48 protein-coding genes (2 of these 48 cut by a window edge) are annotated in these 57,671 nt (G+C 42.2%); 29 read left to right on the top strand and 19 right to left on the bottom strand.

The window, feature by feature from the left end; translation table 11 throughout:
* On the top strand, window positions 1–2,210 hold the 3' portion of the coding sequence (gene mfd / locus J0656_RS16065) for a transcription-repair coupling factor (RefSeq protein WP_207035722.1). The gene continues 1,225 nt to the left of window position 1, outside the view; 2,210 of the gene's 3,435 nt are visible here — the last part of the coding sequence; its start codon lies beyond the left edge, outside the window; its stop codon occupies window positions 2,208–2,210.
* 168 nt (window positions 2,211–2,378) lie between these two features.
* Here mfd and J0656_RS16060 read toward each other — a convergent pair whose 3' ends face one another.
* The 4 genes from J0656_RS16060 to J0656_RS16045 all read right to left on the bottom strand — a co-directional run bounded on the left by J0656_RS16060 (window position 2,379) and on the right by J0656_RS16045 (window position 7,143).
* Entirely contained in the window at window positions 2,379–3,536 is a 1,158-nt protein-coding gene (locus J0656_RS16060; protein WP_207035719.1) for a serine hydrolase domain-containing protein, read from the bottom strand.
* A gap of 477 nt (window positions 3,537–4,013) precedes the next feature.
* Window positions 4,014–5,996 (bottom strand): DUF3352 domain-containing protein, encoded by a 1,983-nt coding sequence (locus J0656_RS16055; RefSeq protein ID WP_207035718.1) that lies wholly within the window; start codon window positions 5,994–5,996, stop codon window positions 4,014–4,016.
* Window positions 5,997–6,071: 75 nt separating this feature from the next.
* A complete protein-coding gene (locus J0656_RS16050; RefSeq protein ID WP_207035716.1) occupies window positions 6,072–6,731 on the bottom strand; it encodes an aspartate kinase in 660 nt (219 codons plus the stop codon).
* A 52-nt stretch (window positions 6,732–6,783) separates the two neighbouring features.
* Window positions 6,784–7,143 (bottom strand): YraN family protein, encoded by a 360-nt coding sequence (locus J0656_RS16045; RefSeq protein ID WP_207035713.1) that lies wholly within the window; start codon window positions 7,141–7,143, stop codon window positions 6,784–6,786.
* Window positions 7,144–7,311: 168 nt separating this feature from the next.
* Here J0656_RS16045 and J0656_RS16040 point away from each other — a divergent pair, with 168 nt between their 5' ends.
* The 7 genes from J0656_RS16040 to J0656_RS16010 all read left to right on the top strand — a co-directional run bounded on the left by J0656_RS16040 (window position 7,312) and on the right by J0656_RS16010 (window position 18,659).
* Window positions 7,312–8,808: a DUF1800 domain-containing protein gene (locus J0656_RS16040; RefSeq protein ID WP_207035711.1), complete on the top strand. Its 1,497-nt coding sequence runs from the start codon at window positions 7,312–7,314 to the stop codon at window positions 8,806–8,808.
* A gap of 10 nt (window positions 8,809–8,818) precedes the next feature.
* Window positions 8,819–10,537, top strand: a complete 1,719-nt coding sequence (locus J0656_RS16035; protein ID WP_207035870.1) for a DUF1501 domain-containing protein — start codon at window positions 8,819–8,821, stop codon at window positions 10,535–10,537.
* 142 nt (window positions 10,538–10,679) lie between these two features.
* Window positions 10,680–12,776, top strand: coding sequence for a methionine--tRNA ligase (gene metG / locus J0656_RS16030; RefSeq protein WP_207035709.1), 2,097 nt, complete (start codon window positions 10,680–10,682; stop codon window positions 12,774–12,776).
* A 104-nt stretch (window positions 12,777–12,880) separates the two neighbouring features.
* Window positions 12,881–15,013, top strand: coding sequence for a Tex family protein (locus J0656_RS16025; protein WP_207035707.1), 2,133 nt, complete (start codon window positions 12,881–12,883; stop codon window positions 15,011–15,013).
* Complete coding sequence (locus J0656_RS16020; RefSeq protein WP_207035705.1) at window positions 15,014–15,916, top strand: histone deacetylase family protein; 903 nt, start codon at window positions 15,014–15,016, stop codon at window positions 15,914–15,916.
* A gap of 30 nt (window positions 15,917–15,946) precedes the next feature.
* Window positions 15,947–16,789: a phosphatase PAP2 family protein gene (locus tag J0656_RS16015; RefSeq protein ID WP_207035703.1), complete on the top strand. Its 843-nt coding sequence runs from the start codon at window positions 15,947–15,949 to the stop codon at window positions 16,787–16,789.
* Between the two features lie 316 nt (window positions 16,790–17,105).
* Entirely contained in the window at window positions 17,106–18,659 is a 1,554-nt protein-coding gene (locus J0656_RS16010) for a M20/M25/M40 family metallo-hydrolase (protein ID WP_207035701.1), read from the top strand.
* Between the two features lie 64 nt (window positions 18,660–18,723).
* On the opposite strand, the gene J0656_RS16005 is transcribed toward J0656_RS16010, so the two are convergent.
* Together J0656_RS16005 and J0656_RS16000 are read right to left on the bottom strand one after the other, a co-directional pair.
* A complete protein-coding gene (locus J0656_RS16005) occupies window positions 18,724–19,128 on the bottom strand; it encodes a hypothetical protein (protein WP_207035699.1) in 405 nt (134 codons plus the stop codon).
* A 138-nt stretch (window positions 19,129–19,266) separates the two neighbouring features.
* Entirely contained in the window at window positions 19,267–19,599 is a 333-nt protein-coding gene (locus tag J0656_RS16000) for a single-stranded DNA-binding protein (RefSeq protein ID WP_207035697.1), read from the bottom strand.
* A gap of 199 nt (window positions 19,600–19,798) precedes the next feature.
* Between J0656_RS16000 and J0656_RS15995 the strand changes: the two genes are divergently transcribed.
* The 4 genes from J0656_RS15995 to J0656_RS15980 all read left to right on the top strand — a co-directional run bounded on the left by J0656_RS15995 (window position 19,799) and on the right by J0656_RS15980 (window position 21,961).
* Window positions 19,799–20,023: a hypothetical protein gene (locus tag J0656_RS15995; protein ID WP_207035695.1), complete on the top strand. Its 225-nt coding sequence runs from the start codon at window positions 19,799–19,801 to the stop codon at window positions 20,021–20,023.
* 211 nt (window positions 20,024–20,234) lie between these two features.
* Complete coding sequence (locus J0656_RS15990) at window positions 20,235–20,729, top strand: Dps family protein (RefSeq protein ID WP_108245345.1); 495 nt, start codon at window positions 20,235–20,237, stop codon at window positions 20,727–20,729.
* Window positions 20,730–20,778: 49 nt separating this feature from the next.
* Window positions 20,779–21,249 (top strand): hypothetical protein, encoded by a 471-nt coding sequence (locus J0656_RS15985; protein WP_207035693.1) that lies wholly within the window; start codon window positions 20,779–20,781, stop codon window positions 21,247–21,249.
* 109 nt (window positions 21,250–21,358) lie between these two features.
* Entirely contained in the window at window positions 21,359–21,961 is a 603-nt protein-coding gene (locus tag J0656_RS15980) for a GNAT family N-acetyltransferase (protein WP_207035691.1), read from the top strand.
* Here the strand turns inward: J0656_RS15980 and J0656_RS15975 are convergent.
* Window positions 21,958–23,094 (bottom strand): glycerate kinase, encoded by a 1,137-nt coding sequence (locus J0656_RS15975; RefSeq protein ID WP_207035690.1) that lies wholly within the window; start codon window positions 23,092–23,094, stop codon window positions 21,958–21,960. The genes J0656_RS15980 and J0656_RS15975 overlap by 4 nt on opposite strands.
* Before the next feature lie 125 nt (window positions 23,095–23,219).
* Here J0656_RS15975 and J0656_RS15970 point away from each other — a divergent pair, with 125 nt between their 5' ends.
* Genes J0656_RS15970 through J0656_RS15955 form a run of 4 tightly spaced genes read left to right on the top strand, consistent with a single transcriptional unit; the run spans window position 23,220 to window position 25,399 of the window.
* Entirely contained in the window at window positions 23,220–23,918 is a 699-nt protein-coding gene (locus J0656_RS15970) for an SIMPL domain-containing protein (RefSeq protein ID WP_207035688.1), read from the top strand.
* Between the two features lie 36 nt (window positions 23,919–23,954).
* The gene (locus J0656_RS15965; protein ID WP_207035686.1) at window positions 23,955–24,446 is read left to right on the top strand and encodes a DUF6265 family protein; all 492 of its coding nucleotides are present in this window, start codon (window positions 23,955–23,957) and stop codon (window positions 24,444–24,446) included.
* A gap of 17 nt (window positions 24,447–24,463) precedes the next feature.
* Complete coding sequence (locus J0656_RS15960) at window positions 24,464–25,036, top strand: pentapeptide repeat-containing protein (RefSeq protein ID WP_207035683.1); 573 nt, start codon at window positions 24,464–24,466, stop codon at window positions 25,034–25,036.
* A gap of 9 nt (window positions 25,037–25,045) precedes the next feature.
* Window positions 25,046–25,399: a hypothetical protein gene (locus tag J0656_RS15955; protein WP_207035681.1), complete on the top strand. Its 354-nt coding sequence runs from the start codon at window positions 25,046–25,048 to the stop codon at window positions 25,397–25,399.
* Here the strand turns inward: J0656_RS15955 and J0656_RS15950 are convergent, their stop codons facing one another.
* Window positions 25,400–25,870, bottom strand: coding sequence for a CBS domain-containing protein (locus tag J0656_RS15950; protein ID WP_108245353.1), 471 nt, complete (start codon window positions 25,868–25,870; stop codon window positions 25,400–25,402).
* Between the two features lie 122 nt (window positions 25,871–25,992).
* On the opposite strand from J0656_RS15950, the gene J0656_RS15945 reads away from it, so the two are divergent.
* From J0656_RS15945 to J0656_RS15935, 3 genes are all read left to right on the top strand, one after another.
* Window positions 25,993–28,263, top strand: a complete 2,271-nt coding sequence (locus tag J0656_RS15945; protein WP_207035679.1) for a M28 family peptidase — start codon at window positions 25,993–25,995, stop codon at window positions 28,261–28,263.
* The gene (locus tag J0656_RS15940) at window positions 28,256–29,062 is read left to right on the top strand and encodes an SDR family oxidoreductase (RefSeq protein WP_207035677.1); all 807 of its coding nucleotides are present in this window, start codon (window positions 28,256–28,258) and stop codon (window positions 29,060–29,062) included. The genes J0656_RS15945 and J0656_RS15940 overlap by 8 nt, the downstream gene beginning before the upstream one ends.
* Before the next feature lie 82 nt (window positions 29,063–29,144).
* A complete protein-coding gene (locus J0656_RS15935; RefSeq protein WP_207035675.1) occupies window positions 29,145–29,855 on the top strand; it encodes a hypothetical protein in 711 nt (236 codons plus the stop codon).
* A gap of 1 nt (window position 29,856) precedes the next feature.
* Here J0656_RS15935 and J0656_RS15930 read toward each other — a convergent pair whose 3' ends face one another.
* Both J0656_RS15930 and J0656_RS15925 read right to left on the bottom strand, forming a co-directional pair.
* On the bottom strand, window positions 29,857–30,357 hold the full coding sequence (locus J0656_RS15930) for a nuclear transport factor 2 family protein (protein ID WP_207035672.1): 501 nt from the start codon (window positions 30,355–30,357) through the stop codon (window positions 29,857–29,859).
* A complete protein-coding gene (locus J0656_RS15925) occupies window positions 30,347–30,844 on the bottom strand; it encodes a hypothetical protein (protein ID WP_207035670.1) in 498 nt (165 codons plus the stop codon). The genes J0656_RS15930 and J0656_RS15925 overlap by 11 nt, the downstream gene beginning before the upstream one ends.
* A 64-nt stretch (window positions 30,845–30,908) precedes the next feature.
* On the opposite strand from J0656_RS15925, the gene J0656_RS15920 reads away from it, so the two are divergent.
* Window positions 30,909–31,850, top strand: coding sequence for an NAD-dependent epimerase/dehydratase family protein (locus tag J0656_RS15920; RefSeq protein WP_207035668.1), 942 nt, complete (start codon window positions 30,909–30,911; stop codon window positions 31,848–31,850).
* Between the two features lie 4 nt (window positions 31,851–31,854).
* On the opposite strand, the gene J0656_RS15915 is transcribed toward J0656_RS15920, so the two are convergent.
* A complete protein-coding gene (locus J0656_RS15915) occupies window positions 31,855–32,178 on the bottom strand; it encodes a hypothetical protein (RefSeq protein ID WP_207035667.1) in 324 nt (107 codons plus the stop codon).
* Window positions 32,179–32,432: 254 nt separating this feature from the next.
* On the opposite strand from J0656_RS15915, the gene J0656_RS15910 reads away from it, so the two are divergent.
* The 6 genes from J0656_RS15910 to J0656_RS15885 all read left to right on the top strand — a co-directional run bounded on the left by J0656_RS15910 (window position 32,433) and on the right by J0656_RS15885 (window position 39,623).
* Window positions 32,433–33,713, top strand: coding sequence for a DUF2157 domain-containing protein (locus tag J0656_RS15910; RefSeq protein ID WP_207035665.1), 1,281 nt, complete (start codon window positions 32,433–32,435; stop codon window positions 33,711–33,713).
* Entirely contained in the window at window positions 33,706–34,290 is a 585-nt protein-coding gene (locus tag J0656_RS15905; protein WP_207035663.1) for a GDYXXLXY domain-containing protein, read from the top strand. Before J0656_RS15910 ends, J0656_RS15905 begins: the two co-directional genes overlap by 8 nt.
* A gap of 153 nt (window positions 34,291–34,443) precedes the next feature.
* Complete coding sequence (locus J0656_RS15900) at window positions 34,444–37,269, top strand: tetratricopeptide repeat protein (RefSeq protein WP_207035660.1); 2,826 nt, start codon at window positions 34,444–34,446, stop codon at window positions 37,267–37,269.
* 168 nt (window positions 37,270–37,437) lie between these two features.
* Entirely contained in the window at window positions 37,438–37,587 is a 150-nt protein-coding gene (locus J0656_RS15895) for a hypothetical protein (protein WP_207035658.1), read from the top strand.
* 52 nt (window positions 37,588–37,639) lie between these two features.
* The gene (locus tag J0656_RS20320) at window positions 37,640–38,221 is read left to right on the top strand and encodes a collagen-like protein (protein ID WP_207035656.1); all 582 of its coding nucleotides are present in this window, start codon (window positions 37,640–37,642) and stop codon (window positions 38,219–38,221) included.
* Between the two features lie 49 nt (window positions 38,222–38,270).
* A complete protein-coding gene (locus tag J0656_RS15885; RefSeq protein ID WP_207035654.1) occupies window positions 38,271–39,623 on the top strand; it encodes a DUF6242 domain-containing protein in 1,353 nt (450 codons plus the stop codon).
* A 101-nt stretch (window positions 39,624–39,724) separates the two neighbouring features.
* On the opposite strand, the gene J0656_RS15880 is transcribed toward J0656_RS15885, so the two are convergent.
* The 6 genes from J0656_RS15880 to J0656_RS15855 all read right to left on the bottom strand — a co-directional run bounded on the left by J0656_RS15880 (window position 39,725) and on the right by J0656_RS15855 (window position 48,592).
* The gene (locus tag J0656_RS15880) at window positions 39,725–40,957 is read right to left on the bottom strand and encodes a YaiO family outer membrane beta-barrel protein (protein WP_207035652.1); all 1,233 of its coding nucleotides are present in this window, start codon (window positions 40,955–40,957) and stop codon (window positions 39,725–39,727) included.
* 53 nt (window positions 40,958–41,010) lie between these two features.
* Complete coding sequence (locus J0656_RS15875) at window positions 41,011–42,453, bottom strand: glycosyltransferase family 2 protein (RefSeq protein ID WP_207035650.1); 1,443 nt, start codon at window positions 42,451–42,453, stop codon at window positions 41,011–41,013.
* A 14-nt stretch (window positions 42,454–42,467) separates the two neighbouring features.
* Window positions 42,468–43,469 carry a HEAT repeat domain-containing protein gene (locus tag J0656_RS15870; protein WP_207035648.1) on the bottom strand — a complete coding sequence of 334 codons (1,002 nt, stop codon included), beginning with the start codon at window positions 43,467–43,469 and terminating at the stop codon, window positions 42,468–42,470.
* A gap of 9 nt (window positions 43,470–43,478) precedes the next feature.
* Window positions 43,479–43,847, bottom strand: a complete 369-nt coding sequence (locus J0656_RS15865; protein ID WP_108245368.1) for a response regulator transcription factor — start codon at window positions 43,845–43,847, stop codon at window positions 43,479–43,481.
* Complete coding sequence (locus J0656_RS15860; protein WP_207035646.1) at window positions 43,844–44,551, bottom strand: Hpt domain-containing protein; 708 nt, start codon at window positions 44,549–44,551, stop codon at window positions 43,844–43,846. Before J0656_RS15860 ends, J0656_RS15865 begins: the two co-directional genes overlap by 4 nt.
* A 78-nt stretch (window positions 44,552–44,629) precedes the next feature.
* The gene (locus J0656_RS15855) at window positions 44,630–48,592 is read right to left on the bottom strand and encodes a response regulator (protein WP_207035645.1); all 3,963 of its coding nucleotides are present in this window, start codon (window positions 48,590–48,592) and stop codon (window positions 44,630–44,632) included.
* A 264-nt stretch (window positions 48,593–48,856) separates the two neighbouring features.
* Between J0656_RS15855 and J0656_RS15850 the strand changes: the two genes are divergently transcribed.
* Both J0656_RS15850 and J0656_RS15845 read left to right on the top strand, forming a co-directional pair.
* On the top strand, window positions 48,857–49,759 hold the full coding sequence (locus J0656_RS15850) for a serine hydrolase (protein ID WP_207035643.1): 903 nt from the start codon (window positions 48,857–48,859) through the stop codon (window positions 49,757–49,759).
* A gap of 88 nt (window positions 49,760–49,847) precedes the next feature.
* The gene (locus J0656_RS15845) at window positions 49,848–52,583 is read left to right on the top strand and encodes an Npt1/Npt2 family nucleotide transporter (protein WP_207035641.1); all 2,736 of its coding nucleotides are present in this window, start codon (window positions 49,848–49,850) and stop codon (window positions 52,581–52,583) included.
* Here the strand turns inward: J0656_RS15845 and J0656_RS15840 are convergent.
* Both J0656_RS15840 and J0656_RS15835 read right to left on the bottom strand, forming a co-directional pair.
* Window positions 52,570–53,832, bottom strand: a complete 1,263-nt coding sequence (locus tag J0656_RS15840; RefSeq protein WP_207035640.1) for a serine hydrolase — start codon at window positions 53,830–53,832, stop codon at window positions 52,570–52,572. The two genes, J0656_RS15845 and J0656_RS15840, sit on opposite strands and share 14 nt — an antisense overlap.
* On the bottom strand, window positions 53,833–56,742 hold the full coding sequence (locus J0656_RS15835; RefSeq protein ID WP_207035638.1) for a PEP/pyruvate-binding domain-containing protein: 2,910 nt from the start codon (window positions 56,740–56,742) through the stop codon (window positions 53,833–53,835).
* Window positions 56,743–57,115: 373 nt separating this feature from the next.
* On the opposite strand from J0656_RS15835, the gene J0656_RS15830 reads away from it, so the two are divergent.
* On the top strand, window positions 57,116–57,671 hold the 5' portion of the coding sequence (locus J0656_RS15830) for an RluA family pseudouridine synthase (protein ID WP_207035635.1). The gene runs 1,067 nt beyond the window's last position; only the first 556 of its 1,623 coding nucleotides appear in the window; its start codon is at window positions 57,116–57,118; the stop codon falls past the right edge of the window.

Genomic DNA, 57,671 nt, shown 5'->3' with positions numbered 1-57,671 from the left:
TCGACCAGGATTTAAAGATTGCCTGCTACACCGACCATCAAATTTTTGAACGCTACCATAAGTTCCACCTCAAAAATGGCTATGCCAAAAAGCAGGCCATCACGTTGAAGGAACTCAACAAACTGGAAATTGGCGATTATGTGACCCACATTGATCACGGTATCGGCAAGTTCGGCGGATTGCAAAAAATTGATGTGGAGGGCAAAAAACAGGAAGCCATCAAACTAATTTATGGTGACCGAGATATCCTCTATGTCAGCATCCACTCCCTGCACAAAATATCCAAATACAACGGTAAGGACGGTGCACCTCCCAAAATATTCAAACTGGGTTCCGCAGCCTGGAAAAAACTGAAGCAAAAGACCAAGGCAAGGGTAAAAAAGATTGCTTTCGACCTTATAAAGGTCTACGCGAAACGAAGATTGGAAAAAGGTTTTCAATATGCGCCAGACAGTTATTTGCAACACGAACTGGAGGCATCTTTCCTTTACGAGGACACTCCAGACCAGGAAAAAAGCACCCAAGATGTAAAAAAGGATATGGAGAGCGAACGCCCAATGGATCGCTTGATCTGTGGTGACGTTGGTTTTGGGAAAACGGAAGTGGCCATTCGTGCCGCATTCAAGGCCGTGGACAATGGCAAACAAGTCGCTGTTTTGGTGCCGACCACCATTTTGGCCTTTCAGCATGACAGAACATTTAGGGAAAGATTGAAGGAGATGCCCGTTACGGTGGATTACCTCAACCGCTTCCGTACCGCCAAGGAGAAACGCGAGACCTTGGAGAATTTGGAGAATGGAAAAGTGGACATCATTATTGGAACGCACCAGTTGGTGAACAAAAATGTGAAGTTCAAGGATTTGGGCTTGCTCATTGTGGACGAGGAACAAAAATTCGGGGTTTCGGTCAAGGAGAAGCTGCGTTCCATCAAAGAAAATGTGGATGTGCTTACCTTAACGGCCACTCCTATTCCGCGAACGCTTCAATTTAGTTTGATGGCGGCGCGTGACCTTTCCGTGATCAACACTCCGCCACCCAACCGCTACCCCATCGAGAGCCAGGTAATTCGATTGAACGAAGAAATTATCCGAGATGCCATTTCATACGAAATACAACGGGGCGGTCAGGTATTTTTCATCCATAATCGCATTGAGAACATCAAGGAAGTGGCAGGAATGCTACAACGTTTGGTGCCCGATGCCAAAATTGGAATCGGACACGGACAAATGGAGGGCAAGAAACTGGAAAACCTTATGCTTGCCTTTATGAACGGGGAGTTCGATGTTTTGGTCTCAACCACCATCATAGAAAGTGGACTGGATGTAACCAATGCCAATACCATTTTTATCCACAATGCCAATAATTTTGGGTTGAGCGACCTCCACCAGATGCGAGGGCGTGTGGGCCGAAGCAATAAAAAAGCCTTCTGTTACTTTATCACGCCACCCTATGAGGTAATGACCACCGAAGCCCGAAAACGTATCGAGGCCTTGGAACAGTTTACCGATTTGGGCAGTGGTTTCAATATTGCGATGAAAGATTTGGAAATTCGGGGTGCTGGTGACCTTTTGGGGGGTGAACAGAGTGGATTCATCAACGAAATCGGATTCGAGACCTATCAAAAAATACTGTCCGAAGCCATTGAGGAACTCAAGGAAAATGAGTTCAAGGATCTGTATGATGAAGTTGAGGGCGACAAGGAAAAGGTATATGTGAAGGAGATGCAGCTCGACACGGATTTTGAACTGCTCTTCCCTGATGATTACATCAACAACATCACCGAACGCCTTAACCTCTACACCCAATTGAACGACGTGGAGGACGAGGAAGGCCTACAAAAATTTGAAGCGCAATTGGTAGACCGTTTTGGCGAACTGCCCGAGCCCGCCGTGGATTTGATGAACTCCGTTCGTATAAAATGGATCGCCACGCATATTGGTCTGGAAAAGGTGATCATGAAAAAAGGAAAGTTCATTGGCTATTTTATTGCCGACCAGCAATCCAGTTTTTACCAAAGTGCAGTGTTCACCCAAGTATTGCAATACGCACAAACACATCCGCAATTGGTAAAGCTCAAAGAAAAACAGACCCGAAATGGCCTGCGCTTGTTATTGGTATTTGAAAGAATCACCAGCGTAGATAAGGCGTTGAAGGTGTTGGAGCCTTTTACACCCCTTAAGTCCCCTCAAGGGGACAATGTTTCTGCATAAGATACCGTCTAAAAATAGATTTCTCACGTTTGTTCGAAATGACGATTAAGCACTCGTGGTCATTTCGACAGAGCGTAGCGACGAGAAATCCCAAGTAGCCAAAGATCAGTGCATACTTCGACTTCCTTCCTGCTGCAGGCGAGCGCTCAGCATCCGCACAGAATGAATTTAAAAAGCCTTGTACACCTGCTTTACAAACTCTCCTATTTTTGAAGGTTCCAACCAACGGGTCACGATGACCAAACCACTTTTTTGATTCACCACAATAAAGTTGCCCCCAAAACCAGCAGCATAGAACACATGCTCGGGAACGCCGTCCCAATGCCGGTCACCTTGTTGGTTGAGCCACCACATATAGCCATAGTTTACATTGGGCACAGATGGTGTTGTTGCTTTCTTGATCCAACCTTCACTAATGATCTGCTCATCTTCCCATTTGCCGTTTTTCAGGAACAAGGTTCCAAAACGGGCCATATCCTCGGTGGAAATAAAAAGTCCAGCTCCCGAATGTCCGCCACCCGTCACGGATTTCATTTTGATTCCATCCACAACCGTCCAAGCATTATCGTATCCGAACCACCTCCACGATGTGGTCGCCCCAATTTTGTCCATCACCTCTTCTTTGAGCACCATGGGCACAGGTTTTCTCCATACATGGGTGAGTGAGTAAGCGAGTACGTTTACACGGACATCGTTGTATTCCATTACGGTTCCAGGTTCGTTGAGTTCGCGAAATTTCCAATCGTCCAGACCACCTTCACTCGGTGGACGGTCCGCCCAATCTTTACCGCCCCAAAGTTCGCCCGACCAATCGGAATTTTGCTGCAACAGGTGCTCCCAAGTGATTTTGGAGTTGTGTTCACCATCAAAAGTACCGTCCCAAATATAGTCGACCACTTTGTCCTTGGTGCTCTTGATCAATCCTTGGTCCTCGGCCAATCCAGCGACCGTGGACAAGAAGCTTTTGGTTACGCTAAAGGTCATGTCCACCCGCTTGGTATCGCCCCAAGAAGCTAGCACATAGCCATTCTTTAGAATCATACCTGCTGGGCCACCTCTTTTTTTGGTAGGACCCAAAATATCATGAAAAGGTTCCCGTTTGAAGCCTTCCAATATGGCAATCCGTAAATCTCTGGAACCTGAATACTCGTTGGCATTGGCATAATCAACCGCTTTGTCCAACGCTGATTGATCATATTTGAATTGATTCTTTTCCGCCGTTTTCCATGTTGCGTGGCGCTCTGGAAAATTGATTTGTTGTGCGTTGACAGTAATAGTTGTGGAGAATACAGCGAGAAGTGTAGCTGCAACCAAGATATTTTTCATTTTTTGGAGGTTTGGTTTGGACAAGCAAGGTAATGATTGTTGGAGAACTGCTCCAATCACCGATTAGGATATTTTAAAAAGGATTCTTCGCTACGCTCAGAAAGGGAAACGAGATTTCTCACTGCGTTCGAAATGACGATTACACATCATCAGTCATTTCGACAGAGCGTAGCGAGGAGAAATCCCAAGTAGCCAAAGATCAGTGCATACTTCGACTTCGCTCAGCATCCCCACAGAATGAATTTAAAAAGCCTCATTCACCTGCTTTATTATGAAGGTTTTGTATTCCATAGAAAATGCTATACGCAGGGAAAAAGAATTAAAAAAATGGCGGAGGCAAAAGAAAGAAAATCTTATTTCAAGCTTCAATCCAAGTTGGGAATTTTTGAACGATCAAATTATTTAGATTTCTCACTGCGTTCGAAATGACAAACGCCACTTAAAAGGTCATTTCGACAGAGCGTAGTGACGAGAAATCTAAAACCGCTTTTTATGAACTTGATTGCCTTCTGTGTCATAGTAGCGCCAAGTGCCCACTTGCTCATCATCCCGAAAGCGGCCGCGGATTTTTCGGGTGCCGTCCGAATAGAATTCTTCATAACGACCATGTTTAAGACCGTCTTTCAAATCCACTTTAAAACGGATGTTCCCATTGGCATAGGTCTTACTGAAGGAACTCGCATTCAAATCATTGGGATAAATGGGCCTTAAATCAAAAACCGCATCAGTGATTTCTGTGGATGCCGTACTTTGATCAGTTTTCACAACTTCAGTGTCTGGTTGGGTCATATCCAATGCCCTTTTCACCTCCTGCACATCTTGATAGTTGAGCACCAATCTACTTTCGAACAAATCCTCTTCAGGGGTCAGTTGCAATCCCACCTGAGGAAAACAGATGATGAAATCCTTGTTCTTACGCATTTTTTGCTTGGTGGCAGCATCGGCCAGGGCATACATATTATCAAACAGCAAAGGCACATTGCTGTACACGAACACAGTGGATTCTGAATCGAACTTTTTGTCAAAATTTTTGAATTCTTCCGAGCTTGTCAAAATATCCCCCTCCGATACTTTATCAATAATACCCTTTAGGGTATTGGGACTGTCACTAAAGATCACAAAGTCATCAATTTGGGTAAAGTAGGGTTTATCAAACTCATCGAACCTACCGCCCAACAACATCTTAAAGAAACCCTTGATGGACAAAAAGTTGATTTCATAATCCTTATAGTTGACCGCCTTGAACTTTACAGGCGTCTTTTTACGGATCTGCTCCACCACAAAATCCAGATTGGTCTTGGCATCTTCGGCATCGTTCGCTTTGAGCACCAATGCCATATCGTTTTTACCTTTGGTAATGTGTGATTGAATTTGAAGCACAGCGATTTCGTCCCCTATCCAACTCACAAAATTTTCCTTGACATCGATTTTGAGGAATTTTTCCACTTTGGCAATACCCTTTTGATAGCTCTCGAACTGCTCGGGGTCGTTTTGCTGGACCATTTCGAAATTATCGTAGAACTCAGCGAAGCTGTCAAACCCATAGCTGATGTAAAGTGCCGTGCTATTGGGTGCCACTTGGGGAATGGAGCGTTCCGCGGTGCCCGATTTTTGCAACGCTTCCAAATAATATTCGTTCACGGCGCTGATGTTGGTATATCCGTTGGCCGTTAAGGTGCTGTTCTCGTCCAAATCAAAATAAAAGCCCGAGAACAAAAAGTTCTCGCTCACGCGTTGTACCCAATCGGAAGGCCTGTCGGAATACATTTTAATGTAATCATCAAAATAATGGTACTGCACGTACATTCGGAAGAGATCTTCGTGCCCCACTTTTTGGTTGATTTCCAAAAAATTGAGTTTACGCCCCAAAACGGGCTCCAGATATTGATCTATGGAAGCTTCGACCAAGGTATGGGTGTAGGAAGCTATCAACTGATTTTTAATGAAAGACAAATACATCGTTTCCTTGCTGTCACGATCGTGGACTTCCAAAATTTCTTGGTCGTGATAGGTTCGTTTGCTCAGCACATAACCATCATCCAATAAGGTATTGAGATAGGTTTTCAGCAATTGAAGTTTGGCAATGCGTTTCAAATCCAAAACATAAAAAATCCCATAATCCTTCGGAGAGATCATGTGAATGGATATGAACAGGGAACGGTTGTCAAAAAACTCGAAAAGTTTATGATTGTCGTTGAAAATTGTATCTACCCGTTGAATATTCTCGGTGAGCTCGGAAAAATAGTCGTTCTTTTTAAGATGCTTCCACCCTTCGCTCTTACTGACTTTTTCCCAACTCTCCACGGGCCGCTCCGATTCAATAATGAAGACTGCATCCTTCGGAATCAGATAAATGGACTGTAGATTGGTCTTTGGGGAGAGTATAAAAATATAGGCCAAATAGCACAGGTACAGTACAATTAAGCCCAGAATGCCGTAAAAAATCCTTTTTTTGGTCATTTTTCCAAAAAGTGTCTTTTTCTACAACGAAGAAGATACCCGTTTAGTTTAGACCTGAAAAAAAGGAACCCTATTTTACAACGATTTTAAATCTTTGATGGTCCTGAAAGCGACATCTACCTGCTCATCGTTCACCAAAATGGTAAACTCATTGGTGGTAGAGATCACTTCGTAAAGTACAATGCCTTCCCAGGCCAGTCGCTGAAATATAAAGTAGTAAATTCCAGGAACCGAAACATTCTCCGCAGGCAATTTTACGGTAATCGAAGAAAGTCCCTCGGCCTTTTGGGTGCAACGTTCCATCTTAAAATACTTTTCAACCACGCCGTCCATGATGTTGCTGATCACAATATTGATCTCGTTCACGCCCCGCGAAGAGGTATAGAAAACATCTTGGTTGGCATTCACCTCTTCCAGCAGTCGGGCCTGTTGTCCCAATATGGTATCCGAGGCCAAAAAAGTATAATCGGTAAGATTGGAGCGTACCGTAATCTCACCAATATTCTTGAGCACCTTCACGATTTTATGGGTAGCCCTGAACTCCAGATCATCCGACAAGCGTTTAAGGGCCATCACTATAGCGCCATCTTTTACATCTTTGCCCAGCTCTTCGGCAATTTCAGGTTTGATCTGTCGGGACAACGAAGTCAAATTGATAATCCCTTGTGCCAATGCGGTCTGCAAAAAAGGTTTCTTTTTGATGTAATGCTCTACTACAGCAGATATTGTTTTCATTATTGGTTGATTTTGAACAAAAATAACATATTGTTATAAAACAAACAAATGGTTAAAAATGATAGAACGCATTTTCAAAGTGCTCAATTTCAAATTTTTCGCCTTTTTGGATTACCGTGACAACATCAAATCGGACTTCCACATCTAAATTGTTTTCCTCCAAATAATGATTGGCCGCTAACACTAAAAGTTTAATTTTTTTAGCAGAAATCACTTCCGAAATTTCCTTGAGAAACCTTGTTTTTCTTGACTTTACCTCAACTATGACCAAGAGGTTGTTTTTCATTGCAATAATATCGACCTCAGCTTTTAAATAGCGATAATTAATTGCCCTTATCTCATAGTCGGAAGCTTTCAAAAAACCCACTGCTTTTTGTTCTCCTAGTTTTCCGAATGTGATATGATCTGCCATACAATTTGTAAAAATCCAAAAAAAATTATGCATTTCATCGAAAAATTTGGTCGTTCACGGACTTCAGAGCGTTAAGATTGTAATTTGTTGGCTCAATTGAACCACATCCAACACTAGCATAAGCATATAGTTGCCCCACTATGTACCAAAATAACGCCAGACATTGCTATGGAGTACTTTATCAATTGTAATTCCTCAACCTTGGCGCCGTACACTACTCCATTGGATGAGGTACGTGCGGCCCACCTGTACCGGAGGCTCGGTTTTAGTGCCTCTGTGCAGACCATTAATGACGCCGTTGGACAATCAGCTGGTGCCCTTGTTGACAACTTGGTAAATCAAGCGCTTGCCGCCCCAACTATTCCAGCACCGGAATGGGCAGATTGGAACGATGCCAACTATCCGGCCGACGATGATTTGGCCCGACAAATGAGAAACGGTCAAATCGAAGATTTTACTACCGCATATGGAAATGCATTGGTAGAGAATGAGTTGCTCGACCGGATGAGCTTTTTCTGGAGCAACCATTTTGTCACACAATTGGAAACTTATAACTGTCCAGGTTTCCTTTACTACTACATTAATTGTCTTCAACGGAATGCCTTGAGAAATTTCAAGACCTTGACCAGTGAAGTTGGACTTACCAGTGCCATGCTTTATTATTTGGATGGTGTACGGAACCGTGGCGACAATCCGAACGAGAACTATGCCCGTGAGCTATACGAACTTTTCACTTTGGGAGAAGGGAACAATTACACGGAAGAAGACATTATTGAAACATCCAAAGCCCTATCGGGTTATACCGAGCGGGGCGAAGAAGGCTGCACCGCGGTGACCTTTGACCCCACAGAATTCAATACCGAGAACAAGACCATTTTTGGACAAACCGGAAATTGGGACTATGATGATGTAATCGATATCCTTTTCAACCAAAGACCGGATGAGATAGGATGGTTTATCTGTAAAAAATTATACGAGTTTTTTGTGCATCCCGATTCAACCAGTGATGATGGAGGAATTGCTCCACAGATTATCGATGGTTTAGCCCAGACTTTCATCAGCAGTGGTTTTGAAATAGCTCCAGTTTTACGGCAACTGTTCAAAAGTCAACACTTTTTTGATGAAACCGCTATCGGAGTCATTATTAAGAGTCCTGCCGATTTATATTTCAACCTTTTGAAAGAAACAGGGTTTACATACGATGACATGACCATTATCAATATGATAGATTCATGTGCCTTGATCGGGCAACGATTTTTTCAACCACCCGAAGTGGAAGGTTGGCAAAGGGACCGTACCTGGATCAACACCAACTTTATTATTGGGCGATGGTTGACCGTAGAATTCTACTTGCAACGTTTTTACCAGAACAACCCTGAACAGTTCAGAGACTTGGGCTTGGAGCTTTCGGGCAATGTTGGACTTACAAGTAATAACCCTGATGAAGTTGCAAAACCCATTATTGAAAAATTTGTACCTAAAGGCTTGTTAACCGAAGCAGACTATCAAAGGGCATATCTTGCGTTTAGGAGCGATGTAGACGTTAATTATTACGAAGGTGGGACAACTCCTTCATGGACTTTACTTGGATGGGAAACTGGACCTTCACAGGTATATCTTTTACTCCGCCACTTATCCAGAGAACCCGAATTCCAACTCAAATAACCCCATCATCATGTGCGATAATCACCACACCCACGATAATTCCCCTCACAAAGGCATCGAGCACGATGGCCACGATCTAGAACACAAAAAATGGAGCCGACGTTCCTTTATCCAAGCTTTGGGCATTGCAGGCTCGGGTTCCATGTTTTTGGGAAGCCATATGATTTCCGCTTCCTCCCCATCACCTCTTACGGCCGCAGTTGCTGCCGCAGAAACGGACAATATTTTAATCCTGATTCGATTATCGGGAGGGAACGACGGTCTGAGTACCGTAATCCCAATTCAACAATATGATACATATGCAAATGCAAGGCCCAACATCTACATCCCAGAAAGTAAGGTCTTAAAACTTACCGACGATTTTGGGGTGCCCACCTATATGAGCGCCCTGGAATCCCTTTGGGGAGACGGACAGTTCAAGGCTGTTCATGGTGTAGGTTATGAAAATCAAAGTCTATCCCACTTTACCGGTTCCGACATTTTTGCCAATACGGATTTAACTACCACGGGATTCTCGGGCGAGAACACAGGTTGGATGGGTAGACATTTTGAACACCTTTATCCTGATTATTTGATTACTCCTCCACCTGCTCCCGCGGCCATTCAAATCGGCAACTTGGCCAATATGATTTTTCAAGGTGAAGAAACCAACTATGCCTTCGTGACCAACAATGTGGACCAGTTGGAGCAAATTGCCGAAACCGGTGCTTTCTATGAAATCGAGAATGCTCCCTTCGACAACTGTATGTATGGCGACCAGCTTCGGTTTTTGCGAGGTGTAGCCAATACAACCTACGAATATGCAGGCACCATTCACGATGCCTATATGAGAGGACAGAACCAAGTAGAATATCAGGACAATGGTTTTGCCAGACAATTGGCCCTCCTGGCGCGTTTGATCAAAGGGAACTTGGGTACCAAAGTATACATGATCTCTTTGGGAGGTTTTGACACCCATGGAAATCAGCCCATTGTACACGAACGTTTAATGTCCAACCTTTCCATTGCCATCAATAATTTCTACGAAGATTTGGCATTCACCGAGCAAGATGACAATGTCCTCAGCATGACTTTTTCCGAGTTTGGTCGACGCATCTTTGAAAACGGCTCCAATGGTACCGACCACGGAAAAGCAGCCCCTACCCTGTTCTTTGGTTCTGGATTGAGCGGAAGTGCTTTTGTAGGCGAACATCCATCGTTGGACGAACCCAACAACCGTGGAAACTTGGAATACACCATGGACTTTAGGGATCTTTACGGAACCGTATTGGCCGAATGGTTATGCGTTCCAAGGGCCTCCGTAGAACAACATTTATTGGGACACCCCTACAAGGCCATAGATCTTGGCTTTAATTGTAGTGGCGAAACCTTTGATGACATTGCCATGGACAACGACCCGCCCACACTACCGGAAACACCACCAAGCCAAGACCCCAATAATCCATATATTGATATTTTGGATGGCATACAACATGCCGCTATATATCCGGCAACATCACCACGGAACCCACACATCCATTTGGAAATGCCCGTAGCGGCACATGTTGACATCGAACTGTTCAATATTTTGGGGCAACGTGTAGGCACCTTGTTCAATGAAATGATGATGGAAGGTCCAATCGACATCAATATACGGGAGCGTATGCGCGATAGCCTATCCACGGGAAAATATATTTATAGAATCTCCGTAGGAGAAAAAAAGATGAGCAAATCAGTAATGATTGCGTAAGAAGCGGGACACTTTGTTATCCATTATTTCGAAGCCCTTCGGTAATGCACCCCTCACCCCAAATAGGGTCGCATTTCCGGAGGTTTCGTTTTTTGTGTGTATCCCGTTAAAATCAGTATTTTTGGGGCCTAATTAGATTTAAATGGCTCAAAATACATCACCTTCCAGATACACTATTACTGCGGCACTGCCCTACACCAACGGTCCTATCCATATTGGGCACTTGGCCGGCGTATACGTTCCTGCGGACATTTACTCCCGTTATTTGCGGTTAAAAGGCAACGATGTGGCCTTTGTCTGCGGTAGCGACGAGCATGGTGTGGCCATCTCCATGAAGGCCAAAAAAGAAGGTGTCACCCCAAAAGAAATTATTGATAAGTACCACGCCATCATCAAAAAGTCGTTTGCTGATTTTGGTATTTCTTTTGATAATTACTCCAGGACTTCGGCGGAGGTTCACCACAAAACCGCTTCGGAATTTTTCAATAAAATGTATGAGCAAGGGGACTTTATCGAAGAGGAAACCGAACAATTGTACGATGATGAGGCCAAACAGTTTTTGGCAGACCGATTTGTTATTGGAACCTGCCCCAAATGCGGACACGAGGAAGCCTATGGCGACCAGTGTGAAAATTGTGGCTCCTCTTTAAATGCTACGGACCTTATCAATCCAAAATCCACCATTACAGGAACTGTACCCTCACTAAAAAAGACCAAGCATTGGTTTTTGCCCTTGGACCGATATGAAGGGTTCCTAAAAAAATGGATTCTGGAAGAGCACAAATCCGACTGGAAACCCAATGTATACGGACAATGTAAATCTTGGATAGACGAAGGACTAAAACCCAGAGCCGTGACCCGTGATTTGGATTGGGGCATTCCCGTTCCCGTAGAAGGAGGCGAAGGAAAAGTGCTTTACGTATGGTTCGATGCGCCCATCGGCTATATTTCATCCACCAAGGAGTGGGCCGAGCGTGAGGGCAAGGATTGGGAACCGTATTGGAAGAGTAAGGACACCAAATTGGTACACTTTATCGGTAAGGACAATATCGTTTTCCACTGCATTATCTTCCCGAGTATGTTGGAGGCCAATGGTGACTATATTTTGCCGGACAACGTGCCTGCCAACGAGTTTTTGAACCTTGAAGGGAATAAGCTTTCCACATCCAAAAACTGGGCGGTTTGGTTGCACGAGTATTTGGAAGAGTTCCCGAATATGCAAGATGTACTTCGTTATGCGTTGACAGCAAATGCACCGGAGACCAAGGATAACGATTTTACGTGGAAGGATTTCCAGTCAAGAAACAACAACGAACTCGTGGCCATTTTCGGAAATTTTGTGAACCGAGTGGCTGTGCTGACGCATAAATATTATGATGGCGCCGTGCCAGCTCCCACAAATCTAAACACTGTTGACAAAGAAGCTTTGGAAGCCCTGAAAGCGTTTCCGGATACCCTTTCCAAATCATTGGAACGCTACCGTTTCCGCGAAGCCAGTCAGGAGTTGATGAACTTGGCCAGATTGGGCAACAAATATTTGGCAGATCAAGAACCATGGAAATTGATAAAAACCGATGAAGAGCGCGTCAAGACCATTATGTTCGTGGCGCTTCAGATTGCAACGGGATTGGCCATTTTAAGCGAGCCTTTCTTGCCGTTTACATCGAATAAATTAAAGGGGATTTTACGTCATGCTGAACTTGATTCAGCATCCCATTGGGATGACATTGCTACACGTGATGTTCTTCTTCCCGCCGGGCACCAACTCAACCCCAGCGAACTACTCTTCAGAAAAATCGAGGACACCGAAATACAACAACAACTGGACAAATTGGAAGCCACCAAAAAAGCAAATGCTTCGACTACGCTCAGCACAGATACCATGGATAAAGAAACAGCTCCCTTAAAGGATACCATCACTTTTGATGACTTTTCTAAACTTGACTTGCGGGTCGGGACCATTATCGAAGCCGAAAAAATGCCCAAAGCCGATAAACTTTTGATTTTAAAGGTAGATATGGGACTTGATACCCGGACCATTGTATCGGGTATTGCCAATAGCTTTAAACCCGAGGACATTTTGGGCAAAAAAGTGACTGTTGTGGCCAATTTGGCGCCAAGAAAATTGCGAGGAGTGGAAAGTCAAGGTATGATTTTGATGACAGAGGACAAAGATGGGAAGCTCGTTTTCGTGAACACTGATGAAGATGGTGTAAACAACGGGGAAACCATTAATTAATTATCCAAAGAAACTGTCAGGTCGAGCGCAGTCGAGACCCACATAAAACTTGGATGGAAAAACTTCTCGACTACGCTCGAAGTGACAAATACTAAACATACACCATGCAACTTGTTCCCTATATCGTCCGCCACACCCATCTTTCGGAGAAAAGTGTGGAGAACACCGTTTCGCTTTTAAACCAAGACTGTACCGTTCCCTTTATTTCCCGATATCGAAAAGAACTTACTGGAAATTTGGACGAGGTGCAGATTGGTTCCATCGTTGAATACAAAAACCAGTTTGAGGCTTTGGAAAAAAGAAAGGCGGCCATCATCAAAGCTGTCGCCGAACAAGATGCCCTTACCCCCGAACTGGAAGCCAAGTTTCTGAACTGTACCGACCTCACCAGTTTGGAAGATCTCTACCTTCCGTTCAAAAAAAGTAAAAAGACCAAGGCCGAGACCGCACGAAAAAATGGATTGGAGCCTTTGACCAAGATCATTATGGCACAAAGGAGCGATGAAATTGAATACATTGCTTCCAAATACCTCAACAAAGATGTAATTAACGAAGACGATGCCCTCGAAGGAGCACGCCATATTATTTCCGAATGGGTCAATGAGCGTACCGATATCCGTAACCAATTGCGGGGACAGTTGGAACGACACGCCTTGATCACCACCAAAGTCGTCAAAACCAAAAAAGACGACGAAAAGGCCCAAAAATTTCGCGACTATTTTGATTGGAGCGAACCTTTGAACCGATGTCCATCCCACCGATTTTTGGCCATTATGCGAGCTGAAAAGGAAGGTTTTATCCGTGTAAAAGTCGAAATTGATGATGAGCGTGCGATTCAGAACATGGAACGTCGCTTGATCAAGTCCAACAATGCATGTACCGAACAAATTGAGTTGGCCATTACGGATGCCTACAAACGACTGTTGTTACCATCCCTATCCAACGAACTTTTAAAAACGGCCAAGGAAAAGGCAGATGCGGATGCCATTCAAGTGTTTTCGAAAAATTTAAAGCAACTGTTGCTCGGTGCTCCTTTGGGTGAAAAGCGAATTTTGGCCATCGACCCAGGTTTCAGAACGGGCTGTAAAGTGGTTTGTTTGGACGAGCAAGGCGATTTAAAACATAACGAGACCATTTATCCCCATCCACCACAGCGAGATAGTTCCGGTGCCATCAAAAAGATAAGTTCCTTGGTGGATGCCTATAAAATCGAGGCCATTGCCATTGGCAATGGAACGGCATCGCGAGAGACCGAACAATTGGTAAAGCGCGTACCGTTCAAAAAACCAATTGAGGTGTTCGTGGTCAGCGAAGCGGGTGCATCCATTTATTCGGCATCCAAAATTGCCCGCGAGGAATTTCCAAATTATGATGTAACAGTCAGAGGAGCGGTTTCCATTGGTCGACGTTTGGCCGACCCTTTGGCGGAATTGGTCAAAATCGACGCCAAGTCCATCGGGGTTGGGCAATACCAGCACGATGTGGACCAGACGCAATTAAAAACCTCCTTGGACACGGTAGTGGAAAGTTGTGTGAACTCTGTCGGCGTCAACATCAATACGGCTAGTGTACCCCTTTTAAGTTACGTTTCGGGCATTGGGCCCAAACTTGCGGAAAATATTGTGGCCCATCGTAACGAAAATGGAGCCTTCAAAAGCAGGGAAGAGATTAAAAACGTACCTCGATTGGGGGGAAAGGCCTTTGAACAGAGTGCAGGTTTTTTGCGTATCAAAAATGGAGACAATCCTTTGGATGATTCGGCCGTTCACCCAGAAAGCTACGGTTTGGTGTCAAAAATGGCCAAGGACCAAGGTGTTTCCCTCAATGAAATTGTTGGAAACAAGTCCGCCTTACAAAGTATCGATCTCACATCCTATTGTACCGAATCCATTGGAATGCCTACCTTGGAGGATATTCTAAAAGAATTGGAAAAACCAGGATTGGACCTTCGCGAAAAGGCCAAGGTGTTTACCTTTAATCAAAATATTAAGGAAATTACCGATTTGCGGCAAGGACAATTGCTGCCCGGCATCGTCAACAACATTACCAACTTTGGCTGTTTTGTGGATATCGGCATCAAAGAAAGTGGCCTTATCCATATTTCCAACCTATCGGATACTTTTGTAAAGGATGTCAACGAGCACGTGAGCCTTCATCAACAGGTAGTGGTAAAAGTCTTGGATGTGGACGTGCCCCGAAAGCGGATACAATTGGCATTGCATAAACAAGGTGCCTAAATGCTCAAAATAGCCTATCACCCCATTTACAAACACCCTTTGCCCGAAGGGCATCGGTTCCCGATGATCAAATACGAACTACTGCCCCAGCAATTGTTGTATGAGGGCACTTGCACGGAGGATAACTTTTTTGAGCCTTCTTTACCCGAAGACCGTCATATTTTAGCGGCCCACGATGAAGAATATTATCGCAATCTGGTGGGTTTGCAACTATCCAAGAGAGAAGCAAGAAAGATAGGTTTCCCTTTGAGCGAGGCACTCGTGAAACGGGAACGCATTATAGCGGACGGCACCATCAAAGGTTGTCGTTTTGCCCTTGAAAACGGCATTGCGATGAACATTGCAGGGGGAACGCACCACGCCTACTCGGACAGGGGTGAAGCTTTTTGCATGCTGAACGACCAAGCTATTGGGGCTAGATATCTTTTGAACCAGAAACTGGCCAAAAAAATCTTGATCGTGGATTTAGATGTGCATCAGGGCAATGGTACGGCCGAAATCTTCCAGACCGACCATTCTGTTTTTACCTTTTCCATGCACGGCAAGGGCAATTACCCCTTCAAAAAGGAAACTTCGGACCTTGATGTTCCTTTGGAAAAAGGCACCACGGACAAAGAATACCTATCCATTCTAAAAAAGACGTTACCAGAATTAATGGAGGAGATCCGCCCCGATTTTATTTTCTACCTCTGCGGGGTGGATGTGCTGGAAACCGACAAGCTGGGAACCTTGGCCATGACCTTGGAGGGCTGCAAGGAGCGGGACCGTTTTGTGCTTCAAACTTGTCATGATGCCAACATCCCGGTACAATGCAGTATGGGCGGAGGTTATTCCCCCGAGATCAGGATCATAGTAGAGGCCCATGCCAATACTTTTCGTTTGGCACAAGATATTTATGGCTAATTTTACCGTCTATTTTTGTTTTACAACCTCATGAGATTTTTTAGATACTTTGCTTTTATCCTATTGACCACTGCCATGACCGGTCAGGAACTTCATCAAGAAAAAGAAAAAAACCTTTGGAACAACTTTACCTATGATGTAGGGAACATGTTTGGCGGAGTTGGTTATTCATATTCCCGTCCCTTTCACTGGCAGGGAAACGATTGGGCCAATTTTGGATATTTGACCGGGGGTACACTACTTCTATTTACCGTTGATGATGAACTCAACAGATGGAAAAATGGTTTTGATCAGGACGTACCGGATGTCATTATGGATTATGGCCACGAATATGGTAGTCCAGAAAACAATTATATGCTGACGGGGGGTGTTTATCTTGCCGGCTTGTTCACCAAAAATGAAAAATTGAGGCGAACCGGGGTACTTTTGATCTCTTCCGCCACCGCCGGAGGATTTCTCCAACAAGTAAGCAAGCGTATCATTGGCAGGGCAAGGCCAAAAAGTGGAGCAGGTTCGGCAACTTTTGACCCGTTACATTTGGATAGGGTATATGATTATGACTCATTCCCGTCGGGTCATGCCATGTTGGCCTTTAGTAATGCTTACGCGATTGCCAAACAGTTTAAAAGTCCATGGGTCAAAGGTGGTCTGTACACTGTGGGTATGATTCCAGGCCTTGTACGTGTACTGGATGATTTTCATTGGTTTTCCGATGTGGCCTTCAGTACGGTGCTCAGTATTTTTATCGTGGAATCCATCGACAAATACCTGGATTCCAAGTATGATGAAAAGTACAATGACCAAAAGCCGAAAAATGTAAGTTGGAATCTTTCTTTTGGCCCCAACACTTTGGGGGTTTCCCTTCAGTTTTAATGCATTGGAAACACAATTATGTTAAATTTAATTTAGATTGATTTAAAATAATTATTTTTGTCTCCTATTTCGGTTCTATCCATGGGAAAGAAAAAGGACAAAAAGAAACTCAAAAAAGCAAAACTTAGGGGGTTACCGCCGACTGGCAAGGTAAAATCCAAGTGCTGCGAAAAATACAAGAAGAGCGAAAAAAAACGCTGCAAAAAATGTCCTTGCTTTGATTTGATGAAAAAAGTCGCCTAGTCATCTCGCTTAAATCACTTGCCTCCTATTCAATTTCTGGTATTTGTCCTATTTTTAGGGCAAACTAGAAACCATGATCAAAAAAACCTCCCTTTTATTTACCATGCTCCTTTTGTCCGGCATATCCATGTTGGCACAGAACAAGGACGCAGTGATTGAAGCCATCGTTCAAGAAGCCAACGAAAACTCCCAACTCGAAATCCTTGGCCATCAGCTTATGGATGGTATCGGACCTAGATTGGTCGGTACCCCACAAATGAAAAATGCCCATGATTGGGCGGTTGCCAAATACGAAAGTTGGGGAATTCCTGCCCGCAACGAACAATGGGGCGAATGGAAAGGCTGGGAACGTGGCATTAGCCATATCGATATGGTACATCCCAGAGTACAGAGCCTAAGGGGAACCCAACTGGCCTGGAGCCCAAGTACTCCCAAAAAAGGAGTGACCGCAGAACTGATTGTTTTACCTACCATTTCGGACTCCATGGAATTCAAAAATTGGCTTCCGAATGTTAAGGGCAAGCTGGTCATGATTTCCATGCCACAACCCACAGGAAGACCAGATTACAATTGGGAAGAATTTGCTACCGAAAAGTCCTTTGAAAAAATGAAAAAGGAACGTGAGGAGCAAACTGAGGCATGGGACAAGAACATGTCCAGAACTGGACTGGACCGTCGTAGTCTGCCCGCCGCCCTTGAAGAGGCAGGTGCCGTTGGTATCGTAGCCTCCTATTGGTCCAGAGGTTTTGGGGTAAACAAAATTTTCGGTGCCTATACCAAGGAAATCCCGACCGTTGACTTGGAATTGGAAGATTACGGGATGTTGTATCGATTAGTGGAATCGGGGCAAAAACCGCAGCTTCATATTGTAGCAGAATCCAAAGAATTGGGCAAAGTACCCACTTTCAACACCATAGCCGAGATCAAAGGTTCCGAAAAGCCGGATGAGTATGTAATTCTATCCGCACATTTTGATTCTTGGGACGGTGGCACCGGAGCAACCGACAACGGTACTGGAACTTTGGTAATGATGGAGGCCATGCGCATTTTGAAAAAAGCCTATCCCAACCCAAAGCGCACCATTTTGGTCGGACATTGGGGCAGCGAAGAACAAGGGCTTAACGGTTCCAGAGCTTTTGTTGAGGACAATCCAGAAATTGTAGCTGGCGTACAGGCTGTTTTCAATCAAGATAACGGAACGGGTAGAGTGGTTCGGATTTCCGGTGGCGGATTTTTGAATTCCTATGATTATTTAGGAAAATGGTTGCATGAAGTTCCCAAAGAAATTACCGATGAAATCGAAACGACCTTTCCCGGAACCCCTGCCCGTGGCGGTTCGGATTATGCCTCTTTTCAAGCTGCGGGAGCTCCTGCCTTCAGTCTGAGTTCTTTGAACTGGTCCTATTGGAACTATACTTGGCATACCAACCGGGACACCTACGACAAAATTATTTTTGATGATGTAAGGAACAATGCCATCCTCACGGCAATTCTTGCCTACATGGCCAGCGAAGACCCTGAAAAGACTTCAAGGGAAAAAGCTGTGCTTCCAATAAGTGATAGAACGGGAGAGCAATTGGAATGGCCAGAGCCACGCTCACCTGAACGCAACGGAGGTCAAAATTAAAACTACATGCAAAAAAACGCCCCTAAATTGGGGCGTTTTTCGACTAACTAACTAAAATCTATGTTTACAAAATTCGGGGCGATGCTATTTGCTGCGCCTCAACAATAGCCTCTTTCAAGATATCTTGTTTGGCTTTATAGGTAAAGTATAAACTGGTTCGTTGATAATAATAGTCGCTATGCTCACAATGATTCCCACACGATTGCGCGTGCTCTGAGTAGGCAGACTGTTTGGCTTTCATATAAATATGGTAAGACGCATTATCTTGGGTCTCCAAATCATTTTCATAGCTTGTTTGATCTTTCCAAAAATCCTTCTCATCCTCCATAGAGAAAAAAACAGACAATTGTTCATGTTGGGCATCCTTACGAGCCTGTTTTTCATAAAAAGGTATTTCATTATCCTGTGCGGATATTTTAGTGATTACCCCTAGGGCAAAAAGTGCTACTATTTGAACTCTTAATCTCATCCCTCGCATTTATTATATGTACGTTGTTCATTCGAAAAAAGTTCTGGCGTTTGCACTTATAACAACTAAAAAAGAATTTACCCTAATACCAAAAACAAAAAAGGAGGTTTGACCTCCTTTTTTGTTTCGAATTCATGATCATTTTCCTAACATCAATAATTCGTTACATTTAATTTCGGTGATATATCTTTTTTCACCCTCGTTGGTCTCGTACGACCGGTTCATGAGCTTGCCTTCTATTATGACTTCTTTTCCTTTTGATAAAAAATCCTCTGTTATTTCAGCTAATTTGCCCCAAGCCACAATATTGTGCCATTGCGTATCTGTTACCTTTTCGCCCTTGGCATTTTTGTAGGATTCATTTGTTGCGATGGAAAATTTGGCCAATTTGGTGCCATTTTCCAAAATGATGATTTCAGGGTCGTTTCCCAAGTTTCCAATCAATTGTACTTTGTTTCTAAGTGAGTTCATAGTAATAAGATTTAAGATTTGAACATGTATTCATCGAACTTCATTGCTCGACGAGGCAAACTTAGAAGCTTCAGAAAGTGTTATTTGGTTTGTAACCGTTTGCTTTCGTTTGTAAACGTATGTAAATAATTACACGTATTTAAAAGTGACCTAAGAACGTTAACTGTGTCTTATTAATTAACCAATAACTACTTAGTCCATGGCAATCCGAAGTATCAATAAATATATTGTTCTTAAAAGATTTAGTTTGGGCAAGGTGCTGTACGATAAATTGGACACCATTTATGTACAGGAACACGACCCTGCAAACAAAGAGCCCCAGAAGGTTTTCAACGGTGAGAAGGAATATGTTACCGACATTTCTTCAGACGTATACCTTTCATTGCGCAAAGGATTCATCATAGACGATCAGGAAAGAGACTGACCTTAATTGCTTTAGAGCACCAAACAAACAGGATTTTTAGTAATCCATCTATCCAAACCTTCCTTCTCACCTACCCAATAGCGGCCCACAGGCCAATTCAGTACCAAAAGAATCCTCGCATACCTTTTGCATCAATATTTACATCGTTTCAATCAATCCGCGCCAGTGTTGATGTGTAATTTTATAGAAAACAAATCAAAAAATCTATTATATGGAAGCTGTTAAAGCAAAAAATAAAACTTTCAAAAAACTAGGATTCACTTATTTGGAAACTGCTGAAATAGTAGTAAGTCTAAATACTCTTTTGGCCAACTATCAGGTTTTCTATAATAAACTGAGAAATTTCCATTGGAATATCGAAGGGCCAGAGTTCTTTGAACTTCATGAGGAGTTTGAGAACGAATACAATACAGTAAAAGAAAACATTGATATTGTTGCCGAAAGAATCCGTGTATTTGGTGTAAAAAGCAATTTTTCGCTTAAAAAAACACTGGAGCTCTCAAAAATAAAAGAGCAAGAAAAAAATATCTCCGCACTAGAAATGGTCAGGGAAGTTTTGCACGACTACGAAATTCTACATGATAGCATGTTGGACGCCGTAAATGCAGCACTGGAAACAGGCGATGTGGTCACAGAGAACATGCTGACGGAATTTATGACAGCGTTGGAGAAAAGACACTGGATGTTCACCGCTTATCTAAAATAGTTGAAGCACACATTCAGCGAACTGATTTATTAACTATAAAAACTATACTATGAAAAAGTTGATTACCATACTATCACTAGCAACCCTAACCGCTTTTGCAGGTTATGGTCAGAATAAAAATTCCGGGGTCATGAAGGCCACTACACAATTAAAGACCTTTACCGTTTCCGAAAATGGAAAGGAAAAGGAATATAGCGTAAAGGTGATGGAACGAAGGAACTATACCATGGAACTGGACAGCAAGGACAAAGGCATGGTGAACCAAGATAGGAAACCATCATCCGCATATGTCACCAAATTGGTAGCCATAGATAGTGACTCAGATCCCAACTACGACGATTATATGGTACTAAAATACAAAGGTTCCGAAAGGAACAACTTTGAGGTGGTACAGACCGATAACGGTTTTGATATTAACGTTGACGATAAATCCATGCACTACAATGTGTTGGAAAGCAATTACCTCATTGACAAGAAGGATAAAAGTTTCTTTATAATTGAGGAATTTGAATCGGAATAGTTGATATGATTTCGTTTTTTGATTGATGATGGAGCCAGGGATTTTCCCTGGCTTTTTCTTTGCTCAAATCGGTGGATTAAAACTTATATTTGAACTTTAATTTCAACCTATGGATTCTTGGCTACGCCCCGTTCAATTGGAAGGTGAATTGGTAAAATTGGTTCCCCTACAAAAAACGCACAAAGTGGATTTGGCCTTTGCTGCCTCCGACGGGAAACTTTGGGAGCTGTGGTACACTGCCGTTCCCTCACCAAAAACCATAGATACTTATATAGAGACTGCGTTATCCGAACAGGCTTCGGGAAAGGCATTGCCCTTTGCCATCATCAACAAAAAAACAAACACTATTGTAGGAACCACCCGTTACCTCAATGTGGACGCCAAGAACAAACGCGTGGAAATAGGTGCTACTTGGTACTCCAAAAAAGTCCAGCGAACAGGAATCAATACTGAATGTAAGTACATTTTGCTAAAATATGCGTTTGAAAACTTAAACTGTATTGCGGTTGAATTCAGGACACACTTCCATAACCATCCTTCCAGAAATGCCATTTTGAGGTTGGGTGCCAAACAGGATGGTATTTTAAGAAACCACCGAGTAGATGAACACGGCAATTTAAGGGACACCGTTGTGTTCTCCATTTTGGACAGCGAATGGAAAACCGTAAAAACTTCGTTGGAATTTAAAATGACGAGGAGTTACTTGGGTTAACCTTTGCCCAGCTTCACCAAATTTGCAAAATTGTAACTGGCCAATTTCAAATTTTCTACCGTCCTTGCCTTGGCGTCATCCAGATTTCCTATTTGATTAAGAATGGAGACTGCATAATCCAATCCCATTTCTTGCATCTCGTTAATGTCAACATCAACAGACCCACAAAAGGCGGCAACGGGAACCTTATGTTTTTTTGCAGATCGTATCACTCCGCTGATGGTTTTTCCAGAAAAGGTCTGGCCGTCCAATTGTCCCTCGCCCGTAATCACCCAATCAGCTCCTTGCAACGCTTCATCAAAATTGGCAAGCTGCATAATCAAATCAACACCAGAAACCAGTTCGGCATTCAAAAAAACTACCGCTCCCCCACCAACGCCACCGGCAGCTCCGGAACCTGGAATATTTTGGACATCAATGTCAAATGATGCTTCGAGCATTTTGGAAAAGTTTTTCAACCCTCCATCCAAAAACTCGATATCCTCCTCAGAAGCACCTTTTTGGGCGCCATAAATTTTGGCCGCACCGTTTTCTCCATAAAAGGGGTTGTTTACATCGCAAGCTACTTGGATTTTAATTTCGGCCAGCTTTGGATGGATATTATTTTGACGGATTTTCTTAACCTTTGCCAAATTCTCCCCGATTGGTTTCAATTCATTTCCTTCGGCATCCAAAAATGAATAGCCTAACGCTTTTGCCATCCCCATGCCACCATCGTTGGTAGCACTGCCGCCTATTCCCAACAATATGGTTTGGGCACCACGTTCCAAAGCGTCCAAAATCATTTCCCCAGTTCCCAATGTAGTGGTGTGCATGCAGTTCATCTCGGTTTTTTGCAGCAACTTATAACCGGATGCTTCGGACATTTCGATAAAAGCTGTTTGCCCATCCTCCGACAGCAGATAGTGTGTTGTAATCTCCCTAAAAAGAGGATCCTTGACCTTTACGCTCACCTTTGCTGCTTTGAGATAATCCGCCACAATATCAATGGTGCCATCTCCACCATCGGCCAAAGGCATCTTCAAAATTTCCGATTTTGGGAAAACTTTATAGATACCTTGAGCAACGGTTTCACAAAATTCGCGTCCTGTGAGCGAGCCTTTATATTTATCGGGTGCCAAAATAAATTTCATCCCTACAATGTACTCAAGTTTATCGAGTTAATCCAAAGATTTGAATCAATACAAGGGAGCAAAATCCAAAACGGCACAGGTTTTGAACATAAGGCGGAAGTATTTATCTTTAATAAAATTACATCATGAGAAAGACTATAATTTTTGTAGCAACAGCTTTAATTACTATGACAACCTTTGCCCAATCCAAAAACTTTTTGGACACTCCCTATCTGGAAACCTCTTCGCAAGTGGACACGCTGGTGACCCCGGATAAAATCTATTTGAACATTATTATACAAGAAAAGGACACTAAAGGCCGCGTCTCTGTCGAAGAACAGGAGAACCAAATGGCACAGCGCTTTAAGGCCATGGGCATAGATTTGGACAAGCAATTGGTAATCAAAGACATGGGCAGTAACTTCAAAAAATATTTCTTGCGCCAAAAAGAGGTGCTAAAAAGCAAGCAATACTCGTTGGTAGTGTATTCTGGAAAAGAATTGGGCGAAGTAATGGTGGCCTTGGAACAATTGGACATTGCCAACACCAATATTGAAAAAACAGAGTACTCCAAAATGGAGGAACTGGAACTCGAGCTAAGAACAAAAGCCGTAAAAAAGGCCATGCAAAAAGCTGAGGCCCTAACAAAACCATTGGGCCAAAAAGTTGGAATGGCCATTCATATTGCCGACAACTCGCAATATTACCCAAGATACAACCAAGCTCCGATGATGGAAATGAAAGCCGTTTCTTCCGATATGGGACAAGCACAGCCTTTGGATATCGATTTTGAGAAAATACGAGTGGAGACCACTGTAAATGTAAAATTCGCCCTGTCCAATTAACGGATAGGGTTTATCAATCAAAAAAACGACCAAACCATGAAATCAATCAAACTTATTTTACTGTTTTGCGCAGGAATCGTTTCTGCTCAAGAAACCTTACAGCTCTCTGAAGGAGAATCATCGCCCAAGGCAAATTTGGAAGACGTCTCTTGGATAGAGGGGCATTGGACAGGCGAAGCATTTGGTGGAATTGCCGAAGAAATCTGGAGTGCACCTTTGGGCAACTCCATGATGTTCGTGTTCCGATTGGTAAACGATGACAAAGTATCCTTCTATGAGTCAGGACACATTCAACAATTGGACGATTCCATTATACTACAGCTTAAACATTTTGATGGAAACATGAGGGGTTGGGAGGAAAAAGACCAGACCATTGACTTTAAACTGGTGAAACTTGAACCCAACAAGGTATATTTTGAGGGACTTACCATGGAAAAAATAAGCGAAGACCAAATCAATGTTTGGGTCCTTATCGAGGAAAATGGAAATACCGGAGAAGTTCTTTTTGCATACAACCGAATGAAGTAACAAAATAAGTGAAGACCATGTCGGCAAACTTTTGGACAGATCAGAAGTTCACAAAACGGGATTATACTAAGCAAAAATTGCCCAAGGGCGATTACGAAAATTGCCGTTTTGTGGACTGCCTGTTCTCCAAGGGGTATTTGGACAATCAAAATTTTGTGGAGTGCACTTTTGAAGGATGCGACCTTACCAATACCAATATCGCCAATACCACTTTTAACGATGTAACTTTTAAGGACTGTAAAATGGTGGGGGTTCAGTTTGAAACTTGCAGTCAACTTTTATTATCACTACGTTTTAGCGGATGTAATCTTTCGGTGGCATCTTTCAATGGAATGGATTTGCCTCGTATTGGTTTTCAAGATTGTAAATTACATCAAACCGATTTCTCTGAGGCTCATCTAAAGCAAGCAGAATTTTCTGGTTGCGACCTTGAAAACGCCCTTTTTGAAAATACGAATCTCGAACAGTCCGATTTTACCTCAGCCACTAATTTCAACATCGACCCGTCCATCAATCACATAAAAAAAACCCGTTTCAGTGAGGGCGGTCTAATCGGTTTATTAAAAAAGTATGATATTGTGGTGACCTAATCTTATCCTATGCCTGAAAGAAAATGCTTGGTCTGTGGCGAAAAACTCTTGGGCCGTATCGACCAAAAATACTGTTCCGACCATTGTAGAAACGCATACAATAACCTACTGAACAGAGACAGCAAAAACCTTGTTCGAAACATCAACAACAAGCTTCGCAAGAATTACAGAATTCTTGACAGTTTCCCTCTCAAGGACGGCAAAACCAAGACCACCAAAATGCGGTTGCTGGACAAAGGTTTCGATTTTGAATACCTCACCAACCTTTATACCACCAAAAAAGGCAGCACCTACTTTTTTGTCTACGATTTGGGCTATCTACCCCTCGACAATGACTATTTTATGATCGTAAAAAGGGAATAATTATTTCCAACTATGGGAAGTAAGCTTGAGGGCCGCAACCACAATATCTTTTCGGCTGATCTGACCCACCAAAATATCGTTCTTCATCACAGGTAACCTACGTCTATTATGCCTATCAAAAACACCAGCCGCATCAAAAATGGACATATCGTGAGGAATGGTCTCAACATTCTTGGTCATAAACCGCTCCACGCTTTTGTCCAAAATAGGTTGATTAAAATACCTGCTCTCGGATATCTGTTTCATACAGTCAGCCTCCGAAACAATCCCTACCAAAAAACCATTGTTGTCCACAACGGGTCCACCAGAAATATGGTGTTTGGCAAAAGTCTCCATCACTTCCAAAATGGACTGGTCCGGAGAAAAGGTGATCAATTTTTTGGTCATGTAATCCTCCACCAAAATTGGGGCATTGTATTTCTTCTTGGCCTCCTCTTTGCATCGTACGCCTTGAAAACTTTTGATTGCCATATGGTTAGATTTTAAAGTTGAATAATAAATATAGACTTTTTTAGCGAATAACCTAATTTTTGACATCAAAATATGAGAACCTTTTAGAATTTCATACATTTAATCACCAACAACGCTAAGCCATGAAATTTTCCCGAACCCTTGCCCTATTACTCCTTCTTTTTGCCGTATACTGGAGTTTTAAATCCTTGATGCCTCCCTACAGCCCCGACCAAGATGTTGAGCTGGAAGCCTTTTCCACAGACAGGGCGCTGGAGCATGTAAAACAATTATCTATGGAACCCCATGCCGTTGGTTTCCCTGGGCACGAACGCGTCAAAGATTATATCATTTCCGAATTGAACAAAATGGGGTTGACGACCACCGTTCAAGATGGGTACACTGCAGGTGACTGGGGCAACTTGAGCAAGGCAACCAATATTCTTGCAAGAATAGAAGGAAGTGGAGATGGAAAAGCACTTCTTCTATTGTCTCACTACGACAGTAATCCACATTCATCCTTCGGAGCAAGCGACGCAGGAAGCGGCGTGGCGACTATTTTGGAAGGTATCCGCGCTTTTTTGAGCGAGAACAGAACGCCCAAAAACGACATCATTATCCTAATCAGCGATGCAGAGGAGCTTGGGCTTAACGGAGCGGACCTTTTTGTAAACAAGCACCCGTGGGCCAAAGATGTAGGCCTTGTCCTTAATTTTGAGGCACGGGGCAGCGGTGGCCCCAGTTACATGCTTATCGAAACCAACAGGGGCAATGCCAAATTGATAAAAGAATTCAAAGAGGCCAATCCAAAATATCCCGTAGCAAATTCCTTGGCCTACAGTATCTACAAAATGCTCCCTAACGATACCGACCTTACCGTTTTCAGGGAGGACGGCGATATTGAGGGCTTCAATTTTGCCTTTATCGATGACCATTTTGATTACCATACTGCATTGGACAACTACGAAAGATTGGATAGGAACACACTTGCTCACCAAGGAAGCTACTTAATGCCCCTGCTCACCCATTTTAGTGATGCCGATTTGGATAACCTAAAAAGTTTGAGCGATGAAGTTTATTACAATCTCCCATTGTATCACATGGTCTCCTACCCTTTTGAATGGATCTGGCCTATGTTCGGTTTTGCAGTTCTTGCGTTTGTACTGCTGCTATTTTTTGGTTTCAAAAACAAAAAACTCAATATCAAGGAAATTTTCAAGGGCTTTGTTCCGGTTCTTATCACTTTGCTCGTCAACGGACTTGCGGGATATTTCTGTTGGTCCATAATTACATGGTGGTACCCTGGTTTTAAGGACATGCTCCATGGATTCACTTACAATGGGCATCTCTACATTGTGGTATATGTCATGTTCTCGTTGTTCGTGTGTTTTTACACCTATCACAAATATCGAAAAACAAGTACACCCAATTTATTGGTTGCCCCAATTTTTATTTGGCTGATCGTTTGCGGATTGGTTGCACACTACCTCAAAGGAGCCAGCTTTTTTATAATTCCCCTATTTGGTTTGTTGGCAGGACTTTTAATTACTATTAACCAAGAAAAGCCAAACCCTTTCCTTATGGTATTTCTGGCATTGCCCGCAGTACTCATCTACTCCCCTTTCATTAAAATGTTCCCCGTTGGCCTTGGTTTAAAAATGATGGTCGCCTCAACGCTGTTCACAACACTGTTGTTCTTCCTAATACTCCCATTTTTTGGCCAGTTAAAAAGTAAAGGGCGTTTGGCCTATCTCTGTTTGTTTCTCTTCTTCACATTTGGAATCACAAGCCATATCCAATCCGACTTTAACGAGAAAAGACCAAAACCAAGCAGCTTGCTATATGTTTACAATGAAGACAAAAACACTTCCCAATGGGCCACTTACGACAATGTCCTGATAGATTGGAACGGTCAATTTCTTGGAGAGGATAAAAAGCAACCCGAAGCAGAGACAATTTCCAGTAAATACCGCACCAATTTGAATTATGTTGCCGATGCTCCGAAAAAAGAAATACCCGTGCCATACATTGACACGGTAATGGACACCATCGTTGGTGAAAACAGAGTGATTGAAATCTGCATAACCCCGCAAAGAGACGTAAACCGTTTGGAGATTTTTACAAACCCGATAAAATTGGGGAAAGCCAAAGTAAACCAGATTGAGCTATCCTCCCATTTCTTGGAAAACAGGAAAAACAGATTGGTCACACACTACATAACAAACAATAATTTTACGGAACTACAATTGGAGTTTCCCAAGGATTCTGTACTGGAACTTACTCTTTATGAAGCATCCAACGACCTTTTGACACATCCTGACTTCAGTATTCCGGAACGTCCAAAAAACAGTATTCCCATGCCATTTGTTCTAAATGATGCTATATTAACGATTAAAACTTTACGATTTGAGTAAAAACATTGGTGTTTTGGGCTGCGGTTGGCTAGGGTTCCCCTTAGCGAAAAAATTAATTGAAGATGGATACAACGTTCACGGGACCACAACATCATCCGATAAGTTCTCTGCCTTGGAGAACGAGGGAATCAAACCCTTCAAGGTTCGTTTGTCAGAAAAAGAAATTGAAGGCGACATCCAAAGCTTCCTTTCCGATCTTGATAAAGTGATCATCAACGTACCGCCGAAACTTCGTGGCAAGCAAACCGAAAGCTATGTTGAAAAAATCAAGCACCTCATCACGGAAATCAAAAAGAGTGATGTATCCCATCTCATTTTTGTGAGCAGTACGGCTGTTTACGGGGATGCCGATGGCGAAGTCTCCGAAGAATCGCCCACACAGCCTACAACCGAATCGGGTAGACAATTGGTGGAATGCGAAAACCTATTGAAAAACGAAAATGGGTTCATCGCAACCATCATTAGATTTGGAGGTTTGATTGGTCCAAATAGACATCCCGTCACCATGCTTTCAGGTCGGGAGAACCTGACTGGTGGAAACAATCCAATAAATCTGATCCACCTTCATGATTGCATTCACATGATTGCTACCATTCTAGAGCAAGGATACTGGGGAGAACTCTTTAACGGTGTATATCCGCATCACCCCAAAAAGCAAATATATTATTTTGAAGAAGCCCAAAAGAGAGGCTTGCCCGCTCCCGCATATGACGAAGAACCCGATACCAAAGGGAAGATAGTGCTGAGCAAGAACTTTATGGGCAAAGGCCAAACCTTTCAAACAGCAATTGATTCCTAGGGCCATAGCCTTTTACTTATCGAATTCTTAACAGGCGGGTTGGGATTAATTTGTTAGATTTGGCGCACTAAATTGAAGATCAATGAAAAAGACTGTACTCCTATTGCTCCTATTTGTGGGCTTTACAGGTATTTCCCAAACAAACGATGCACTCCTAAAGCACTATAATGCCTACTATAAAGAAATGCGCCTTCAGGGTGATGTAAATGGTGTTATCAGTGCATTGACGCACCTTAACGTCATTTCTCCGTCCAAAGAGAGAAGGGATACTTTGGCCTTTGTTTACATGAACAATGGCAAACACATGCAAGCCTTGAACACTATAGGCATTGAAAAGAATGCCGAAGATTCGGATTTGGCGGTACAGGTAAAGGCCTTTTCACTCAAGTCCTTGAACCAGCCCAAAAGAGCTTTGGAACATTTTGAGGAGTTGAATTCCAGAAACCCATCTCCTTACTTGGCTTATGAAATGGCCGATCTTAAAATTCAAACTGGGGATATGGAAGGAGCCGTTAAAAATATCGAATATGGTATTGCCAATGCAACGGATGAAATGAAGTATGCCTTTTATGAAAGACAACAACCCTATGAAGTTCCTCTAAAAGCGGCTTTCTACCATTTGAAGGGATTGGCCGATTTTAACCAGAACAAAGAGAATATCGATGCCGCTATTGCTTCTATTGATGAAGCACTGAAAATAGCTCCGAATTTTAATTTGGCAAGTTTGAGCAAGCAAGCTTTGGAATCGAGAAAGCAACAAGCCGCCGAAGGTTCGGAAGGAACTAAAAATTAAGCTACTGCTTCTTTTTTAGTTCTTGGAGCAAAGCATTATCCTTTTCTTCCTTGATTTGGACCAGCTCGGCCACATTATCGTTGGGTACCGCTATTGACAATACATAATGGGCAATCTTCCATTGCCCATTTATTTTTTTAAGCACTCCGGAACCTCTGCATATTTTCATTTGGGTATCCAACAATTCGTCGAACCAGGCAAAATCGCCAGACTCCCCTACATAAATATTTCGCTGTACCGCCGTAAAGCTCCATGCTTTGCCCTTGTCAAAATAGGGTTTGGAGAATGCCCTGAATTCATCGTTCTGCCAATTTTCCATGGCATCGGTTCCCAAGAACACACCGTCCTCGGTCATTTTATCAAAATAGGCCTCAAAATCGGCGTTCGCCGCAGCAAGGTGCCAACCATCCAGCACATCATTGATTTTATCTTTCTCCGTATTCTGCGCAAATAGGGTGACTGATACCGTTAAAAGCACCAATACAAGAATCTTATGTATCATCTAGAATCAGTTTTTTATCCAATTGGCTGTTCATGATCACATTCAACTGCTTACGTATGGAATTGTATGCCTCCAACACCTTTATGGTGGGCTCTGTGGTCGGTTGATTTTCCATAATGCTGGTCTTCGCCTTGTACAAAAAAGTTCGCATCACCATCTGTCGGCTCTTCACTTGAAACGAATCGAACAGTTCAGGGTATTGGCCCGCTTCCAGTTTCTTCTCCTTTTCTATTAAATCGTCGATAGCAAGTGCCAAATCTTCATTGTTGGTTGCCTTGTAAAGCACATCAATGCTACTGTTCAAATCTTTGAACTGTTGCCAATCAGCTACTATAGCAGCAGCTTCGGGATTGATTTCAACTTTTTCGGGCATTTTTTGATAGTTGAACTCCAACTCCTCGGTGTTCACCTCAACAGGGGCTTCTTCAACCTTTTTACAGGCGTTTAGAAGCACTATCAGAACAAGAATACCTAACAATTTTTGCATAAGCTAATGTACAAATTTTAATAAAGGGTATCTTTGCCCTCGAACTAAATTAACTTCATTTTTAATGCATAAGCCCATATTGATCATTGGCGCCTGTGGCCAAATAGGAACGGAACTCACCTTTGAACATAGAAGCAAGTACGGTGCTGATAATGTAATTGCAAGTGATATTCGCGAAGGCGGAGACGCCTTAATGCAGTCAGGACCTTTTGAGCTCTTGGACGCCACCAACTATGCCGCAATTGAAGATGTGGTGATGCATTACGAGATCGATGAAGTTTACTTAATGGCTGCCATGCTCAGCGCCACGGCAGAAAAATTCCCAATGCGTGCATGGAACCTGAACATGAATTCCCTTTTCAATGTCCTGAATTTGGCAAAGGACAAAAAGATTTCCAAAGTATTCTGGCCTTCCAGCATAGCTGTGTTTGGACCGAACACCCCTAAAACCAATACTCCGCAGAGTACAATCATGGAACCAAGTACGGTGTATGGCATAAGTAAGCAATCTGGGGAAAGGTGGTGTGAATACTATCATAAAAAATATGGCGTGGATGTTAGAAGTGTCCGCTACCCCGGGTTGATAAGCTGGAAAACGATGCCTGGCGGTGGTACTACCGATTATGCGGTTGAGATTTATCATGAAGCACTTAAAAAAGGTTCATATGAGTGCTTTTTGAAGAGTGATACAGAACTTCCCATGATGTATATGGACGATGCCATTAGAGCCACCATTAGTTTAATGGAAAGTCCATCAGAGCAAATAAAAGTAAGATCTTCCTATAATCTGGCCGGCATGAACTTTACCCCTGAAAAAATGGCCGAAAGCATTGTTGGGCACATTCCAAACTTCAAAATAAGCTACGCCCCTGATTTTAGACAGGAAATCGCTGATTCTTGGCCCAGTAGCATTGATGATACGGAGGCAAGAAATGAGTGGGGCTGGGAACCTAGATTCAATTTGGACCAGACCACAAAGGAGATGTTAGAAAATCTGAAGGGTTAGGCTACTACTCCTCTTCACCGGAATCTGAATCTGAAAAGTCCTCGTCTTCCTCTGGGATTTTATCATAATCCTCGGAATCAAAGTTTTCCTCATCGCTATCATCCTCATCGAAGTCGGCCATGGAACGTTCCAGTTTTGAGCTGATCTTTACCAGATATTTGGTATCCTCGGTAGATACTTCCACAGCCTCTATATATTCTCCCTTTATATTCTTGAAGTTAATTACATCATCATCCCCATATCCATCAGGATATTTTTCCACCAAAAGCTTGAGTACCTCGGAGGTGAGTTTTTTATAGTCTACAATTACGCGTTTGAGGTTGTCCATGGTGTTGTTGGTTACTTATCCTAAGTTATATAACTATTGTGATTGTATGGAAAAATTATAAAAAAAATCTTTGCATTTCAAAATTGGGGCGATTTTATCGACCAAAAATGATGTTAACCTGAAGTTGGTATTAAAAAAAGGGAAAGAATACAGAAAAACAACTAAGAGGAAAGATTAAGTCATTCTACCTACTTTACAATAATTATGTATCTTAACCTAATCAAATTCAAGGCTTAACCTACAAAACGAGGACCATGAGCATTCTCAACGACCTGCAAGAACTTGAAAGTGCCGGGGTAATCTCCAAGGATACCTCGACAAGAATCGAATCTTACTACAAAAACAAAAAAGACCCATCCACTAACAAGCTTTTTGTGGTTTTTGGCATTTTGGGGGCAATTTTGGTCGGTCTGGGGACGATTCTAATCATTGCGCATAACTGGGATGAACTGTCCCGCGGGCTAAAAACAGGAGCAGCATTTCTTCCTTTATTGGTAGGACAGGCTTTATGCTCGTTCACCCTACTAAAAAAGCATCAAAATATTGCTTGGAAAGAAGGTTCAGCGGTTTTTCTGTTCTTTGCAGTTGGTACCAGCATAGCGTTGATCAGTCAGATATATAATATTCCCGGAAATTTAAGCTCGTATCTACTGACATGGATGCTCTTGATATTGCCCCTTGTTTATGTAATGAAATCCTCAACGGTTTCTTTGCTCTACATTATTGGAACAACGTATTTCGCAGGCGAAACCGGATATTGGGACTACCCCAAGGATTCACCCTATATTTATTGGTTGTTGATTGCCGCCATTGTTCCCCACTATTATCTTTTACTAAAGAAAAGTTCGAAAAGCAACTTTGTCCGTTTTCATAATTGGTTTATCGCCTTGTCCCTGACCGTGGTTTTGGGCACTTTTTCCAAACAAATGGACGAACTCATGTTCTTGGCATACGCATCTTTGTTCGGCCTGTTCTATCTTTTTGGAACAAGTAAATTCTTCATGGACAAGACCACAAAAAATGACTTTACCCTATTGGGAAGCTTAGGTAACGTTGTCATTTTATTGATTTTGAGCTTTAATGAGTTTTGGGAGCATCTCATTAAAAAAGAAATGTTCCTGAATGAAATTATTGTTGCTCCAGAATTTATCATTACCATCATTTTATCCGTATTGGCCATGATGTTTTTATATGAAAGGTTAAAATCGTCACCAATTAAAGATATCTCTCCTTTTTCGGTTGCCTTCCTATTGTTTATACCTATTTTCTTTATAGGAACATTTTCATCCATAGCGGTATTCTTGATAAATCTTTTGGTTTTCGCCATTGGAATCCTAACAATTAGAGCTGGCTCCAAACAGAACCATTTGGGCATTCTCAACTACGGTCTTCTTATTATAGCTGCATTGATCGTATGCAGGTTTTTTGATACCGACCTAAGTTTTGTAATCCGTGGACTGCTATTTATATCTGTTGGTGTGGGATTCTTTTTTGCCAACTATAGGATGATTCGAAAAAGACAGGAAAATGACTAGCAGGAACAAACAAATACTCATTTTTGCCTTAGTGGCACTAGCTCAGCTCTATGTTCCCGCCAAAATGGTTTGGAACCAAGAAAGCATACTGGAGGAAGGCACCGAATACAAATTCAAGACTGCCCCGGTCGACCCTAACGATCCTTTTAGGGGGAAATACATTACATTGACATTTGAAGAAAACACCTTTACCGTGCAAGATGAAATGGACTGGTCCCGAGGTGAAAAAGTGTATGTGCTTCTTGGTACGAACAAATCCGGGTTTGCAAAAATAGATTCCATTTCCAAACAGTCGCCCAACGGCCAACAGGATTTTGTAGAGGCCAAGGCATGGTTTGTGTCCAGAAACGGGGAAAACAAGGTATCAATCGATTACCCGTTTAACAGATTTTATATGGAGGAATCCAAGGCGTACGATGCCGAAGCCACCTATCAAAAATCACAGATTGATACAACCAAAACCACATACGCCCTGGTTTCCATTAAAAACGGGGATGCCGTGCTAAAAGATGTGTTGATAGATGATATCCCGATCAGGGAAATAGTCATAAAGGAACAAAGTAAAGACCAACGCTAAAATTGGTGTTGGCAAGAATTAGACTCTTAAAAAGCCATTTGGTTCCCTTTTTGGTCAAAACCTATCCGTTTTTTGGCAAATTAACATGGGAACGGAGGGTAAAGTGGAATTTTGGTTAACTTGTCCTGTCAAGTTGATGATAAAATTGATATCATGATTCAAAGAGGCTTAGTTTTTATTCTTACATCAATTTGGTTTTCATCATTTGGTCAAAATGTACCTGATGGGTTTTTATCCAATCAAACACAAATAGATTCCTTATCCGAATCATCAAAATATGATGATGCCCTCCAGCTTGCATTTCAAAATCTTGAAATCGCAAAAAGAGAAGGTTCCCATCTGCTTTTGGGAAAGGCAAAGAGCAAAATCTCACATCTATACTTCAGGAAGGGCGATTACGATTCCACAACCTATTATGCCAAGCAAGCAATGACCTTGGCGAGCGCCAACAAACTACCAGAGGTAATGACAAGCGCCTTGCTTTCACTTGGCAATGTCCATTATTCAAAGTTCGAAGACATTGATGCCATAGACCACTATCAAAAAATAGATTCCATTTCCGAGCGCTATGGTGAAAAAAACCCACATGTGGTAAATGCACTGTTCAATCTGGGAAAGGTACTGTTGCGAACCTACAGCGTACAGGACACATCCTATATTGGGAAAGCGGAGCGCTATTTCCGCAGTGCCCAAAAAATGGCTTCGGAAATCGGAAACCCTGAAGAGGAACATATCGGCTATATAATGCTGGGCAATATTTATGGGCAACGACGGGAATACGAAAAAGCCATCCCTTACTTTAAAAAAAGTTTGGCCTATTTTGAACGTATGGGCTCCAGTAAACGGGTGGCGGACATCTATTGGTCCCTTGGTATTATTGAGACGGACCTCAACAACTACGAGCAAGCCGAATTTTATTACAAGAAAAGACTCGACCTATTGACACAGGCGGGAAACCCCGAAGAAATCGCAAATGCCAATCGGGTCCATGCAGGTTTCCTTCAAAGAATCAACAGACACCGAGAAGCCATCCCATATTTGGAAAAGGCATATCATTATTTCCAAGATTCCGATGCGGGCCATAGTGGCATTTTATTGGGAATTACAAGCTCACTTGCCGAGTCTTACAGGAAAACGGGGGATTTTGAAAAAGCTACCGAGTTCTATAGCCAAACCTTGGTGCATCAAGATTCTTTGGATGCCCGAAAACAAAAAAGTCTTGCATTGGACCTTGAAGCCAAATATCAAACACAGAAAAAAGAACAGGAAATTGCATTGTTAAAATCACAAAGTGAACTTGCCGACGTACGCAAAAAAAATCAACGGAATATTCTTTTGGGGGGAATTGCACTCATCTCGCTGGTTGCCCTGTTTCTATTTTTGCTGTATCGTAACCGACAAAAGACCAACGAACGGTTAATGGAACTGGACACCGCCAAATCCAACTTCTTCGCCAATATTTCCCATGAGCTGCGCACCCCATTGTCTTTGATACAAGGTCCGGTAGACCATCAACTGGAAAACGCCCGTCTTAGTAAGGAAGACAAACAAAATTTGACCATTGCCAAAAAAAATGCCGAACGGCTGACCACATTGGTGGACCAATTGCTCGACCTGTCCAAACTCGAATCCAGTTTTTACAAATTACAGGTTGGCCGAGGGCTGTTGTCCTCGTTTCTAAAATCCATTGCTGAATCGTTTGTGTTCCAGGCCAACAAAAAATCACAGCTGCTCAACATTCAGATCTCCATTGAAGAACATCTCTACTGGTACGATGCCGATGTGCTTCAAAAAATAGTGGTGAACCTTTTGGGCAATGCACTAAAATACAGTCCCGAAAAGGCCGAAATACATGTAAGTGCAAACATTGGGGATGGCAACCTTTCGTTATCTGTAAAAAACACCGGCATTTCACTTTCCAAAGAAATGCTCAATAACATTTTCGACCGCTTCCACCGAAGCCACGAAAACGAGCCGGGAACAGGTATTGGTCTGGCACTTACCAAAGAGCTGGTGGAACTGCACAAGGGCAAAATACACGTAAAAAGCGATGAAGATAGTGTCACTTTTTATATGGAGGTCCCCGTTCATGAAAATGCCTTTTCAATAAACGAGAAGGATATGCATTCGAAGCCTACCACTTACCAAACCCCATACCAAGAGAGCGAAATCATTGATGGCAATAACAATGAAAGGGTTTCTGTAGAAGACAAGGAGGCCAAGGACATTATATTAATTGTGGATGACAATGAAGATATACGCACGTATATTTCTTCCATTTTGCATAACAAATACCATGTAATTACCGCCGAAAATGGCGATGTCGGATTTCAAAAGGCACTAAAGCAGGTGCCCGATCTAATCATTACAGATTTAATGATGCCCAAGGACAATGGGCTGATAATGACCGAGAACTGTAAGACCAACGATACTACATCCCACATACCCATTGTAATGCTCACCGCCAAGACTGGCGATGAAAACCGATTGCAAGGATTAGAGATTGGAGCCGATAGCTATCTGACCAAGCCATTTAACAATAAAGTTTTGAAGCAAACGGTCCAAAATCTTTTGGAGAGCCGTAAACAATTACAAAAACGCTTTAGCCAAGAGGTAATATTAACCCCAAAGGACATTTCGATTGGTTCGTATGACCAACGGTTCTTGGAATCCCTACAAACCATTTTGGACGAACAATTGGTCTCGTCCGATTTTAACGCGGAGGCCTTCTCCGTTGCCATTGGCATGAGCAGAATGCAACTTCATCGCAAGCTAAAGGCACTCACCGGTCAAACCACATCGGAGTTTATACGGGGCCAGCGGTTAAAACTGGCAGCCAAACTTTTACAGAAAAGTGATGTCAACATCTCAGAAATAGGATATCAAGTAGGTTTTAACGATCATTCCTATTTTACAAAATGCTTTCGGGAAACCTATGGCCTCTCCCCTTCTGAATTCAGTAAGAACAAGACTTTTTAAATTCTTCCCGATCGGAAAACCGTAGTTATGTTACATATTTCACAGGCTTTGATACATAATTCATAGCCCCCTGTTCCCCATACCATTAAGTTTGTTTCCAAGGTTGGCAGTGTAAGTCACAAACGTATTCCACCTTGCCAATTACTAACAAAAAAACTTCATATCAACATGAAGAAAAAGAGATATGAAGGGATACTGGATGAAGTTCCCCGTTTTGAAATCTGTTTAAATGTTAACAAACTCCAAAAAGGAAAATACATGCTCAAGATCATGAACCGAAACAAAATCATCAAAAACACGCACTTCTCCAAGGAATGACTCCACGGCAAAACACAAGCTTTTAATTGAACCATTAATTACAACCTTAGAAATGAAAACCTCTTTATTTATTAAAACAACAATTATTATTCTCTTGGCCTCTTTATTCATCGGCTGTTCCGCAGAAGATGGTGAGCAAGGTCCGACAGGCCCTCAAGGAGCACAAGGTGAACAAGGGCCTCAGGGAGCGCAGGGCGAACAAGGACCAACTGGACCCCAAGGTGAACCTGGAGAAGATGGAAATGCCAATGTAATCGCCTCTGAATGGATACCAGAACAATTTTCGAATAATATTGTAAGCTATACCCAATTCTATATTGAGGATGAAGCATTTACCAGCGATATTTTAAATTCTGGAACCGTTTTGGTATATGGGCGCGATGGGGCCTCCGTAGTTCCAATCCCCGTGGTCTTCAACAACCAAACCTACTACTTTGTATTGCCGGAAACTTTGGGCGAAATCATCTTTGTCGCCCGCTCAGTTGATAACTCAACTACCGCATTCACAATCTTTACAGATTTTAGATATGTGATTATCCCTGCCAGCAATACTACCACGAAAAACGGGCAGACCATAAACTTTAATAAAATGACCTATTATGAAGTAATGGACCACTTTGGTCTTTCTTATTAGCAATGACCGTGAACGAAAACTACAATACTTTTTATAAATAAGATACATCATGAATACTGTAAAGCCATTTTTTAAACTACTATTTATCTGCTTTGCCCTTTTGTTACAGAGCTGTAGCAATGATGACAATGGAAGTGAAATCGAAGATGAAATTGAAGACGTCGATGACGTTGGAGATGATGACGATAACAACGACGATGACGGGGGGGAAATTACCGTTGGGACCTTGGTTACATTGAGTCCTTCCAATAACGAAAAGCCCGTTTCCAAGACACCGACCATAGCCTGGGAGGAGTACGATGGAGATCAAGCGGTAACATACTCCGTTTTTCTTGGAACCTCCGAGGATGGGTTAACAGAATTCGCATCCGGACTTGACATGCCCACCTTTGATATAGAAGAAGCCGACCCCCTTGAGCTGAACACCGACTATTATTGGCGAGTCATAGCTGTTGAAGATGGTACTACCCTGGCAGAAAGTGAGGTACAGCTTTTTACCACCGAAGCCATATTCGCCACCTTGATTACCGAAGATGCAGCATACGGCAGCAGAAAGGGTGCGGCTGTTGAAGTTTTTAATGAAAAAGTATGGTTGATAGGAGGCAGGGACGAAACGGATACTCCGCTCCCGGATATTTGGTCCAGTGCAGATGGTGAAAACTGGACATTTGAAGGCAATCTTTCTTTTGGGGCCATTTATGGGCACGAGCTGATAGCGTTCAATGGCAGATTATGGATTTATGGAGGTATTTCTGAAGGTGTCCAGTCCAATAAGATCTTTAGTTCCGAAGATGGCATCACTTGGGTGGAGGAAACGGAGACTACACCCTTTACTCAATATCAGTCCTCTAGATTTACAGTTCTTGGAGATCAAATACTTAGGATTGCCGGCTACAGGGGCGATGTGGAAGAACTTTCCCCTGAGCGAAATGTATATAGCAGTTCGGATGGCTTAAATTGGGTCCTGGAAACCGAAAACCATGGATTTGAATCCAAATTCAGTTTTCAAATTGAAAGCCTTAATGATATTCTATATTGCATTGAACCCGACCCGGATTCGGACATCGAAGCAATCAGCACTAGGACCAGTTCGGATGGCGTCAATTGGTCCGACCCAGTCTTTTCCAATATTCGAGAAAGAGGTATAAACTCTGTAAGCACGGTGGTATTCGACGATAGAATCATATTGATGACTACTCCTGTTGATGGCCCGAACAGCTCCTCTACCTTTTATATATCCCCAAATGGTGAAGATTGGGAATTGGCCACTACGATTGATTCCTTCCCTATACGGGCTATTTTCTTTACGTTGGTCAATTTAAATGGTAATCTCTTTGCCATCGGAGGGACCCAAAGGAGTAATTTTTCGTCAACCGACAATACCGTTTGGATGTTGAACTGATGCAATAGTATTTGAGGAAATATTGAAGATATTGATTTACAAGAAGTATCGAATATTAGGAATTAAGATATTCGATACTTCTTGTATGTCCATACTACATCTCAAAAACGTTTGATATAACCCAATTTCACAGTGTATTGGTCATCAAAAGTATCTGAAGCAAACTCTATACGGTCATACGATGCTTCTACATAAACAACATGGGTTTGGCCCAACAGATTTCTATAGCCCAAGGCAAAATTAGTAGAGCGCAACCTTGCTGTATTATTGAACAGCACATTGTTCGATGTATTGTCCGGCGAAAAACCAGTCCCCACACGTGCGCTAAAATAATCGTCGGCTCCGCCAAAATAGTATCTTGCCGTAAGTGCATACGCATCTGCTATCTCAGCATCTACCGTATTTAGATATGTCCTAAGGTTAAACCAGTAGTTCTTGTAATATTTACCCAATCCAAAGGTGTAAGTCCATGAGGCTTCATCAAACTGCAACATCCTAAAACCAGCATCCACCTCAAAGGCGGCAGGTAGATTGGCATAAAGTGAAAATCCTGCGCGATACTGTGGAAAAATAGCTTTGTCGTTGGATATCCCCCCATTGATATAGGCATAAAACGTTTTTGAAATTCTTGGATAAAAATCCACCTCGAACTGTGTACTACCGATTCCAAACCTATTGCCATAATTAAGCCTGCCAAAAACCGGTCCAATACCTGTTTGCCTTCCATAATGCAGACTTGCCAAATGCCAAGGTTGGTCAAAACGCTCCTTGAAATCCACAAAATTATAGGATATCCCTACCTCATTCAAGTTCTCGCCCGTGGCCATATTCTGTAACAAGGACCGTACGTTGGTAGATTTTGGATGGTACTTCAAAGCGGTGTTCAACGTTTTGCTTGCTTCTTGACCTCGCTTTAAATCCATCAATATTTTTGCTTTGAGCACTAACAGGTTCTCGGAATCTGGGTGGGATTGCAATCCTTTGTCAACAATTTCCAAGGCCTTCTCGGAATTTTGGTTCCAGAACTCCAAGCTGGCGTAAGCCAAGGCTGCGTCTTCATACTCTGAATTCGAATTGAAAGTTGCTCCCAGGATCCTTCTTGCGTTATCGGGTTGTTTATCCCAGGTGTACAATCGTCCCAAAAAAATGGCATAGTCCACATTTTCCGGAGCTTTTTTCACCACCTCCTCCATAAAACCAATGGCCTTATCATAGTTTTTATGTTCAAATGCTTCTTCCCTGGCCATTTTATACATCTCGTTCACCGGAACAGTCTCCTGTGACCAAACGCCCAATGTCAAAAAAAGAAAACCATATAACCAAAACTGTTTCATAATACATGACCGTTTTTTAAAATATTATTGCTTAAAAAAACCTGCATCATTAGCTATTTTACTGTTACCTCTTCCCCTATCTTGCCCAGACCTGCTCTGCTCATATCGCCCCAAGACTTTCTTCCGCGTATCAAATCAATGTTTCCCTTTAGGGAGGACCAAAGAATAAACGGATGAAAAATGATGGGTTCCAGAAATGCGGTCAGTACAAGTTTATAGGTATAAGAGGTTTTTTTGTATTGCTGAAATGAGAATTCCTCAAAAAATAGCGCCGTTACAGAATAGAGCACCGCAAATCCGTAGGAAACCATGGTAAATCCGAGCACGAACATCCAATTGATTTGACCCAAGATCATGAGTGCGATAAAAAATAGTATCCCAAAAAATTCCACTAAGGGCGCAAACCATTCAAAAAATAGCCAATACGGTGTACTCAAAAGGCCAAGCACCCCATATTTTGGGTTGAACATCATACCTCTGTGAATCCAAAGGGTTTCGGCGGTTCCACGTGTCCATCTATTTCGTTGCCGGTGCAATATGGTCCAGTTGTGCGGAACCTCGGTCCAGCAGAGCGGGTCTGGGATAAACCCGACCGTGTAATCTACTTTTCTATTCCTCATGAGCCTACGCATGCGCACCAAGAGTTCCATATCCTCTCCAACGGTGTTTGGGTTATAGCCTCCGGCCTCTATCACGGTCTCCTTGTCGAACATGCCAAACGCGCCCGAAATCAACAAGAGTCCATCAACACGTGACCAGGCCATACGTCCCATTAAAAAAGCCCGGAAATATTCGATAATCTGTGCACGTATCAAGAACTTGTTGGGCAACTTCACCTCAACGATCTTTCCATCTTCGATGATACAAGAGTTGGCTATACGAATAATACCTCCTGATGCGATAACCTTTTTCTCGTTGTTCAAAAAAGGCTTTATCAATTTTAATAATGCATCACTTTCCAGCACACAGTCCACATCGATACAGCAAATGATATCGTGTTTGGATACATTGATTCCCGCGTTGAGGGCATCTGCCTTGCCACCGTTTGCCTTGTCCACAACCTTAAGGTTTTTGAAGGATTTAAATGTTGACTTATAGATTTGTTTGATGTTCTGTGAGGGCAAAATGTTATAGTAAATGGAGTCGTCCTTTACCAAGTGAAAGCTTTCAATGAGTTTTTCCATGGTGCCATCCTTACTGCCATCGTTGATGATGACAATTTCGCATGAAGGATAGTTCACCGTAAGCAATGACCTCACATTTTCCACAATATTGGCCTCTTCGTTATAGGCGGGGGCCAAAATGGATATGGAAGGTAGATTTGTGGACTGCAACAGTGCTATCTCATCCTTTAAACCATTCTTACGTTTGTATTCGCGTATTTCCAGAAAGGAGAAAAATGCAGAGAAGATATATCCAGAACATACAATGGCCCCATACGCCAGAAACAGCCAGCTTATAATTTCCGTAATATGGTTGATGTATAGGTTTTCCACAGGTTCGCCTTAATTTAAAAGTTGGGTTGCATCCTTTTTTCCGCGGTCAGGTACATAAGTTGGGTCTGCCACTCCATATTTTGCTCAAGGGCCGGCTTTAATTTGTGAAGCATTTGTAGATCTCCAAGGGCTTCGACCGCTTTGATGATCTCTTTTTTGACCAGTCGGGTCTCCTTGGAAAATTTGGGCATTACCTCATCCAACAGCTTTTCATAATTCAATTTTCGCAAGGAGGTCACCGCCTGCTTTCTTACCTGTTCGTTGGGATGGTCCAAAAAAGGAACAATCGCCGGAATGTGTTCAAATTGATTGAATTGCTGAATCATTCTAATGGAAAAAAGGAGAACGGTGTTCAATTCATGCTTCAACCATAAGGAAAAGTCCGGGGTAGCTCCTTCGTATACAAACTTTAAACAATCCTCCAGCTGGATAAGTTCCCATAAGGTAAGTTCCTTTTTTAATTTGGAGAAGAAAGACAATGGGTTGTTCTCTGCCGTTTTTATATAGAAATAGATAGCTTGGGCACGCACGGTCTCGTGCTTATCGTTTAAATAAAGTGCTACTTGTTTGGACTCTTTTACGTGGAGTTCCGAGAGTACGTAGATTGCTCGTGCCTTATCATACCACCTGCCGTTCTTCAAGGAATCCAAAATAAAGATATCGAGTTCCAAAGCCCGGAAAATATGTTTTAGGGTAATGGATGATTCTCCCTTTAGATTTTCGTTATAGACCAAGATTTGCCTTACGGCAATTTTCTTTTGCAGCTTGAATATTAAGAATTGGAATCTGAAGGTTTTTGCCTCCTTTTTTAGATCAAAGGTTTCATCGAACAAAGCGTTGTTCAAAAAAGTATCGATATTATCCTGAAATAATTTTTTCTTGCGGTCTCTTGCGTTTTTATAGCTTCTGAGGATTATCAATGCGGACACTGTAACGATCACCAACAAAAAAAACAAACACACAAAGAAGGCGGTTACCTTTAACGGCCAAGGCCAATCAGGCATTATGTTCTCCAATGCAGACAATTAATGACTTTCAATGGTTCTTTTTACTCGCAAAGACAGTTCGTTGGGACTGAAGGGCTTGGTGATAAAATCGTTGACCCCCATCATAAAGGCATCAGTAATAATTTCCTCTTGATTGGAAGTAGAGAGTACTATTATGGGCATAGTGGGAGTATTGTTCCTTATATGCTCTATGAGTTCCGTTCCTGTAATATAGGGCAACATCAGGTCAGTAATGACCAATTCAATGGCATCGTCTTCCTTGAGTATTTCCAAAGCCTTTCTACCGTCTTCGGCCACAACAACGTCATACCCATCTTTGGTCAGCTTAAACTCCAATGATTTTACAACCATGGGATTGTCTTCGATGATCAAAATTCTCTTCTTCATACTGCTTTTAATTTGGGAAACTGTTTTTCAATTTCATCTACGATCAACCCATATTCCTTCATCAAGGTTTGGGCCAATTCTGGAATCTCGCTTTCTACAGCGTCATAGCAAATCGTATTGCAAATAACCGGTCCTACATCATTGCCCAACATCGAAAAGCTGGGCTTTATGTTATGCGCTATTTGACGTGCTTCCTCAAAATCCGGGATTGAAATGGCCTTTTGAAGATCAACAAACTTGGCATCCAAGGTGTTTTTGAACAATACAATGGATTCCTCAATAAATTCCTGATTATTGTCGGATAGTTCGTTTAAATATTCCAAGGAGAAAAGTTTCTTTTCCTTTTCTTCACTTTTTCCATAATGTACAAGCGCATCAACATTATATTGCTCTATGGGATAATTGCATCGTTGATAGTTTTCGTGTATCGCTTCTGGTTTGCTATCGTCTCCTACGATTACCATTGGATAGGACTTTTGCAACTCATGAAAAACATAGTCCATAACCTTGAAAGGATCTAAAGGTCCTATGCCTTCATCCATTATGATCAAATCATAGGTTGAATTCTTTAAACGTTGCAAGGCACTAAAGCTATCTTGGCAATAGTCCATTTCCCAGTCGCGACAAGTATCAAAACTCTGGAAAATCTCCATGAGGTTTTCCGTGGGACTGATAATCAATACATTTTTTAGGATAGTGCCCATTTCCAAAAGTAGGTTTATACCTACTTAAACATAAAATCGGGCATAAAATTGTATGAAAAACCCTTTAATTGTAATATTTTACTTCAACAGGAAATTTGAAAGGACTTCTTTTAACTTTTCCAAGACTACCGGCTTGGTGACATAGTCATCCATTCCATGTTCCAAACAGCGTTCTTTTTCTCCTTTAACAACTCCTGCGGTTAGTGCAACTATAGGAACATGTTCATTAGGACCCTCTAGCACCCTTATTTTTTGGGTGGCATCGAACCCACTCATCACGGGCATCTGGATATCCATAAAAATAACATCGAACTGAGCTTGGGCAACATGTTCAACTGCTTGCGAACCATCATGAGCCTCCACAATTTTGGCCTGTGGCATTATTTTTTGCAACAAGGTATGTGCTAAAAATCTGTTTACGGGATTATCCTCGGCCACCAGAATATTCGGTGATAAATGTTCCAAGCTTTTAGTATCTGCTTGTTCCGACGACCCTGTTTTAACAACACCATTTGAACTGCCGACCTTAACGAGTGCAGACTGTAAATCCCGCAGCATTACGGGTTTCGATAAATTGAAACGCACCCCATATTCGGAACAAGCTTGTTTTATGTTTTCATCTTCTATGGAACTGTGGAGCAGCATTATGGGAAGTTGTTCCGCGGACATACCAAATTTTTCACGAACATGTTGAATCACCTCCACACCATTGAGATAGGGCATGTTATAATCCAAGATCATCAAATCAAAATCTGAATGCTTCTCCAAAAGTTCCAGTGCTTCGACTCCGTGGATCGCAAGCTCCGAATCAATTTGGGAGAGTTTTAGCATATCCCTTAAAATGATTCTATTGTTCTCGTTGTCATCAACAACCAAGACCTTTCTTACTTTTGATTTTAACGGTTCGTCTTCCCTGCTGGATTCATCCTCCGTTTTAAACTCAACAACGAAGGAAAAAACACTACCTTGGTTGAGCTTACTCTCTACATGCAAACTGCTTCCCATAAAATTTAGAAGACGGTTACTAATGGTAAGGCCCAGACCCGTTCCTCCAAACTTTCTGGTCGTTGAAGCATCTTCTTGATCAAAAGCTTTAAAAATCTTCTCCAAGTTATGTTCGGCTATGCCGACCCCTGTATCCCTAATGGAGAAAACAAAGCATTTTTTGTTCGTGTCTGTACCCAGTTCGGGCTTATATCTAACTTTCAACTCCACTTCACCTTGGTGGGTAAATTTTATCGCATTCCCCAAAAGGTTGGTAAGTATTTGGCGTAAGCGAACAGAATCCGCATAAACTGAACGATCAATATCCGGGGAAATATCCAACAATATTTCAAGGCCCTTGGCATGTGCCTGATGTTTGACAATGTCCATGGTTTGATCGCAAAGTTCCAGCAAGTCTATTTTCTCAATGTTCAATTCCAATTTTCCTGCCTCGATCTTAGAGAAATCCAGTATATCATTAATTATATCCAAAAGATGGTTTGCCGAATTATAGACGGTCTGCATATACTCGGACTGACTTTCATTGAGTTCGGTTTTCATCAATAAATCCGTAAATCCAATGACACCGTTCAAGGGTGTTCGGATTTCATGGCTCATGTTTGCCAAAAATTCGGATTTTGATTTATTAGCTGCCTCTGCTTTCTGCTTTTCCTTTATCAATGAGGTCTCATAAACCTTCATTCTGGTAATATCCTGAAAAATCCCATACACCTTGCCATCAGGCTCAGACCCCTTTGTCCTACCTATGACCCTTACCCATTTTTTCTCTCCATCGGCTGCGTTAATTCTAAGTTCCATATCAAAGGAATGCGATTGTTCCAAGGACTGCTGAATCGCTCTCTCCAACGTTTCTGCATCTTTCTTGGAGTAGAAGGAAAACATTCTGTCCAAACTGGGTTCCATATCCTTGGGCACTCCGTATATCTCTTTGGTCATAGAACTGCAGGCAAGTGCATCTTTTGAAGCATCGTACTCCCAACTTCCGATCTTTGCGATCTGGTTGGATTGGTCCAGCATATCCTGCAACCGCAAGCGTTCCATGATATTTTCTTTGAACTGGGTAATATTGGCCGTAAACATGAGCAATCCCCCAACTTCATCGGGCTTTTTGTACCATGGCTTCACTTCCCATGTAATCCATTGTTTAGAGCCATCGGCCCTTTCAAACACGGCCTCATCACAAGTATTTACGGCTCCGTTCAAACATTCTTGATGGATTTTTTTCCAGTCATCACCTATTTCTGGGAACACATCGTAATGCGACCTGCCTATAACACTTTCTGTTAAGTAATAGTCTTCCAACCATTTTTTGGAAGCTGCCAAGTACACCATATTGGTATCGAACATGGCTATGGCCGTTGGTGCTTCATCTATAAACAGTCTGTTTTGCTCCATACTTGCTTCCAGGGCAAGCTCATTGATTTTCTGCTCGGTGATGTCCCAATTGGTTCCCAACATTCTGATTACTTCACCTTCTTCATTAAGGTATACCGACCCTTTAGCGCGTATATGGCGCATGGAACCATCGGGCCAAATAATCCTAAAATCACCTTCATAAGGGGTTTTATTGGCTATGGCAGCCTCCAAAAGTTTTAGGACCCAATCTATATCATCCTTGTGGATCATACTTGCCCAAATCGAAAATTTTATAGGCTCTTTCTCCTTGTCCAGACCATAAATATTGTACATGGTATCGTCCCATATAATGGAGCCATCCTCGATATCATAATCCCATATTCCTATGATGGAGGCATCCAAGGCCGCCAAAACCTTTTCATTGGCTTTTTTGAAATCGGACTCTGCTTTGATCCTTCTTGAAATATCCCTAAAAGCAACAATGGTGTTGTAACCGTTTAGGGTCACAATGGAATTCAATGTTATTTCAACCGGTAATTTTTTGCCTTTGTCTTTGAGTAAGTGGGTCTCGATTACAGATGTAATGTTTGCTTCCTCGCCGTTTTCCTCAATGGTTGGTTTTACCGCTGAAAATTCTTTGATATGATTCTTATGGACTTCTGTAAAATCATCGGACACAAAATCGTTTATGTTTTTCCCCTTTAAGCGTATTGCATCATAGCCAAAGGTCTTTTTCATTAAACTATTGGAAAGTAGGATTTTGCCAGAATCATCAATAATCACGATAGGGTCCGGTGTGGCATTAAGATATGTACTAGTGGCCAAAAGGTCTCTTTGTGCGCTTCTTCTTTCCTGTTCCAAGTTGTTTATCTCAGGAATAACGATCATTAAAAAGAACAGTACAACGGAGATAAAGGCAACAGCAAGTGTAGCTATGGAAAACCCTGACTCTAGATACCCCGCCCTATATACCCGAAAAATGATATATGAAATCAAAATCGTTATTGCCGATAGTTGAAGGAACATTTTTCTTACAAGGTGGTTTCCTATCCCCCTGCCGATAAAAAGTTCCATAATCCCATATTTTGGGACCATAAGGGAAATCGCTGTACTCGCCAACAAAAATCCGATTGCTGTATGCACGGCCATAGATGAAAGAAAGTTGATCTTATCCTCCGTAGGAATTTGAAAAAAATAGGCTGTAATCGCCAAGAAAGAAAAAAATGCCACTGCCTGGGACATATATGCGGCAAACCTCATTTTGTTGGGTTTTCCTAATAAAATCAGTAAAAGTGATATCCCCAAAAGCGAAAATGAAAGTGAAGTGGCGGACGACATCCTTCCCGGGTGCGGATCACCTGATCGTATCCCAAAGTAATCCTCAACAAAAAATTGGTCTATTCCAAAATCAATTGCAAATATATCCTGACTCAAGGTAAGCAATCCTACAATCAATAAAAATGCATTGACGATATGTGCAAAAACTATATTATAGTGTTTTACAATAAGTACAATGGTAGCTCCCAAAAAAATAAAGCACAAGGCTGTGTTGAATTTCATTGAAGGGAGTTCGGAGACAACTCTGGTTAAGGATTCCAATTGGAACATCCATCCCAATATGGCCAAAATTGACACAATATTGATGATAGCAGAAATGATAAGTATGTATCTTTTGAGCATTTTTTTGGGGAAACAGTATAATTATGTAACGTTTTACTTACAATATATTATACTTAATTCAAAATAAGGAACTCTGTTATAAAAAGAAATCCATTTTTAAGGTTCGATACTCCGTCTTACACATTTACTTATTATAGAAGAAAAATTAGCCCTTACCGAAAAACCGAAATAGCATTTACAATCGTATTAATCAATGTGAATTTTAACATATTGTGTGTCTTACGATTATATAATTTTGACTAATTTTTAAAATATGCGTTTTAAATGAAAATCACCTATTTCGCATTTTTATTTTTTACCGTTTGTCTTTCCATCTTTGGTCAGCAGACTCTCCCAATAAAAGTTGGGAGCGAAAAAGTAAAACCATTGACCAAGTTAATCGATACTTCATTACAGGCCAATCTGGAAGATGAGATATTGGGCAATGAGGCATGGGCCAGCTTGATAGGTCAAAAAAAGATGGCAATTGGTATCGTTGATCTGAGCAACCCCGAGCATGTTAGATTTGCAAGAATCAATGGCAACCATATGATGTATGCCGCAAGTCTGCCAAAGATTGCCATTTTACTTGCTGCGATGGATGCAATAGAAAAGGGCGAGCTTATTGAAACTTCTGAGATCAAAAAGGACATGAGATTAATGATCAGCAAATCGGATAATGCTGCATCTACTAGGATGATAGACCGTTTGGGGTATGCCAAGATAGAATCAGTAATGACCGATCCAACGTATGCTTTCTATGATGAGGGCAACGGAGGCGGGCTCTGGGTAGGCAAAAGATATGGCGGAGGCGGCAATACCAACAGGGAACCTTTAAAACAACTTAGCCATGCCGCATCCGTGACACAGGTGTGCCGCTTTTATTACTTACTTGCCAATGGTAAGCTGGTAAATGAAAAACGCTCCAAACAAATGCTAAACATCATGGAGAATCCGGAGCTTCACCACAAATTCGTGAACACCTTGGAGATCATTGCACCCTCTGCACGTCTTTTTAGAAAATCCGGCTCTTGGAAAACCTATCATTCCGATTCCATTCTGGTATGGGGCAAAGAGTCCAATCGAAGATACATCTTGGTAGCACTGATCGATGACCCTAATGGCGAACAGATTATTCGAAATTTGGTAAAGCCCATCGAAAAAGTATTGAAAAAACCCGAAATTTAATCATTGGAAAGTTACATGGCCAATGATATTTGAGCTAACAAATAAATTTTTTGACATACGAAAGGGAGAGTTTAAAATCTCCCTTTTTATGTTTTGCTACATCTTTTTGATCATTTCCGTGCTACTGATCATAAAGCCGACAATCAATGCACTTTTTCTTTCAGAACTTGGTGCGGAAAAATTATCCGTAGCTTACGTCTTGGTTGCCTTTACTGCAGTCCTAAGTTCCTTTTTCTACACAAGGGTACTTGCCAAATTTGAACTGAACCATATCATAAGAACCACATTGCTCTCATCAATTGTAGTACTTGTGGCATTGGCCGTACTTTTAAGACTAGGATTGATCAACCCCTATTTACTGTTCTTTTTTTATATCTGGTCTGCCATTTATGCTGTGCTGTCAGCTTCACAATTTTGGGTGTTGGCCAATCTGGTCTATAACGTCAGGGACGCCAAAAGGCTTTTCGGATTTATAGGTTCTGGAGCCATATTGGGCGGTATATTTGGAGGCTACATTACCTCCATTTTGGCACCTTTCGTCGGGAACGATGCCATGATCTTTATCGCCGCGATCATGCTTATGGGTTGTTTTCCCGTTTTACGGGTAATCTGGAAACTTCGGGTGAACAAACTGGATGATTTCAAAAAAAAGAAGCGAATCTCCATCACAGATGGCCATCCGTACAAACTGATCAAAAAATCACGCCACCTGACCTATATGGCACTCACAGTAGCTGTAGGCGTGTTGGTAGCCAAGTTAGTGGACTATCAATTTAGCGATTTTGCTGCAAAATCTTTTGATGATCCCGAGGAACTCACCTCATTTTTGGCATTTTGGTTTTCCACATTCAACCTGTTGTCCTTGGGAATCCAATTATTTGTTACCCATCGTGTTGTTGGTATTTGGGGCGTTGGATTTTCGCTGTTGCTCCTGCCCTTGGGCATCCTTTTCGGCTCCATCTTTTTTTTGATATTGCCCGAACTGTCCGCAATCGTGGTCATCAAGGCCATGGACGGCATCTTAAAACAATCGATAAACAAAAGTGCGTCCGAATTATTGGTTCTCCCTTTACCGTTCGAGCTGAAAAACCGTACCAAATCTTTCATTGATGTTGTAGTGGATAGTATTGCCACCGGCGTAGCAGGCCTATTGCTCATATTTTTTGTTAGCGCACTAGACCTTGGAACTACGAGCATTACCTTATTGATCATAGTTTTGGTGATGATTTGGATTTTCTTCATTGGTATTCTACGGCAGGAATATTACACCACTTTCAAAAAGAACCTGGAGAATGTTTCTCCAAGCTCCACCAATCCTTCCAATACAAAGGCGAAGCCCATTTCCGCTGTTGAAGGAATGAAAAACGTTTTTTACAGTGGCACCGACGAACAGATTCTTTTTATGCTCAACAAATTGATGGAAATCAATGATAGAAGGTTTACGGATGATGTACTGAGATTACTTGATCATCCTTCCCTGAAGATAAAAGCTGCCGCCATGCGGAACCTCTATTTTTTGAACAGCTCCAGCATGATAACCAATATCAACGAACTATTACAGCATAATGATGAAGAACTGACCTTGGCCACCTTTGAATACTTATTGCTGCACGCCGAACAAAATGAAGAATACATCTTCGACGAATTTCTGGAAGCAGATAGTCAATTGATCAAAGATACCGCACTGTATTGTTTGGCCTTGGAAAGTACGGGGAACCAAACCCTAAAAACAAAATATGACCTTCCGGGCAGATTGGAAAGACGATTATCACAAAACGACACCGCAATTAACCCACTCGTATTAAAGGCCATTGGCGCTTCGGGTTACCCTCAATTCTACCCAGCAATAACAGAACATCTCGATAGTGTGGACAATCATTTAAGGGAAGCAGCGATTAGGGCGGCCGGATTGAGCATGCGGCCATTGTTCATCAACAAATTACTGCAATTGCTCACCCATAAGAACATGCGTCCGTTTGCCATAGAGGCCCTGCACAACTACGGACCGGGAATCCTTCCTATCTTGGTTTCTAATGTAAAAAACAGGACAGTAAGCCTCGATGTTTGCAGACTGGTACCTTCGGTCATAAAAACCTTTATGTCCAAAGATGCGGTACATTCATTGTTCCAACTTTTTGATGATGTGGACCTCAGTGTGCGACTGGCTGTGGTACGGTCATTGAGCGATATCAGAAAAGAGCGCCCCACGCTCCGTTTTAACCGATTCAAGATAGTTGCCAAAATCTTTGAAGAATGCACACTGTACCACCAAACACTTTCAGCGATGCATACCCAGATCATTATTTCATATAGAAACCGTAAAAAATCCGGTGGACAAATTAATGTTGAAGAAAGGAATGCACGAGCATCATTATTGGAGCTATTGGAACGTAGGCTGGATGCTGGACTGGAACGGATTTTTAAACTACTAGGGCTTAAATATGTACAGGAAGATGTTCATAATGCCTATTTGGGCTTGTTGAGTCCCAAGGAAGAATCTCGTATCAAGGCCATTGAGTTTCTGGACAACCTACTCACAGGAAACCTTAAACAAAAATTACTGCCCATAATAGAGGAAGCAACGATGGATTTTTCATCAGAAGAGGCAATACAAAAGATCAAACATGCCATACCTAGTGAAATCGAATGTTTTGAGCAACTGTTGCAGGTGCCCGACATAAAGTTAAAATTGGCGGTAATCTATCTGATAGGCAAACAGCGAGACAAACGTTTTAAGGAGTTATTGGAACGCTATGTAACAGATGATAATCCTAAAATCAAGGATTTTGCACAAAATGCACTCAAGGAAATCAACCTTTCCTAACAATCTTGTCAATCGCCGAAGCCAGATACATATGGTCGGATGCCGAATTTTTTCGAAGCACGTTGGTCATGAGGACCACCATATATCTGCAGTTATCGGGATGTTCCACTATGATAACCGAATTCATAAAGTTCTGTACATTTCCCATGTATTTTCCGCATTCCTCGCCCTTGCTCCTATCGCATTTGTACAAGCTACCAGATTTAAAATAAACCGCTGCTTCCTTTAGTACTGGCGATTGGGCATAGCGTATACGTCTATCCGTCATGTACATTAACCTTTTCATTTCGAGGCTACTTTCCTCATTTACCACTTTTCCTTGTTCGAGTTGGACCAAAAACTTCATCAAACCATAAGGAGTGCCGATACTTCCGCCTTTATCTCCTACGTAGGTATTGGCACCTGATGTAAAAAAGCTGCCCAATCGCCATTCATCAGCCGTTATACCCAAATCACGCAAAGGAAGGTTCACCACATCATTGGCCAGGTCGGTCAAATCTTTTTTGGGGGTCTCCTTAAAATAGGCCATTGCCTCCTCTTCGGTAAGCTCTGGGTATTTTTCGCCAAAGGCTGCCATTAGCAATGCCTCACGCCATACGATACTGGCAGCACCATTGTTGCTAACCGAAAGCATGTGGTCCGCCCATTCATATAGACTAAATACATCACTTGCAACCACTTGCCGTTTTACCAATGTATTTTTTTCCACATTAAAAATGGGAACGGTATGTTCATCCCTTAGTCCCCAGACCCCTGCTTTTACCTCTTTGTTTTTTAATAACTGAGTCCGTAGTTCAAAAGAATCAGGGTAGATTTTGGCCAATTGCTCAAAAAGCGCGGTAAGCACGGCCAACTTGCCCACACTTCCCGGCTGATACCCCAAGGATTTGTTTCGTTCGGCATAGCGGACACTATCAGGATCGGAAATATCCATAATGGTCAATGAGTAACTTTTGTCGAGACCTCGGAACAGGGCGCCGATATCCTTTTGAAACGGTTCGTCAACCACAAAAAAACTACCAGTGCTATCTTCTTTTTTGGACAAAAGGTTGAGTTTGATTTCTTCCCAAGATTTCATGGCTCCCGCGGGCAATGGTGTGGATTCTTTCAACTCCCCATTTTTGATCATTTCAAGTCTTTTGAGACGTTTGATCCCCGTACGCTCGTATCCATCGATAGGATATTCCACAAATTCGCTGAATCCGAGTCCCATCAATCCTAAAAACACTATGATAACTATCTTTTTCATCTACAATTTTTTAGAAAGTGAAATACGCTTTTCCAAATCGATCTTTGGTGTGATGGATTCCAGATATGAAGAACCTAGGGCCCTTTTGTTCTCCACGAACGGGCGAATTTGGAACAGCCATAATTTGTTGTCCTTAAAACCAAGTTCCACATCAAAAGCTCCTTGGTAATCCGAGTTGGTTTCTTTGGGAACACGCTCTCGAATTGTACGCGCTAGATCACGTATTTCGCTGATGTTCCTTTCCTTGAGCACACGATCTTGAAAAGTTGCGATTTTCTTTTCGGTACCGCCTGTTTCGGGCAGAACATTATAAAAACGTTCCCTGGCTGGAGCCAACAAGGTATAGCCTCCGCTATCCTTGATCAGGTATTGCTCCGCAGCCTGACCGTCCACAGCGCCCCCAGCTCCCCTGCTGAATGCCACAGTAAGATCTTTGTCCGTTCCGGAACTTATTCCCTTGGTGATCAAAACTCCTGAGTAGTCCACGTCAACGCTTGGGATAACCAAAATTGATGGATATACATTTTCGGGATTCAAAAGATATTTTTGGCGCCATTTAAAACTTCTTTCCGTGTAAGGGGATGCCCATACATCCTTGATACCCTCCAAAATTTTGGTTCTATCTACCGAATTGAAAATAGTAAGGTTTAGGCCCGCTCCCGTGAACTCCTTAAGATCTTCCATGTTGGTATCGCTGCGCAGAAACACAGGAACATTTCCCAAGTCTCCGCCCAAAACCTCTTTGAACCCATTCTCCAATTGATCTACAAAACTGTCGAGCAACTCCATCTTTTTAATGGCCGCCCGTAATATTTCCAATTGTCTTAGCTGATAATTTTCAACCTCATTTTCGGTAATACCAGAATCCAACATTCGATTTGCCTCTTGGAACATATTTGTCAAAAATTGCCAGTATGAACCTTCTTGGTCAGGCATTGGTTGGTCCATATGGGTCCTGAAAATCCCGAATGGAATCACCAATCCCTCAACGACCTTATCGGGAAACATTTTTTTGAGCTGGCCAAGGTTGGCCGCTTTGGGCCCGCACAGTTTGCCGGAGTCATCCGCATCTACGCTTCGCATGTTGAGTACATTGTTCTCGTCCAATCGAATTTGTCCGACGGGTACCTCTATCCGCTCCTCCCTTCTTTCCTTGACGGTAAAAAGTGCCAGTTCCTCTTGCGACATTTGGTTCTCGGGCTTAAGAATTACATTTCCTTTATTAGATACGGCGTAGAAAACCCTTGTGCCATCATATTTTTTTAAGGCTTGCAAATTCCCATCGGAAAGGGCGGCATTGGGAATTCCAAGATTTCGTGCCAACAACTGTACGTGCGACACCATATTGCCCTCAGCTACCGTTGCTATGCCCGCCACCGGTTTTAGGTCCGAAGGCGGCCGTTGGAATACATAGATCTTATCCGACGAAACCTCAATATCATCCGAACTGCCCCCCACTACTACAAGTTCACCAAAAGCATACCCAGGGTTGAGACCTCGAATGGTACTTTGGTTCTGTACATCCATCACTTTGTTAGCCAATTGCGATTCCATGGAGATCATATTGCCCAATTCGCCAACGCTCTGCCCCAAATGGAGCGACACCGAGCCACGGATCTTGTCATCTATAAATCCTGCTGCGAGGGGTTCAAAGGCCACATATTGCTTTACTATAGCATCATAATTTGCCTTTGTCATCGCGGCGCTCCATTCCACTGCGGCCCTTGCCCTGTTCAACACCTCGGTTAATTCACCAAGTGATTGTTCCGGCACATCATAGTTTGTGAGCCCGGAAGCCAATTGGCTCCACTCCCATTGTTCGAGATAGCCCGATCCAGTAACGGCCATACCCAGATAACAGATTTTATGCAGTAGGTCTTTCAAGTTTTGCGGTTGGTACTCCGGTGAACTCTTAAATACAATCTCTTCCAATTTCAATGATACATCAAGCAACTGAAGCCTTGCCATGGGTCTTTCTTCTTCCAAGAGCCCTTCCCGTATATCGTATAAGAGCTGAGAAGCCTGTTCAACCAATAGTTTTGGTGAATTCAATTCTGAGGAACTTGCGGCAAAACCACTTATTGAATTACCAAGCGGAGTTCCCTTCGTCAACGGAGCCATTTGTGCCAGGGCCGAAATATCAACAGGTTTATGGAACTCTTTCATGGTTGTCACCAAGGCATCTATCTTTTGTGCAATATCCGCAGGTAACTTTGAACTATGCGTTTGTTTAAACTTGATCACTTTCTGGATATCCGATTCTTCCGGCTGACTGTGAATCTTTGTCCGCAGGTCCATAAAAGGCAGATATAAGTCTGATATCACTTTGGATTCGCTCCTCATCTTTTGCGCAACATTGTCATCCCCATTATGTGGAATATCCTTTAGCGATTGACGAACCAAAAAGTACTCGTTCCTTAAAATTTCATCCTTGGCCAAGAGCCATTTATAAAATTCAATCCCCCAAGCTTGCTCATCTTCGGATTGTATGGCGCCACGGTAAAACTGACCTTTTTGATTGATCCAACCGTTGTCCACACTCCTTAAATATTTATCAAGTTGGTACTGTTTGAGCCTGGAATGGTCGTTCTCGACGTCCCAAAGGGATTCCATATCAGTGTACGCCAAGATTTGTCCCAAAAAGATATGGTTCGATTTTCCCAGGGCCACTACCTCATCCTTATATCGGGCATGCTGGACTCCTGGACCAATGTTATCGGGGCAAGGGTCTTTGGGTGGACGGATGCTTCCATCAGTACAGAACCATCGAATGTCCTTGTAAGGTCCCCGAATATCATTTTTATACTTGTTGACAAGCACAGTGATTTCCTTTGGTTCCAATTTTTGAGCTTGGAGCACACATGGCAAGGTGAGCAAAAAATAAAATATACTACAGATAAAACGTTTCATAGCAAACACGTTTAACAATGCTTTTCAACAGTAAAGCAACTTTTGGAGCATTGTCTATTGTAGTAAATATATTCAAATAACATCAGAATTTGTTATTTGCCCATTTCAATCTTGCACTATGGGATAAATGAACAAGCGCCAATATTTTTTCATTAATTTTTACTGAACCATGAGAATGATAGGATTACATTTGAAGAGAACCAACAATCCTGTCAAAAGTGAACCTTTACTTTTAAATCCTTCAATAGTTGAATCTACAGAAGAACTGTAAATTTGTAGGGTTAATCAAGTTTTGAATGGACTGCCAATCAAACTTAGAACATAAAAAATATTGGCAACTAGCTTACCTTTAGAGGAATACAAAGTAGTTTATTTGAAAACGAATGGGCAGGACAAAATACCTGAGTCATTTGAATATCCTCATTTTTATACGCCCATTCCCATAGCCAAGAAAGCGGCGAAAGACCTGCAAAATAGATTGCAACAGAATTTGCCAGAATTGATGAATCAACCCACAGGACGTATGTTAGGGGTCCTTGTGGTACAAACCAAGAACGGTGGCCTTGGATATCTAAGTGCATATTCTGGCGAGCTTCAACCCGAGCTGGAAAAATTACCATTTGTACCTCCTGTTCACCAATTACCAAAAGGAGAAGATTTTCCAGAGATGGCCAGCATCAATGCAATTAGCAAAGAAGTTAAAGCGCTGGAAGAAAGTGATGTGTTTATCACTGCCAAGCAACGCCTAAAAAAGACAACAAAAGAGACTAAAGAAAATATACTTGCTGCCAAGAAAGCGGCAAAAAAAAGCAAATTGGAACGCGACAGACTCAGAAAAGAGTCTATTCATCTACCTGATAAAGAGCGCCAGGAACTCTTGGACGATTTGGCAAAGCAAGGCACCAATGCCGGGATGGACCTGAGACGTT

The organism is Flagellimonas aurea (assembly GCF_017313785.1).
Lineage (GTDB): Bacteria > Bacteroidota > Bacteroidia > Flavobacteriales > Flavobacteriaceae > Flagellimonas > Flagellimonas aurea.
Note: the sequence above shows the minus strand (reverse complement) of the source record. Positions and strands in the feature narration are given on the sequence as shown.

Bases quoted from the DNA above. Each gene is read 5' to 3' on its own strand.
- J0656_RS15850 (WP_207035643.1), top strand. From the start codon at position 48,857: ATGAAAATCACCTATTTCGCATTTTTATTTTTTACCGTTTGTCTTTCC.
- J0656_RS16055 (WP_207035718.1), bottom strand. From the start codon at position 5,996: ATGACCAAAAAAAGGATTTTTTACGGCATTCTGGGCTTAATTGTACTG.
- J0656_RS15980 (WP_207035691.1), top strand. From the start codon at position 21,359: ATGGATTCTTGGCTACGCCCCGTTCAATTGGAAGGTGAATTGGTAAAA.
- J0656_RS15920 (WP_207035668.1), top strand. From the start codon at position 30,909: ATGCATAAGCCCATATTGATCATTGGCGCCTGTGGCCAAATAGGAACG.
- J0656_RS15960 (WP_207035683.1), top strand. From the start codon at position 24,464: ATGTCGGCAAACTTTTGGACAGATCAGAAGTTCACAAAACGGGATTAT.
- J0656_RS15865 (WP_108245368.1), bottom strand. From the start codon at position 43,847: ATGAAGAAGAGAATTTTGATCATCGAAGACAATCCCATGGTTGTAAAA.
- J0656_RS15990 (WP_108245345.1), top strand. From the start codon at position 20,235: ATGGAAGCTGTTAAAGCAAAAAATAAAACTTTCAAAAAACTAGGATTC.
- J0656_RS16005 (WP_207035699.1), bottom strand. From the start codon at position 19,128: ATGAGATTAAGAGTTCAAATAGTAGCACTTTTTGCCCTAGGGGTAATC.
- J0656_RS15885 (WP_207035654.1), top strand. From the start codon at position 38,271: ATGAATACTGTAAAGCCATTTTTTAAACTACTATTTATCTGCTTTGCC.
- J0656_RS20320 (WP_207035656.1), top strand. From the start codon at position 37,640: ATGAAAACCTCTTTATTTATTAAAACAACAATTATTATTCTCTTGGCC.
- J0656_RS15915 (WP_207035667.1), bottom strand. From the start codon at position 32,178: ATGGACAACCTCAAACGCGTAATTGTAGACTATAAAAAACTCACCTCC.
- J0656_RS16040 (WP_207035711.1), top strand. From the start codon at position 7,312: ATGGAGTACTTTATCAATTGTAATTCCTCAACCTTGGCGCCGTACACT.
- metG (WP_207035709.1), top strand. From the start codon at position 10,680: ATGGCTCAAAATACATCACCTTCCAGATACACTATTACTGCGGCACTG.
- J0656_RS15855 (WP_207035645.1), bottom strand. From the start codon at position 48,592: ATGCTCAAAAGATACATACTTATCATTTCTGCTATCATCAATATTGTG.
- J0656_RS15840 (WP_207035640.1), bottom strand. From the start codon at position 53,832: ATGAAAAAGATAGTTATCATAGTGTTTTTAGGATTGATGGGACTCGGA.
- J0656_RS15845 (WP_207035641.1), top strand. From the start codon at position 49,848: ATGTTTTGCTACATCTTTTTGATCATTTCCGTGCTACTGATCATAAAG.
- J0656_RS15835 (WP_207035638.1), bottom strand. From the start codon at position 56,742: ATGAAACGTTTTATCTGTAGTATATTTTATTTTTTGCTCACCTTGCCA.
- J0656_RS15950 (WP_108245353.1), bottom strand. From the start codon at position 25,870: ATGGCAATCAAAAGTTTTCAAGGCGTACGATGCAAAGAGGAGGCCAAG.
- J0656_RS15975 (WP_207035690.1), bottom strand. From the start codon at position 23,094: ATGAAATTTATTTTGGCACCCGATAAATATAAAGGCTCGCTCACAGGA.
- J0656_RS15895 (WP_207035658.1), top strand. From the start codon at position 37,438: ATGAAGAAAAAGAGATATGAAGGGATACTGGATGAAGTTCCCCGTTTT.
- J0656_RS15900 (WP_207035660.1), top strand. From the start codon at position 34,444: ATGATTCAAAGAGGCTTAGTTTTTATTCTTACATCAATTTGGTTTTCA.
- J0656_RS15860 (WP_207035646.1), bottom strand. From the start codon at position 44,551: ATGGGCACTATCCTAAAAAATGTATTGATTATCAGTCCCACGGAAAAC.
- J0656_RS16010 (WP_207035701.1), top strand. From the start codon at position 17,106: ATGATCAAAAAAACCTCCCTTTTATTTACCATGCTCCTTTTGTCCGGC.
- J0656_RS16035 (WP_207035870.1), top strand. From the start codon at position 8,819: ATGTGCGATAATCACCACACCCACGATAATTCCCCTCACAAAGGCATC.
- J0656_RS15930 (WP_207035672.1), bottom strand. From the start codon at position 30,357: ATGATACATAAGATTCTTGTATTGGTGCTTTTAACGGTATCAGTCACC.
- J0656_RS15985 (WP_207035693.1), top strand. From the start codon at position 20,779: ATGAAAAAGTTGATTACCATACTATCACTAGCAACCCTAACCGCTTTT.
- J0656_RS16060 (WP_207035719.1), bottom strand. From the start codon at position 3,536: ATGAAAAATATCTTGGTTGCAGCTACACTTCTCGCTGTATTCTCCACA.
- J0656_RS15905 (WP_207035663.1), top strand. From the start codon at position 33,706: ATGACTAGCAGGAACAAACAAATACTCATTTTTGCCTTAGTGGCACTA.
- J0656_RS15880 (WP_207035652.1), bottom strand. From the start codon at position 40,957: ATGAAACAGTTTTGGTTATATGGTTTTCTTTTTTTGACATTGGGCGTT.
- J0656_RS15925 (WP_207035670.1), bottom strand. From the start codon at position 30,844: ATGCAAAAATTGTTAGGTATTCTTGTTCTGATAGTGCTTCTAAACGCC.
- J0656_RS15970 (WP_207035688.1), top strand. From the start codon at position 23,220: ATGAGAAAGACTATAATTTTTGTAGCAACAGCTTTAATTACTATGACA.
- J0656_RS16000 (WP_207035697.1), bottom strand. From the start codon at position 19,599: ATGAACTCACTTAGAAACAAAGTACAATTGATTGGAAACTTGGGAAAC.
- J0656_RS15935 (WP_207035675.1), top strand. From the start codon at position 29,145: ATGAAAAAGACTGTACTCCTATTGCTCCTATTTGTGGGCTTTACAGGT.
- J0656_RS15965 (WP_207035686.1), top strand. From the start codon at position 23,955: ATGAAATCAATCAAACTTATTTTACTGTTTTGCGCAGGAATCGTTTCT.
- J0656_RS15995 (WP_207035695.1), top strand. From the start codon at position 19,799: ATGGCAATCCGAAGTATCAATAAATATATTGTTCTTAAAAGATTTAGT.
- J0656_RS16045 (WP_207035713.1), bottom strand. From the start codon at position 7,143: ATGGCAGATCATATCACATTCGGAAAACTAGGAGAACAAAAAGCAGTG.
- J0656_RS15945 (WP_207035679.1), top strand. From the start codon at position 25,993: ATGAAATTTTCCCGAACCCTTGCCCTATTACTCCTTCTTTTTGCCGTA.
- J0656_RS16050 (WP_207035716.1), bottom strand. From the start codon at position 6,731: ATGAAAACAATATCTGCTGTAGTAGAGCATTACATCAAAAAGAAACCT.
- J0656_RS16015 (WP_207035703.1), top strand. From the start codon at position 15,947: ATGAGATTTTTTAGATACTTTGCTTTTATCCTATTGACCACTGCCATG.
- J0656_RS16020 (WP_207035705.1), top strand. From the start codon at position 15,014: ATGCTCAAAATAGCCTATCACCCCATTTACAAACACCCTTTGCCCGAA.
- J0656_RS15955 (WP_207035681.1), top strand. From the start codon at position 25,046: ATGCCTGAAAGAAAATGCTTGGTCTGTGGCGAAAAACTCTTGGGCCGT.
- J0656_RS15910 (WP_207035665.1), top strand. From the start codon at position 32,433: ATGAGCATTCTCAACGACCTGCAAGAACTTGAAAGTGCCGGGGTAATC.
- J0656_RS16025 (WP_207035707.1), top strand. From the start codon at position 12,881: ATGCAACTTGTTCCCTATATCGTCCGCCACACCCATCTTTCGGAGAAA.